Here is a 42,500-nt window from a genome sequence, read left to right as displayed (position 1 = left end):
GTCTCGGTCGTCCAGGCCTGCGCGGGCAGCGAGGCGGGGCGGTCGCCGTCCTCCCAGACCACCTGCGGGAACGCGTCCGCCGGGAACGCGGCAGGGAAGAGGTCGGGTGTCGGCACGTCACGCACAGCGGGGGCGTCCTGGGTCATGGCTGCACGCTAGTCCCGCGCCGTCAATGTCGTCAATCTTGATTCTGGAATCAATGTTAGGCTGGAAGGAATGACGGCTTCCCTGACGACCGCGCAGGCCTGCGAGCAGCTGGGCGTGAAACCCGCCACGCTGTACGCCTACGTCTCGCGCGGCCTGATCCGCAGCGTCCCCGGCCCCCCCGGCACCCGGCAGCGCCGCTACGACGCGGGCGACGTGCAGGCCCTCGCCGGGCGGCAGGCCACCCGCCGCGACCCGCAGGCCGGAGTGCAGGCGGCCGTGCAGGGCAGCCTCGACGGCCTGCACCCCGGAACGCAGCGGGGCGTGACACCCATCCTCGACAGCGCCCTGACCCGCATCGAGGACGGCACGCTGGCCTACCGGGGCGTGGACGCGCTGAGCCTCGCCGATGCGGCCACCGTCGAGGACGTCGCCGCGCTGCTGTGGACCGGTGACCCCGGCACGCGGCCCACGCTGCCGCTGCGCGCCCGGCTGAACCTCAGCCGCCACCCGCGCGCCGACACGCCCCTGGAAGCCCTGGGCTACGCGCTGACGTACGCGGGCGCGCACGACCCGGACGCCCTCGACACCCGCCCGGAAAGCGGCCCCCGGCAGGCCGCGCGCATCCTGACGCTGCTGCACGCCACCGCCGAACGGCACGCCGGCCTGCCGCCCGCCCCCGACCTGCCGCTGCACGCCCGGCTGGCCCGCACCTGCGGCCGCCCGGACGGCGCGGACCTGCTGCGCCGCGCGCTGATCCTCCTGGCCGACCACGAACTGAACGTCAGCGCCTTCACCGCCCGCGTCACGGCCAGCGGCGGCGCCAGCCTCGCCCACTGCACCCTGGCGGCGCTGAGTGCCCTGCAGGGACCCCGGCACGGACTGGGCGCCCTGCACGCCCACGACCTCCTGAGTGCCGCCCTGAACGGTGACGCCCGCGCCGCCCTGCGCGACGCCACCCGCCGCGCCGGGCACGCACCCGGCTTCGGGCACGCCCTCTACCCGCACGGCGACCCGCGCGCCCGCGCGCTGCTGGACGCCCTGGAGGCGCAGTTCCCCGGGCATCCCGTCACGCGCGCCACCCACGCGGTCATCCACGCGCACGCGGGGGACACCGCCGAGCCGCCCAACGTGGACCTGGCGCTGGCCGCGCTGACCCTCGTGCTGGGCCGCCCCGCCGGGGACGCCGTCACGCTGTTCGCGCTGGCCCGCGTGACGGGCTGGCTGGCCCACGCCCTGGAAACCCGCGCCGGGGGGCAGTTCATCCGCCCCCGCGCCCGCTACGTCGGCCCGGCCTGAAGTCAGCGGCGGATCAGCGCGAAGGCGCGTCCGCCGAGCAGGGTGATCAGCGCGGCGCTGCCCAGGGCGATGCCGAGCGCCCAGCCGAGGCCGACGTGGTCGGCGACGAAGCCGATGGCGGGCGGTCCGAGCAGGAACCCGCCGTATCCGATGGCGGCGACGGCGGCGATGCCGCGCCCGGCGAGGGCGTGCCCGGCGGTGCCGTACATGACGGGCACGACGTTGCTCAGGCCCAGGCCCGAGAGGGCGAAGCCGAGCGTGGCGGGCACCGGGTCGCGCCACAGCAGCGCCACGGCGAGGCCGACGGCGGTGACCAGGGAGCCGATGCGGACGATCTGTTCGTCGCCGAGGCGGGCGCGGCCCAGGTCGCCGAACCAGCGGCCCAGGGTCATGGTGGCCACGAACGCGGCGTAGCCGAGTCCGGCGGCGCCGCCGGGGACGTTCAGGACGTCGCGGAAGTACAGCGCGGCCCAGTCGTAGTTGGCACCCTCGGCGAGCATGCCCAGGAAGCACAGCAGGCCCAGCAGCAGCACCGGGAGGGTCAGCACCGGGCCCGCTGGGGTGGCGGTGGTCTGGGTGCCCTGCTGCGGGGTGTCCCCGGCGGGGTCGGGGATCAGGAGGCGCAGCGTGACGGCGGCCAGCAGGAGGGTCGTGGCGACCACGAGACCGGCGTGCAGGGGGATGGACACGCGGCCGATCAGGAGGCTGCCGGCCCCAGCGCCGAGCAGGCTGCCCAGGCTGAAGTAGGCGTGCAGGCGGCTCATGATCGGGCGGCCCAGGGTGCGTTCGACCGTGACGCCCTGGGCGTTCATGGCGACGTCCATGACGCCGTTCGTGGCGCCCAGGATCGCCAGCGCGGCGATCAGGGCGGGGAGGCTGGGCGCGAGGACGGGCAGCAGCAGGCTGAGGAGGAACAGCACGGTGGCGACGCGGGTGACGGGCGCGCTGCCCCAGCGGGCGATCCAGCGGCCCACGAGGCTCATGCTGATCACGGCGCCGATGCCGCTGGCGAGCAGGGCCACGCCGATCTGCGCGGGGGTGAGGCTCAGCCCGTCGCGCACGCCGGGGATGTTCACGGCCCAGGTGGCGAACACGGCGCCGTTCACCATGAAGACGGTGTTCAGGGCGCGGCGGGCGGCTTCGGCGTGGGGCTGGGGGGTGGTGGCGGGGGCGGCGGTGGTCATGGGTGGGACCTCGGGGGGTGGGGGAGGTACGGGTCGGATCTGAATCGTTTCAGATCGGGTGTCCATACGCTACCATCAGGACATGCCCCCCGCCAAGCCAGTCCCCACCGGGCCGCGCGCCGCCAGCCGACCCACCCTGCGGGACGTGGCACGCACGCTGGGCGTCAGCGTCGCCACCGTCAGCAACGCCTACAACCGCCCGGACCAGCTCAGCGAGGACCTGCGGGGCCGCATCCTGGCCGCCGCCCGCGACCTGGGCTACCAGGGCCCCGACCCCCTGGCCCGCAGCCTGCGCCGGGGCCGCACCGGCGTGCTCGGCGTCGTGTACGACGCGCCGCTGGATTACGCCTTCGCCGACCCGGCCGCCGCGCTGTTCCTCGGCAGCGTCACCCGCGCCGTTCACGACCGCGACCTGAACGTCCTGCTGCTCGCCGCGCCGCACGACCCGCAGGCCGACGCCACCCTGGCCGTCCGGAACGCCAGCGTGGACGGCTTCATCGTGTACTGCGCCGCCGAGGGCAGCCCGCTGCTGCGCGCCGTGCTGGACCGCGCCCTGCCCACCGTGCTCGTCGATCAGGACCCGCAGGCGGGCAGCGCCCACGTGGGCATCGACGACGCCGGGGGCGCGCAGGCCGCCGCCGCGCACCTGCTGGCCCTGGGGCACCGGCAGCTGGGCGCGCTGTGCCTGGAACTCGCCGGGGACCGCCACCCCGGCCCGGTCAGCCCCGCGCGCGAGGCGCAGGTCGCGTACCGCACCACCGCGCAGCGCATCCGCGGTTACCGCGCCGCCACGGCCAATCACCCGGACGCCGCGCTGCACCTTATGGAGGCCGGGCAGAACACCCCCGCCGACGGCGAGGCCCTGACCCTGGATCTGCTGCGCGCCCACCCGGAGGTCACGGGCGTCGTGTGCATGAGTGACGTCCTCGCGCAGGGGGCGCTGCGGGCCGCCGCCACCCTCGGCCTGAGCGTCCCCGGCGACCTCAGCGTGATCGGCTACGACGATCTGCCCAGCTCCGGCGCGCTGAACCTCACGACCGTGTGGCAGCCCACCCCGGATAAGGGCGCGGCGGTCGGCGCGGCCATCCTCGCCCTGCTGGACGGGCAGGTACCCGCCCCGGTCACCCTTCCGACCCGGCTGGTCGTGCGCGGCAGCACCGCCCCACCCAGACCAACCGCCGCCCCAGGCGCCTGAAGCGCGCTACGCTGGCGCCCATGAAGATTCTGGTCGTGGGCGGCGCGGGGTACATCGGGTCTCACACGGTGCGGCAGCTGCGCCGCGCCGGGCATGAGGTCGTCGTGTTCGACAACCTGTCCAGCGGGCACGCCGAGGCCCTGCCCGCCGACGTGCCCCTGGTGCGCGGCGACCTGCTGGACGCGGACGCCGTGCGCGCGGCGCTGAACGCCCACCAGCCCGACGCCGTCATCCACTTCGCCGCGCTGATCGAGGTGGGGGAGAGTATGCGCGCCCCGGCCCGCTACTACCGCAACAACGTCGTCGGCAGCCTGAACCTGCTGCAGGGCATCGTGGAGACCCGCAAGATCCCGCTGGTGTTCTCCTCCACGGCCGCCGTGTACGGCACCACCGACCTCGTGCCCATCCCCGAGAACGCCGCCATGCAGCCCGAGAGCGTGTACGGCGAGACGAAACTCATGACCGAGCACATGATCCACGCCTTCCACACGGCGCACGGCCTGCCGTACACGGTGCTGCGGTACTTCAACGTGTGCGGCGCCGCGCCCGAGGGTGACATCGGCGAGGCGCACGCGGGCAAGAGCCACCTGATCGAGATGGCCGCCCTGACCGCCCTGGGCCAGCGCGAGAAGATGCTGATCTTCGGCGACGACTACCCCACCCCCGACGGCACCTGCATCCGCGACTACGTGCACGTGCAGGACCTCGCCGATGCGCACGTCCTCGCCGTGGAGGCCCTGCTGAGTGGGCAGCGCCGTGACGGCACCTTCAACGTGGGCCTGGGCCACGGCTTCAGCGTCAAGGAGGTGCTCGACACCGTGGACGAGGTCGTCGGCACGCCCCTGAACCGCGAACTCGCCCCCCGCCGCGCCGGGGACCCGCCCCGCCTCGTGGCGGACGCCACCCGCATCCGCGAGGAACTCGGCTTCAAGCCGCAGTTCACGGACCTCAAGGACATCGTGCAGACCGCCTGGAACTGGCACAAGGGTCACCCACACGACTTCAAAAAATGAACTGAAAGAGGTCAGGGGGAGGTGTGGGCCCCTCCCTGTTTTATGCCTCCGGTGCGGTGGTCAGGCCGGTGATCAGGGCGGTCAGGGCGTCGGGCAGCGCGGTGTCCAGGCTGAGGTGCAGCGCGCCCAGCGGGGAGTCGCGCAGGGCCTCGCGCACGGCGGGCGAGGGGTCGCTCATGGGTTGCAGGCCCGCGATGAGCGCCTGGGTGTACGTCAGCAGGCGGGCGGGGGCGTCGCCGCGCAGCCCAGGCAGCGCGCGCTGGAGCCGGGGCGCGGTGGCGTTCAGGTGCGCCGCGACGCGGGTCTTGTGGGCGTGGGCGCGTTCGGCGCTGATGTTGTGTTCCAGGATGCCCGCCAGGAGCGGGATCAGCCGGGCGAGGTCCGGATGGGCCAGGGTGAGGCTGCCCAGGGTGCGGGCCAGCGTGGCGGGGGTGTGGGTGCCGCCCAGGTCGAGGTGGCGGTTCAGGTCGTGGAAGAACTCGTCGAGCAGGGTCTCGTACAGGCTGAGGAACAGGTCTTCCTTGCTGGGGAAGTACGCGAACAGGGCGGCCTTGGTGAGGTGGACCTGTTCGGCGATGGCGTTCAGGGTGAGGTCGGGGTAGCGGTGGGTGTGCCACAGGGTTCGGGTGGCAGTGAGGATCTGCGCGCGGCGTTCCTGCTTTGCAACGTCGCTGCGGGCGCGCACTTGGGTAACCATAGGTTAATTATAACCGAAGGCCTGCCGTGGGTGTTCGCGGGAGATTACGCCTGTTGACTCTTGACAGACTGACCATGGGTAACTAATCTCTACTTACCGGCGGTCGCTTAGGCGTTCCGCCAGAGGAGCCCCCATGACCCAGCCCGCCCCCAAGAACCGGCCTGCCCCCAGCACCGCGCTGATCACCGGCGCCAGCAGCGGCATCGGCGAACAGATCGCCATGGCACTCGCCGCGCGCGGCAGCCACCTGATCCTCGTCGCCCGCAGCGAGGGACCGCTGAACGCCCTGGCCGACACCCTCCGCGCCCGGCACAGCGTGCAGGTCCACGTCCTCCCGCAGGACCTCACCCGGCCCCACGCCGCCCACGACCTCCTGAAGCGCACCCAGGCCCTGAACCTGAACGTGGACATCCTCGTGAACAACGCAGGCTTCGCCGACTACGGCGAATTCAGCGAACTGGACGTCCAGAAGCAGCTCGACATGATCCAGGTGAACATCACCGACCTGACCGAACTCACCCACGCGTACCTGAGCGGCATGCGCGCCCGGGGCCGGGGCCGCGTGCTGAACATCGCCAGCACCGCCGCGTTCCTCCCGGGGCCGCTGATGGCCGTGTACTACGCCACCAAGGCCTACGTCCTGAGCTTCAGCGAGGCCCTGCACGAGGAACTGCGCGGCACCGGCGTCAGCGTCACCGCCGCCTGCCCCGGCCCCGTCGAGACCGGCTTCCAGGCCGCCGCGAACATGGGCGGCAGCCGCCTGCTGCGCGACCGCCTGACCCGCGCCGCGATCCTCCCCGCCCGCGAGGTCGCCGCGCAGGCCGTGACCGCCATGCTGCGCGGCGAGGCCGTGCACGTCATCGGGACCGTCAACCGCCTCCAGACGCTGCTGCCCCGCCTGCTGCCCCGGCGCGTCCTGCCCCCGCTGATCCGCCGCATCCAGGGCCAGCACTGAGCCCGCGCTGAGCCATACAGACCGCCCCGCCCCTCCTGATTCCGTGAGGGCGGGGCGGTCCGTATGTCATTCACAGCGGTTTTCAGTTTCATTAAAGGGCCAACAGCACGCCCTCCAACTCCACTTCCAACCGCTGTTTTCCTCAGGTGCTCGCTTCGCTCGATTCATACGGACTCCGATTGCATGGCTTACAAAGCCGTTCAATCGGAGCGGAGCGAGTGGGAGAGAAACGGATTCCGGACGTGGAGTTGGCAGATCGGTGGCGTTCCGATCTGTCAACGAAATAAACGGAATCCGTATCAGAGGCTGTCTGGAAAGAGGGTTGAGGGAGTGGTGTCGAAAACAGCGTACTGTTTTTTATGACTCGGCACCGACACTACCCCAGCGATACCAGTGACGCTGAATGGGCCATCCTCTGCCCACTGATTCCCGCGCCTCAACCAGGCGGACGTCCAGCACGCATCCATCGCCGGGATGTCGTTGATGCCATCTTCTACATCACACGTGGCGGCGTGTCCTGGCGCATGTTGCCTGCCGATTTTCCGCACTGGAAGACGGTGTACAGCTACTTCCGGCAGTGGAAGCTCGATGGCGTCTGGCTGCGCGTCAATGACGCGCTGCGCACCCAGACTCGAACGGCCATGGGCCGCAACGCCCGCCCAACGGCGGGCGTCGTGGATTCCCGAAGTGTGAGGACCTCCCAAAAAGGGGGGTCAGAGGGTACGACGGGGGCAAGAAGATCAACGGACGAAAGCATCACCTGATCGTGGATACGCAGGGGTTGTTGCTGGGTGTCACCGTCACGGCAGCGAACATCAGCGACCGCGAGGGTGGGAAGGTGTTGCTGCGACAGGTGCACCTGTCGCAGCCGCAGTGGTCACTCCATCTGTTCGTGGATGGAGGGTATGCCGGGCCGTGGGAGGCGTGGGTGAAGACCACTCTGGGGTTCAGCGTGGAAGTGGTACGGCGTGCGGATGCCAACACCCGAAGGTATTGGCTGCCTGTGGGACAGGAATTGACGGAGGAACAGATCAAGACGTTCAGGGGGTATCGGACGTTCAAGGTGCTGCGCAAGCGGTGGGTGGTGGAGCGGAGCTTCGCGTGGTTGTCGTTTGATCGTCGCTTGAACCGGGAGTATGACCTGCTGCCGAGTACAACGGCGGCGTTCATCGTTGTGTCGTTTGTTCGGCTTATGATTCGCAGACTCGCGGCGTTCGCTGGTGAACAGCCGTCACCAGCTCGAAAATGACTTTCCAGACAGCCTCTCAGAGGTATCGAGGGACACCCGCAATACCTCTGAACTCTGCTGTCAGTACGTGGTGGCTTCCAGTTTGCCCAGGTTCACCCCGGCGCTGTTCGCGGTGAGGGTCACGGTCTTCGTCCCGGCGCCTACCCCGGCGAAGTCCACGGGGATCGTCTGCCCGGCGCCGATGGACAGCGGGACGCTCGTGCCGTTGAAGGTCACGGTGAACGCGCTGCTGCTGGCGCTGCTGGCGTTCGTGATGAGCAGGCGCACGTTGCGGGTCGCGCTCAGGCTCAGGTCGTACGAGCGGCTGGCCCCGCTGGCGATCACGCCGACGCCCGTGGTCACCACGCCGGGCACGGCGGTCGCGCCGCTCGCCGTGGTGACGCTCAGGTCGCCCGTGAACGCGCCGACGTTCCCGGCGCTGTCCCTGGCGCGCACCTTGAAGGTGTAGGCGGTGTTCGCGCTCAGGCCGCTGACTGCAGCGCTCGTGCCGGTCACCGTGGTCTTCAGCGTGCCGTTCTGGTAGACCTCGTAGCTGCCGACGCCGCAGTTGTCGCTCGCCGCGCCCCAGGTGAGGTTCACGCTGGAACTCGTCTTTGAGGGGCTGGTCAGAGTGCCGGGCGTGCCGGGGGCGGTCGTGTCCGCCGCGCAGGGATCGGTGGGCGCGCTGAGGTTCGCGCCGCTGATCGCGCCCAGGGTCACGCCGTCGCTCTTGGCGGTGACCGTGATGCTCTTCGCGCCGGTCGTGACGTTCGGGAAGTCCGCGATCACCGTCTTGCCCGCGTCCACCGCCAGGTCGTAGTTCGTTCCATTGAAGGCCACGTTGATCAGGCGGCTGTTCAGGCTGCTGGTGCTCGTGACGGACAGGCGGTACGTCCCGGCGGACGTGACGTTCACCGGGAACGCCCGGCTGGTGCCGTTGGCGATCGCGCCGCCACTGCTCGTCACGGTGCCCGGCAGGGTCGCGGCGGTACTGGCCGCCTGCGTCGTGACGCTCAGGTCACCCGTGAACGCGCCCACGTTCCCGGCGGCGTCCCTGGCACGCACCCTGAAGGTGTACGCGGTGCTGGCATTCAGGCCGCTGACGGCCGCACTGGTGCCGGTCACGGTGGCCTTCAGCGTGCCGTTCTGGAACACCTCGTAGCTGCTCACGCCGCAGTTGTCGCTCGCCGCGCCCCAGGACAGCGTGACGCTGCTGCTCGTGACGCCGCTGCCGCTCAGGGCGCCGGGCACGCCGGGCGCGGTCGTGTCCGCAGAGCACGTGGGCGGCGGGGTGGTGCCTCCCTGCGAGGACACCACCTGCCGCGCCGGAACGCTGAGGGTCTTCCCGTCCGAGAACGTCACCGTGATCGCGCCCACCGTGGGGTTGAACGCCACGTACGTGCGGGCCGCGCCCTTCCTGAACACCGCGTAGTTCGGGATGTCCGCCGTGACGCCCGTGTCCACCTGACCCATGGCGTTCAGGCTGTGCAGGTACTGGTACGTGTGCGCCTTCGTCTCGCCGTCCTCCGGGGTGTACGCCCCGCTGCCGAATTTCGCCAGGGCGCCCGCCGCGTCATAGAACGCGTAGGTGCTCCAGAAGATGTCCTTCCAGCTGTTCGGTTCGCGGCCCAGGAAGTCGTAGTTCGTCTTCAGGTACGCCGGGTTACGCCCCAGGTACGCGCTGGCCGCCGTGATGGGCAGCAGGTTGATGCCCTGGATGGCTTCCTTCTCCCCGCTGAACCACGTGGAGTACGCGCCGCCGTCCCCCCACACCATGCCCACGGCGGGCTTGCCGAACCCGGCGGGGAACACCTGGCCAGTCTGGTTGAACCAGTACTGCTCGATGGCGGTCGTCTCGGTGGTGTACAGGTAGATGCCCAGGTCACGCACGGCGCTGTTCCCGGTCAGTGCGCCCCAGTTGACCAGCGCGGCGGCGAAGTTCATGTCCTCGCTGCTGGACTCCTGGTTGTTCCCGGCGGCGAAGCCCGCGTGCCCGGCCGCCCAGGAATGCCCGGCGTACGGGTCGAAATTCCGGATGCGCGGGAACTGGCTCGTGTTGGTCGTCGGGTTGGCGGCGTCCATGATCAGGTCGTTGATGCTCGCGCCCCAGGTGCGGCCCTGCGGGGTGGCGCCGCTCACCCAGGTCGGGCGGTACTGCGCGAGGGTCGCGGCGGCCTTGATGAAGTACCCCCAGTGGAAGTGGTGGTCGTTCAGTTCCTCCTCGCTGCCGTACCCCTGCGGGTAGCCGATGAGGGTGCCCCACGCCGAGTTGTACGCGAAGTAGTTGCTGCCCTGTCCGTCCAGCCAGTCCTGCAGGGTGCGCTGGATGGCGTCCAGGAACGCCGTCTGCGCCGCCGAGTTCCCCACCTGACCCGCCAGCGGCACCAGTTCGGCCAGTTTGCCCAGGCCCTTGCCCACCCAGTACGAGTCCCCGGTGGGGTTCAGGGTGGCACTGGTGTTCGCCTCGTTCACGTACGCCGCCAGTTGCGTCTTGTTCAGGGTGTTCGCCGCGCCGTTGTCCGGGAAGTACGGCAGGACGCCCTGGAACTTCTGGGTGGTCGTGAAGCTGCTGACCCCCCTGGCGACCTTCATCTGCCCGCGCGGCGACACGTACGTGTAGGCGGTGTTCACGCTGCCGGAATTCATCCACTGGTGCGGGTACAGCGCCATGACCGACCCGCTGGCCGCGCCCTCCTTCGCGGCGGTGGTCAGGGCGTACGTGCTCGTCAGGGTGGCAGTGGCGGCGTTGTACGCCCAGCTGACCTGACTGCCCGTCACGAAGGTGTAGGCGTACGTCCTGAAGTCGTTCAGCGTGGCGACCGAGTTGTCCGGCAGCGCCGCCACCGAGTAGTAGTCCTTCCCGGCCAGCGTGCTCGTGGCGGTCGTGCCACTGACCGTCCAGGTCGCGCCGGTGGGGGCGAACACGCCGTAGTGGTGGCCGTTCACGGTGACGCCCAGCACGTTGCCCTGGTTCGACCAGACGGTCGGCGCGGCGATGAACGTCACCTGCGCGTTCCCGCCGGTCTTCGTGGCGTACACGAACGGCAGGCCGTGCCCGAAGGTGGCTTTCAGGCTGCGGGTGCCGTCGCTCCAGGCGGCGGTGGTCGTCCAGTCGCCCCAGTCGTCGGTCTTCGTGTCGGGTGAGTTCAGGCCCGACACGCCCAGCGTGAAGTCCGGCGCGAAGGGGTACTGGTACTTCTCCAGGCCCGGTGCGCCCACGATCTGCATGGCCTTGGGGTACCCGACCTCCAGCCCGCCCGCCGCGGCGTGCAGCGCGAGGGGATGGGCGAACATGTTCTCGCTGTACGCGTTCCCGGCGTTGCGTTTGAAGATGATCGACGACCAGAACTCGTTGGTGGGCGGTTTGCCCTTCGCGGCGGCGTTCGCCGTCCAGGCGGGGCTCAGCAGCGCGCCGCTGGTGTTCGTGGGGCCGCCCTTGCTGCCCGGAGGGGCGCTCGTGCCGTAGTCCAGCGCGCCCAGCGTGGGCGGGGCCGCGGCGGGCGTGGAGTCGGGGGCGCGGCCGCAGGCGCTCAGGAGGGCGGTCAGGCACAGCAGGGCGGGCAGGGGGGAACGGACGTGCGACATGAAAGACCTCCGGACGGCAGCGCAGGGCGGGCCGTCAGTAGAAAACGTTTGCAGGATGTGAGGAACCAGTCGGGGAAGGCGGTCAGGTCATGGGCAGGCAGGGCTCCAGGGGACGGTGATCCAGGCTCAGGGGGAACGGGCGAAACGCACGGACTCCCGCACGCTCAGGGTGATCGGCAACTGCGGCAGCTCGGCGGGTGCCCCGGGGTCGTTCAGGCGCGCGAGCAGATGCCGGGCCGCCAGTTCGCCCATCTCCCGCGCCGGGTGGTGCACGGTCGTCAGGGGCGGCAGCGTGAACTGCGACGCGGGCAGATCGTCGAAGCCCACCAGCGACACGTCCTCCGGGACGCGCATGCCGCGCCGGTACAGGCCCAGCCCCACCCCGTACGCCATCTGGTCGTTCGCCGCGAACACCGCCGAGAACTGCGCCGCGCGCCCCAGCCAGTGCTCGACCGCCTGAATGCCGCTCGCCTCGTTGAAATTCCCCTCGAACACCAGCGCCGGGTCGAAGGGCACGCCCGCCTCCGCCAGCGCCAGCCGGTACCCTTCCAGGCGGTCCACCGCGTCCCGCTGCGACGGGATGCCTGCCACGTGCGCGATCCGGCGGTGCCCCAGCTGGATCAGGTGCGTGGTCGCCAGGAACGCGCCCTGCACGTTGTCCACGCTCAGGCAGGCGTCGTCCAGGCCCGGCACCTGCCGTCCCACCACGACCAGCGGCACCCGCGCGTGCAGGTCGCGGAGCTGCCGCGCGTCCAGGCGGCCACCCAGGACGATCACGGCGTCCACCTGCCGCCGCGTCAGGGCCGTGATGGCCGCCGCCTCGTCCTGGATCTCCCAGTGGCCGTTCACGAAGATCGGCTGGTACCCACTGCCCGCCAGTCCGGCGTCGATGCCGCGCGAGACCTCGCTGTAGAAGGGACTGGCGATGTCCTGCGTCAGCACGCCCACCGTCATGGTGCGCCCGCGCACGAGACCCTGCGCGGCGGCGTTCGGTTCGTAGCCCAGGCGGCGGGTGGCGTCCAGCACGCGCTGCCGCTTGTCGGGCGCGACCGGCACCTGCCCGTTCAGGGCGCGGGAGACCGTGCTGATCGACACGCCGGCCTCGCGCGCGATGTCTCTGATGGTGACGTTCCGGGTCATGACGTGGGGCTCCTTGCGGGCAGGATACGGTGCGGACCGCCTGAGCCGCTCGGGTGCGGGGCGAACCGACGGGTGAACTGTGAGCTGTACCCAGAGCGTACCCCCGAACTGAAAACGTTGTCAAATGCTGGCGCTGTCCCCCCACGCCGTCCGCTCGGCCGGACACCCGCCAGATGACGCACGCGCGCCGCCCCGGATTCCCGTACGCTGCCAGGGATGACCCCACCCGACCTCACGGCCCACATCGAGCGCGGCCTGCGCGACCTCGCCGACCTCGTCGCCATTCCCAGCGTCTCCGCCCAGGGCCGCCACCTCCCGGACGCCGCCCGGGCCGTGCAGACCCTGCTGGAAGCCGAGGGCTTCACCGTCCGCGAGTACCCCGGACAGGTCGCCCCGATCCTCCTGGCCGAAGCGGGCGAGGGGCCCTTCACGCTCTTGATCTACAACCACTACGACGTGCAGCCCGAGGACCCCGCCGAACTCTGGGACACGCCGCCCTTCACCCTGACCGAACGGGACGGCCGCCTGTATGGGCGCGGCGCCAGCGACGACAAGGGCGAACTCGTCTCCCGCCTCGCCGGACTGCGCGCCCTGAGGGAGCAGCGCGGCGGCCTGCCCCTGAAGGTCAAGTGGCTCATCGAGGGCGAGGAAGAGGTCGGCAGCCCCAGCCTCGAAGCGTTCATCGAGGCGCACGCCGCCGAACTGAAAGCCGACGGCGTCTGGTGGGAATTCGGCAGCATCACCCCCGAGGGCCGCCCCGTGCTGTACGCGGGCCTGAAGGGCATCATCTGCGTGGAACTCCGCTGCCGGGTCGCCGCGAGCGACCTGCACAGCAGCAACGGCGCCGTCGTGGACAACCCCCTGTGGCGACTGGCCGCCGCTGTCGCCTCCCTGCGCGGCCCCGACGGCACCGTCCTGATCCCCGGCTTCCACGACGACGTCCGCCCCCCCAGCCAGGCCGACCTGGACGCCATCGCCGCCCTGCCCGGCACCGGCGAGGCGCTGCGGGACACCTACGACGTGACCCGCACCCTGGGGGACAGGGGCGAGTACCACACCCGCCTGAACCTCAAACCCGTCGTGAACGTCAACGGCTTCCACGGCGGCTACGAGGGGCAGGGCAGCAAGACGGTCCTCCCGGCCGAAGGCATGGTGAAACTCGACTTCCGGCTCGTGCCGGACCAGCACCCGGACCGCATCGTGGACCTGCTGCGCGCCCACCTCGACACGCAGGGCTTCAGCGACATCGAGATCGTCGAACTCGAAAGCCACCAGCACCCCGCCCGCAGCGACCTCAACCACCCCTTCGTGAAAACGGCCGTGCAGGTCGCCCGTGACGTCCACGGACACGACCCCATCCTCAACCCCAGCAGCGGCGGCAGCGGCCCCATGCACCCCTTCATGCAGCACGTCGGCGCGCCCGTCATCGCCCTCGGCATCGGCAACATCGGCGGACGCGTCCACGCCCCCAACGAGAACATCCTCCGCCGCGACTTCGAAAACGGCGTCCGCTACGCCGCCGCGCTCATGGCCGCCCTCGCCGACGGGTAAAGCGCGGGCTGTGAGCTCTGGGCTCTGAGCTGTAGCTCACAGCCGCTCCAGAAAGCCCGGCACGTCCGTCAGCTGGCGGGCTGGGCACCCTGCCAGCTCGCGGTGAACGAGCACGGCGGGCCACCCGACCCCCTGCGCGCCGCGCATGTCCGCGTCGGGACTGTCCCCGATCATGCAGACCCGTTCCGGGACGCCCACGCGCCGCAGCACCTCGCGGAACGCTTCCGGGTGCGGCTTCTCGAAACCGGTGTCGGCGGAGTTCACCACCACCGTGAACGGCGAACGGAGCCCCAGGCCGTCCAGCAGCGCCCCGAACTCCGGCACGTGATTCGTCAGCAGGGCGTGCGTCCAGCCCGCATCACTCAACTGCTGCAGCACAGGGGCAGCGTCCGGGAACGCTGCCCACGACTCCAGGTTCAGGTACTCGGCGCGCACCTCGGCGGCCCACGCGCGGGCGTCCGCCGGGTTCACCCCGGTCTCGCGGTACGCCCGCTCGAACACCGGGTGCAGTTCCGCCCACCACGCCGCCGCCCCACGGGCGGGATGTATCCGTTCAGGCGCATGCCAGCGGAACCCCGTACTCAGGAAGGGGCGAAAGTGCGCGGCCTCCAGACCCAGATCCGGCCGGTGCCGCGCCGCCACAGCCGCGAGCGTCCCGGACCACAGCCCGCTCCGGAACGCGAGCGTGCCGTCGAAATCCCACACGAGCAGCTTCACGCCCCGCCCCCCTCAGCGTTCACAGCCCTACTCTCAGGTGTCGGGGTAGACCTTGATCTCGGTGATGTGCGCCCGGTCGGGGCGGGTCAGGGCGTGGGCGACGCTCTTGGCGAGGCCGCGCGGGTCGATCATGCTGTCCCAGTCCATGCCGGCGTCGCGGTTGCCCGGCGTGTCGATGGCGCCCATGGGGTACAGGACCATGCCGCGCACGCCCTTGCCCTTGAGTTCGTCGTGGAGGCTCAGGACGTAGGAGGCGACGGCGGACTTGCTGGCGGTGTACAGCGCGGCCTTGGGGCCGCTGAGGCGCGCGGCCTGCCCGGCGCTGACGCCCATGATCAGACCGTCCTTCTGCTTGAGCATGTTCGGCAGGACGCCCTGCACGGCGTGGAAGAGGGTGCGCATGTTCGCGTCGAACATCGCGTCGTAGTCGTCCTCGGTGGCTTTCTGGGCGTCCTGCGTGGCGTAGGTGCCGACGGTGTGGATCAGGGTGTCCACCTTGACCTTGCGCAGCGCCTCGATGCTGGCGGGGTCGCGCAGGTCCAGGTCGAGGACTTCCGTGGCGGGGAAGCGGTCCGCGGCCCGCGCGAGGCTGTCGCCGCGCCCGACGAGGACCATCTGCGCGCCCGCGTCGTCGAGTTCCTGTGCTATCGCGGTGGCCAGCGCGCCGCCCGCACCCGTGAGCATGATCGTGGAGGAGCCGAGGTTCGCCATGCCCCCAGGGTAGCGGTTCGGGCGTGGGGGGCACGCGCAACCCTGAGGGAAGCGTCAAGGCGGCCTCATGCGGCGGGCGGCGTCAGTCCTGCCCGTACGCGCGGGCGCGGACCTGCGCCCAGTCGCCCTCGCCGAGGATGAACGGCGCGGCCTGCGTGTGCGGGGTGACGCGCGGGCCGGTCTGCGGGTCGAGGTACACGTCGATCTCGCTGCGGATGCCGAAGCCCTGCGCGGCGGGGTACGTGCCGGGTTCGATGGTGACGGCCAGTCCGGGCGTGAGGGTGCGGGTGTCGCGCGTCTCGTAGTCGTCGAGGTTCGCGCCCGCCCCGTGGATGCTGACGCCCAGGTCGTGCCCGGTGCGGTGCAGGAAGTACGCCTCCCATTCGGGGCCCATGGCGTCGCGCGCGGCGCGGTCGGCCATCCAGCCCTGCACCTCGCCCCAGCCCGTGCGGGCGTACCCGTCCTGGATCGTGCGCAGCGCGGCGTCGCGTGCGGCGACCACGGCCGCCCAGGCGCTCTGGTACGCGGGCGTGGGCTGCCCGGCGTACCCGACCCAGGTGACGTCCGCGAAAGGGCGGCCCGGTTCCTGCGCCCACAGGTCGATCAGGACGCACTCGCCGGGCTTCAGGGTGGCGTGGCGTTCGGGGCTGGGTTCGTAGTGGCTGTCGGCGGCGTTGACGCCGAAACTCACGTTCACGGCGTGCCCGGCCTGCATGCCCGCCGCGTCGATCTGCCGCATGATCACCGCCTGCGCGTCCACTTCCGTCACGGGCTGCCCGGCCCGCAGGCGCTCGTGGATCAGGCGGAACGCGTCGTCCTTCGCCTGCATCAGCACCGCCACGGCCCGCTCGTGCGCGGCCAGATCGTCCGCACTCCACGCCAGGAACGACTGGAGCAGATCGGCACTCGTGTGGACCTCTGCGGCCCCGGCGGCCCGCACCCGCTCGACCGTCCCGGCATCCACGCGGCTCACGTACGGCACCGCGCCATTCGGGCTGTACTCCATGGCTAGGGTCCGCCCGGCGACCACGGCGCGCAGCGCGGCGTCGAGTTCCGCGTGCGACCCGAACGCGCGCCGCTCGGCGTTCCAGCCGCGCGTGATCTCACCCCAGGTACCGCCCTCGATGTGGTTGTGCAGCACCACCGCCTGCCCGCTGCGCGGCACCCACACGAAGAACCGCCGCGTCAGGAACGCCTCACGGGGCAGATTCAGGACGGTGCGGGCGTGCGGGTTGAGGCCCTGGAAGTCGTACACCAGCCAGCCGTCCAGGCTGGTCGCGGCGAGGGCCTGCTGCATACGCGTGATCGGCGAGGTCATGCCGCCCAGGGTAACGCGCCGCCACCCCGGCGCAGTCGGCTCTCAGGGACACCCGCGCCGGCAGTCGCGCGCCGCCCCTCCGGGAACAGGAGGCGCGGCGCTGGAAGAGAAAGCGGGGCTGGGGTCTGGCTCGCGGTGGGGGATCACCCACCTGCGTCCTGATACGTATGCTGCGTCGGAAAGGTTTCCGGCGTGTCAGCCCGCTCCCCCCGGGGGCGGTTATCGGTAGCGGGCGAAGGCGTCGCGGCTGGCGTAGTTCTGCCGCCCGCTGCCGTCCGTGAACTGCGTCAGCGCCTGCACGTCCAGGCGGCCCCGGGTGAAGTTCATGACCAGCGTGGTCGTCGCGAAGCCCTTGGCGTACACGGCAGTCGCCGTGAAGTGGTTGCCGTCACTGACGGTCGTGCCGTACGTGACCATCTGGGCGCTGCCCCAGTCGCAGTCGTTCGGGTGGCAGCGCCCGAACACCTGCACGGTCATCTGCCCGCCCGCCGCGCGGGTCACGTTCACGCGGGTGATGCCGCTGGTCGTGACGTTGCTGTTCACCCAGGTGCCCGTCATGTCCGCCGGGGCGGCCAGCGCGCGCTGCGGGGCGATCAGCGCGCCCAGGCTCAGGGTCGCCAGGGCCAGCGCGGTCAGGGAACGGGGAGCGGTGGCGGTCAGGGTGCGGGTGGTCATGATCGGATCTCCTGTGGGTCGTGAGCGGGGCGGGTGACCGGGGGCGGGCAGTGTGGTTTTGGAGGGCCAGTCGGTCTCACCTCCTGCGGGTGGGGTTTCTGGCGTCTGGGACGCCTTCCCGTCTGGTGCCATCACCGTACGCGCCCCCCCGTGAGCAGGCCATGATCGCCGCGCGTCAGCCGGGCATCAGGCATGATCGGCGCAGAAAACGGCCGCCTGGACGCAACATCCAGGCGGGCGGGGCAGGGAAGAGGCTCAGCCGGGCTGAGGTTCCGGCTACATGTCCTGCATGGCGCGCAGCACCCGCGTCATGTGCTCGTCCAGGTCCACGCCAAGTTCCCGCGCGCCCTGCTCGACCTCCTCCCGGTTCACGCCCGCCGCGAACGCCCGGTTCTTGAAGCGCTTCTTCAGGCTGCTCAGTTCCACCAGCCGCACGTCTTTATCCGGGCGGACGAGTGCGGCGGCCTGCACCAGCCCGGTCAGCTCATCCACCGCGAACAGCGTCCGCGACAGCCGCGACTCGCGGGGCGTCCCGGTGTACGCCGCGTGCCCCATGATCGCGTCCAGCACGGCAGGTGGCGTGTCCGTGGTCTCCCGCAGGAACGCCACGCCCCAGGTCGGGTGCTCGTCCGGGTGCAGCTCGTAATCGAAGTCATGCAGCAGGCCCGCCACCGCGTACAGCTCCTCGTCCTCGCCCCAGTGGCGGGCGTAGGCGCGCATCGCGGCCTCCACGTTCAGCATGTGCCGCTGCAACGACACGCTCGACGTGTGCGCCACCATCAGTTCGTACGCCTGATCCCGGTTCATGCCGCAGTCTAGAGGGTTGGAGGGTCCAAGAGTCTAAAGGTCCAAGAGTCTGAGAGTCGCACTGCCTTGGACCTTCAGACTGTTAGACCCTCGACCCTCGTATCCCCGCTTCAGCCGCCCAGGTAGCGGGTCCACTGGGGTTGCCAGTGGGCGAACTGCCCGTGGGCGTACACGCCGAAGGTGGGCGCGCGGGGGCGGGTGCGCAGGGGCATGGCGGCTTCCTCGGGGGTGCGGTTGCCCTTGCGCTGGTTGCAGGCGCGGCACGCGGTGACGACGTTCTCCCAGGTGTGCCGCCCGCCGCGCGAGCGAGGCAGCACGTGGTCCATGGTGAGTTCCTCCGGCGAGCCGCAGTACTGGCAGGTGAAGGTGTCGCGGCGCAGCACGTTGCGGCGGTTGAACGGGATGGGGTGCACGCGGGGGCGGCGGACGTAGCGGCGCAGGCGGATCACGCTGGGGACCGGCATGACCGTGCTGGGCGAGCGGACGACGTCGTCGCTGTCTTCCAGGATTTCCGCCACGCCGTACTGCACGAGCGTGATGGCCCGCTTGGCGCTGGTGACGTGCAGCGGCTCGTAGGACGCGTTCAGCACCAGCACCCGCGGCGCGTTCAGGTCAGCGGCGACCCGAGGTCTTCGGTTGGTGTCCGGCACGTCCTTTCTGGAAGTCATGCCCGGATTCTAAGCCGCGCCTGCCAGGGGATTGTTGCGCTGACACGCTTAGTTCACCCCGGGCGTCGGGTGCGGCGAATGGCGTAGCGCCCTGATCGGGGCTCAGGCCAGTCCGGCGGCGCGCAGCAGGCCGGTGCCGGTCTTCAGGCCGCCGCGCAGCAGTTCCAGCACGCCGTCCGCGACGTACTGCACCGCCAGCGCGCCCAGCAGCACGCCCAGCACGCGCGTGACCACGTGCACGCCGGTCAGGCCGATCACGCGCGCGATCTGCCCGGACAGGCGCAGCGCGAGGTAGCACAGCAGCAGGACCACGCCCGTCACGAGGAACACGGCGGTCAGCAGCAGCGGCGAGCCGTGCGCGTCCCCCGCGAGGATCATGATGCTCGCCAGCGTCCCCGGCCCCGCGATCAGGGGAATCGCCAGCGGAAAGACGCTGATGTCCTGCCGTTCCTGCGCCTCCTGTTCCTCCTCGGCGGTTTCCTTGCTGCCGCTGGGGCGGGCGAACACCATGTCCAGCGCGATCAGGAACAGCAGGATGCCGCCCGCGATCCGGAAAGCACTCAGGCTGATGCCCAGGTGATCAAGCAGGCCGCGCCCGAACAGGCCGAACAGCAGGATGATGATCCCCGCGACCAGACTGGCGCGCACCGCCATGCGCCGCCGCTCGAAGCTGGGGCGGTTCCCGGCCAGCCCGATGAAGATCGGCGCCAGCCCGATCGGGTCCATGACCACGAGCATGGTCAGGAACGTCTGGAGGGCCAAGCTGGAGAGTTCCGCCACATTCACCGTCCGAGCGTACCACCCGCCCCCGGCGGCGCACGTCCCCCGGGTGGACGGTCAGCGCCCGCCGGGAGGGCCGCCGCTCAGGGCTGGCGGGGACGGACGTTCAGTTCCAGCGTGCCACTGGCCGGGATGCGCTTCCCGCCCTGCGTGATCACGGCGTTCACGCCCGCCGTGTACGAGTTCACGGGCGTGTTCGGCAGGACCCGCACCGTCACCGTGAAGTCCTCGCCCGCGTGGACCTGCGTGCGGGCCACCGTCACGACCACGCCGGGCGTGCTGGCCGCGCCGCTCACCGTGAACAGCCCCGGGTGCGTCTGGCGGGTGTAGCCGCCCACGCGGGCCGTCAGGGTCCGCTCGGTGCCCGCCGCGAGCGCCAGCGCGCTGATGCTCTCGCCCCGCTGCCCGTTCACCACCTCGGAGATCACCACGTACCCCCCGGCGCAGCCGGTGCGGCGCAGCCCGCCGATGTCCTGCGCGCCCACGAACAGCGCGGGCATCAGGGACGCCACGACCAGCCCCAGGCCAAGTGCCGCCCGGGCGGGCTGCCGCCAGTGCCGCGCCGTGAATGCCAGCCCACCCGGGCCCAGCAGCAGCGGGACCAGCAGCGCCACGATCGTGTGCCCCTCGCAGGGGTTCGTGAGCAGCGCGCCGCCCACGCCCCGCACCGCGAACGTCAGCGCCGCGCCCAGCGCCCAGCCCAGCAGGAACGTCGGCAGGAACGAACGGGCGGTATACACCGGGAATTCCGCAGCGTCAGGCTGCGCGGGGGATTGGGGGGGCGGCACGGTCACCCGCGCAGCGTACCGCCCCCGGCCCAGGCAAGGCGTCCCGCCCCCAGGGAAACCCCCTCCACCCGCGCGGCAGGGGAGGGGGTCTGAACGGAAACCGTCAGTTCTGCGTCTGGCAGTTCGGGCACACGCCCATGAATTCCAGACGCACGTCCGTCACCTGGAACCCGGCAGGCAGCGCCGAGGCGGGCACGGCCGGCACGTCCCCGGCATCCACGTCGAAGATCGCGCCGCAGGTGCGGCACACGGCGTGGTGATGTGCGTCCCCCTCGTGCTTGTAGTCGTAACGGGTGGCCTGCCCGGCGCGTTCCAGCGTCACGACCACCCCGTCACGCACCAGGGCGTCCAGCGTGCGGTACACGGTCCCCAGGCTCACGCTGGGCAGCTGCTCGCGCACCTGCGCGTGAATCCACGCGGCGTCCGGGTGGGACCGGGCCGCGCGCAGCACGTCGATCACCGCTGCCCGCTGCTTGGTCTGGCGCACCATCGTCATGCCCGCAGTCTAGCAAACGCCCCCTGACGCGCCGATGACGGGCGTGACAAAGGGGTTGTGGGGAGTGGGCAGTGGGTTGTGGGCTGGGTGGTGTCGGTCGGAAGCGGTTCTCTGGAGGCGGGCCTGGCCACCCGTCGGCGTGCCGGGTGAGGCAGCCGACCCACTTCCCACACCCCACTCCCCACTGCCCCCCTCGTCCCGTCATGCGGGTCGCCTGCTTGAACCGGGTTCATTGCTTTCGTTCAGGCGGGCGCGTACAACACTGAACGACCATGCCCGAGCGCCTCCTGCCCCTCCTGACCACGCGGCCCCAGACCGGGGACGCGCTGGGCGCGCGACTGGGCGTGAACCGCGTGACGGTCAACACCCTGGCCCGCCGCCTGCAGGAGGACGGGGTGCCGGTGCAGGTCAGCCGCGCCGGGTACGCCCTGCACCCCGACGCCCCCGCGCCCGCGCAGGTCACGCCGACCGGGCTGATGGGCGCCGCGCACCGCTACCACGGCACCGTGACGAGCACCCAGGACGCCCTGCGCGCCTGGGCGGACGAGACCCAGGACCCCGCCCCGCACGGCGCGGTCCTGACCGCCGAGCGGCAGACGGCCGGGCGCGGGCGGCGCGGGCGCGCCTGGGACACCACGCACGGCACGCTGGTGTTCAGCGTCCTGCTGCGCCACGGACCCGGCGGCGGCCCGCTGAGCCTCCCGCATCTGGCGCTGCTGCCCCTCGCGGCGGGGGTCGCGCTGGCCCGCGCGGCGGGCGTGGGCGGCCTGAAGTGGCCGAACGACCTGCTCGCCCCGGACCGCCGCAAACTGGCGGGCGTCCTGCTGGAAGCCGACCTGCGCGGCGAGGAGGCCCGCCGGGCGGTGCTGGGCATCGGCGTGAACGTCAGCGCCGCGCCGGAGGGGGCCGCGCACCTGCGCGAGTTCCGCCCCGACCTGACCCGCGCGCAGCTCCTGACGGACCTGCTGCGGGAACTGCACATCTGGCTGGACGCCCCGCCGCACGAGGTGCTGCGCGCGTGGCGCGAGGCCAGCGTCACGCTCGGGCAGCCCGTGCGCGTGCAGACCCCGCAGGGCCTCGTGGACGGCACCGCCCTCGACCTCGACCCCAGCGGCAGCCTGATCGTGCAGACGCCCGCCGGACCCCTCACCGTCGGCGCGGGCGACGTGCAGCTCATCGGCACCCTCACCTGACGCCCCCACCCCACACCGGAGGACACCACCATGACCCTGACCCACCCCACCCTCGCCCGCCAGCTCGCCCCCACCCCCAGCCTCCTGCGCGACGTGCTGCTCGTCGTGGGCGGCGCCGCGTTCGTCGCCGTCCTCGCGCAGGCCGAGGTGCCCCTGAAGCCCGTCCCGCTGACCCTCCAGACGCTCGGCGTGCTGCTCGTCGGCGCGGCCCTGGGCTGGAAACGCGCGCTGGCGGCGCTGGCCGTGTACGTCGCCGCCGGGGCCGCCGGACTGCCCGTCCTGGCAGGCGGGTCCGCCGGACTGATGAACGCCGCCGGGACCGGCATGCGCGCCAGCGTCGGCTACCTGTTCAGCTACCCTCTGGCCGCCGCCCTGGTCGGGTTCCTCGTGGAACGCTACGCGCTGGACCGCAAGTTCCTCGGCACCTGCCTCGCCATGCTCGCGGGCAGCGTCGTCATCTACGCCGTGGGCCTCCCGGTGCTGGGCGCCCTGACCGGCCTGAAGGGCGGGGCACTCCTGACCGCCGGCCTGACCCCCTTCATCATCGGGGACACCATCAAACTGCTGCTGGCCGCGCTGCTGCTCCCCACCGCCTGGACATTCATCCGCAAATAAACCGCAGTCCGGACACGGCCCCCACCTTCACCCGGGTGGGGGCCGTCACCATGCCGCGCGGCGGCGCGTGGCGTGTCTCCCGTGCGGAGACCCGTGAGGCTGGCGTGCCTCCACTGTGCCGGGCGCGCGGCTGGGTGGGCATCCGCCGAAAGTGGCATCCGCGCGTAGGCCGGGCGGCGTACGCTGGGGCCATGCGAAGGAGAACAGTGGTGGTGTGGGCAACCCTGCTGGGCGGCGTGGTGGGGGCGCAGGCGGACACGCCGGTGCTGCGCGGCACGCTGCCCGACTGGGAGGGCGGGGCAGGTTCCGTGGGGGTGCTGCTGCCCTTCCCCGGCGGGGACGACCGCCGCATCCAGGCGGCGCGCGGGACGCTCGGCGCGGCGGGGGACCTGACTCTGCCGCTGCCCACCCCGGAGCGGCTGGCAGGCGCCCTGGTGCCGCTCGTGGAGTGGCTGAACCTGGACCCGCTGGGCTGCGTGACCCGCAGCGGGAAGATCACGCTGGGCGACCCGGCGGCGCAGGTGTTCCCGCTGAACGAACTGCGCGTGGCCGCGGCCGGGCGGACGTTCCCCAGCGTGGGCAGCATCGTGGGTGAGGACCTGTGGCAAACCGCGACGACCCTGAATGCCGAGGTGGACCTGCTGGACGGCCAGCCGGACATGGACGGCCGCCTGCGGTTCCAGCGGGTGGTGTTCAGCCCGGCGGACGTGACGGTCAGCGGCGAGACCCGCTGCGTGCCGGAGCAGGCCATGCCCGAGCGGCTGACCGTGGACCTGCCCCTGAAAGCCGGGTGGAACGTCGTGCAGGAGGACGTGGACTACACCGGCGAGGACGCCACGCGCGCCCTGACCCTCGCCCCGGCGGACACCGTGACCGTCTGGCAGGCCCGTTGACGAGAAAGGGGAGACCCGCAGGCCTCCCCCTCCATCACCCATCAACGTTCAACCTTATTCCGCGACGGTGGGCACGGCGGCCAGCGGGTCGCGGCCTTCCTTGATGGCGCCGAGGACGCGGGTGCGGATCTCGGCTTCCATCTCGGGGCGCTCGGCGATGTACGCGATGGCCTTTTCCTTGCCCTGGCCGATGCGTTCGTCGTTGTAGGAGTAGAACGACCCGGCCTTCTTGATGATTTCCATGTCGCTGGCGAGCGTCACGAGGTCGCTGAGCTGGTCGAAGCCCTTGCCGTACATCAGGGTCAGTTCGACTTCCTTGAAGGGCGGCGCGACCTTGTTCTTCACGGTCTTGACCTTCACGGTGTTGCCGATGGCGTCGTTGCCCATCTTGACGGGCTGGCCGATCTTGCGGACGTCCAGGCGGACGCTGGCGTAGAACTTCAGGGCGCGGCCGCCGGTGGTGGTTTCCGGGTTGCCGTACATCACGCCGATCTTCTCGCGGACCTGGTTGATGAAGATGGCGGCGGTGCCGGTCTTGCTGAGGATCGCGGTGAGTTTGCGCAGCGCCTGGCTCATCAGGCGGGCCTGCAGGCCGGGGAGGCTGTCGCCCATCTCGCCCTCGATTTCCGCGCGGGGCGTCAGGGCGGCCACGGAGTCCACGACGACGACGTCCACGGCGCCGCTGCGCACGAGGAGTTCCATGATCTCCAGCGCCTGCTCGCCGTTGTCCGGCTGCGAGACGAGCAGTTCGTCGGTGTTCACGCCGAGCGCGCGGGCGTACACGGGGTCCAGGGCGTGCTCGGCGTCGATGAACGCGCAGGTGCCGCCGGCCTTCTGTGCCTGCGCGACGATGGCCAGCGCCAGGGTGGTCTTGCCGCCGGATTCCGGGCCGTAGATCTCGGTGATGCGGCCCTTGGGCACGCCGCCCACGCCCAGCGCGAGGTCCAGGCTGAGGCTGCCGGTGCTGACGGCCTGCACGTCGAGTTTGCTCTCGGCACCGAGTTTCATGATCGAGCCCTTGCCGAACGCCTTCTCGATCTGACTCATGGCGGTCTCGATGGCCTTGGCGCGTTCCTTGGCGTCGGTGGGGGCGGTGATGTCTTTTTCTTTGCTCATGGCGTCTCCTGGATAGCCTCGTCCGGGGCCGGTTCGGTCGCGGGGGCGGGGGTGGCGGGGGTGCCGCGCAGGCGGAAGGTGCTGACGGTTTCGTGAATGGGGCCGGTCTTGCGCAGGATGCTGCGGTGCAGCCCGGCGCTGCCGGCCGTCCAGTGTTCGGGGAAGAGGATCGGGGGGACGCGCGGCGCCGGGCCTTTCTTGCGGGCCAGCGTGACGTGCGCCTTGAAGGGGAGGTCGTCGGTGCTCAGGCCGAGCGCCTGGATTTCTGCGCGCAGCGCGGCGGCCAGTTCGTTCAGGCCCTCGGCCTCGACCTTCACGAACCACACGCGGGGGCTGCCCTCGTTCGGGAAGTACCCGGTGCCGCGCAGCTTCAGGTCCAGCGGCGCGGCGTCCGTGAAGAGGCGCGTGCCGAGTTTCTTCAGGTCGTCCACCCGCCCCAGCGGCACGGCCGGGAGGTACGCCAGCGTGACGTGCATCTGCTCGGCGGGCACTGAGCGCCAGTTGCCGCGCAGTTTCCCCTGCGCCGCGACGAGTGCGGGCGTGACGTCCGCCGGGACGGGCAGCGCGAAGAAGAGGCGCTGCGTGGTGGGCGTGTGGGTGTCGGGCGCGCCGCGTCCCTTCCCGGCCGCTTTCGGGCCGGGTCTGCCGCCAGCTTTGGGTCCGGGCTTGTTGCCGGGCTGGCTGGTGGGACGGGCAGGTCGTTTCGGGCGGGGGTCGGTCATGCGGTCCATCCTGGCAGGGTGCGGGCCGCGAGGGCCAGCGCCGCTGCCGCGGCCCGCTCGCGCAGCTGCGCCGGATCGCCCGGCCAGTTCAGGCCCGCTGCGGCCACCCGCGCGCCGTCACTCAGGGCGACGTGCGCCCGCCCGGCCCCCTCGCCACTGGTGCAGACGACCACCGCGAGGCCCAGGTCGGCCCCCAGGTGCTCGCGCGCGCCGTCGGCCAGTTCGCGTGCGCCCGCCTCGCTGACCAGTCCGTCCCCCTGCAACGTCACGGGCGTCAGGCCCAGCGTGATCAGGCGGCGGTGATCCTGCGTGACCGCCGCGTCCAGAAAGCCCGGCTGGTCGGCCAGCAGGGTGCACAGCACGCCCGCGCTGCCCGCCTCAATCACGCCCAGGGTCCGCCCGGCCAGCGCGGCCTGCACGGTGCCCGCCAGGGTCTGGTCGTCCTCGCCCCAGGTCCACTCGCGCAGCACGCCGCGCACCTCGTCCAGCACGGGGGCCAGCCGCGCGCGGGCCTCATCGGAGGTGAGAGCGCTGGCCGCCACGCGGACGTCCACGCCGGTCAGGCGGGCGTACGTGGCGACGCTGGGGTTCGCCTGCCGGGTCAGGTGCCCCAGCCGCTCGGCGATCAGGCTCTCGCCGATGCCGTGCGTGTGCACGGTGACGTGCTCCAGCGCCGTCGTGGGCAGCGGCAGGCGCGGCACCACCTGCTCGGCCCACATGCGCCGCATCTCGCGGGGCGGGCCGGGCAGCGCCGCGATCAGTTTCGGCTGCCCGGCGCGGGTGGTGCGGACGAACCAGCCGGGCGCGGTGCCGACCGGGTTGGGCAGCGCCTCGGCGGACGGGATCAGCCACGCCTGCTTGCTGTTCGTGTCGGGCATGGCCCGGCCGCGCGCCTCGAACAGGCCGCGCAGGTGGGTCAGCTGCGCCTCGTCCACCTGCGGCGTCTCGTTCAGCGCGGCGGCGATGGCCTCGCGGGTCAGGTCGTCGTCGGTGGGGCCCAGGCCGCCGCCCAGGATGAGCAGGTCGGCGCGGTCCAGTGCCCGTTCGATGGCCGCCTGAAGTCGACCGAGGTTGTCCCCGACGACGGATTTATGGTGCAGCGTCAGGCCGCGCGCGCCCAGTTCACGGGCGAGGAACGCGGCGTTGCTGTCGACGATCTCGCCGAACAGCAACTCGGTGCCGACACTGATGATTTCTGCTATGGGCATAACAACCTCACCGAAGTATAGGCCAAAGCGAAACTCGCGTCCACCCCCGCCCACCCCGGCACACCCACCCCCGCCGCCCCCCTGACCCCAGTCAGGAAGCCGGGTTCAGGCCGCCATCTTCCGGCACAGCTCCGCGCAGCGGCGGCAGGCCTCCGCGCAGCGCTGGCAGTGGTCGTGGTGGTGCTGGCCGCACTCGGCCGCGCAGGCCTCGCACGCCGAAGCGCACAGCGCGCACGCCCGCGCGTGCAGGTCGCTGCCCCGCATCAGCAGCCGCGCCGTCAACGCGCACACGTCCGCGCAGTCCCGGTCCAGGCGGACGCACGCCCGCATCATGTCGAGATCCGGCTCGGCCAGACACGCCGTGGCACACGCCTCGCAGGCCGCCACGCAGTCAAGACACGCGTCGATGCAATCCCGGATCATGGCTTCAGTCATGCCCCACCGTCGCACCCCCGTCCCAGCCGGGGATGGGAGCCGGATTCAGAGCCCCTTCACGCCAGCGGCAACTCGAAACACAGGCTGTCCTCCACGCCCACGTACACCCCGAAGTTCGGGACGCGCCGGAACCCCGCCCGCACGTACAACGCTATGGCGGCGTGCTGCCGGTCGCCGGTCTCCAGCACCAGCCGCGCGTACCCGTGCGCCCGACCCCGCGCGACCAGGGCGTCCAGCAGCGCCCGCGCCGCCCCCGAACCGCGCGCGTCCGGCGTGACGTACATGCGCTTCACCTCTGCCGAGGCCGCGTCCCAGCGTTTCAGAGCGCCGCACCCCACCAGCGTCCCGTCCTCCCGGGCAGCCGCCAGCAATACGCACCCCGCACCGCTCAGCGACTGCGGATCGAACGCCTCGGTGACCTCGGTGGTATCCACGTACAGCTCACGCAGTTCCGCCTGCTGCGCGTCCATCAAAGCCAGCACGCGCGGGTCGGCGGGACTGGCCTTCACGATCCGGACCGTTTGGGTGGTCATGCCCGCCAGTGCAGCACGCGCTGCGCTACGTGGCAAGGGCAAATAGGGGAGTGGGCAGTGGGTTGTGGGGAGTGGGGGGTCTTGACGTGGGCTGGGGCGTCGCGCACACGCTGTTGACCATCACCCATCACCCATCACCCATCACCCATCACCCATCACCCATCACCCATCACCCGCTGACCAGTTCCGCCTCCCATTTGCTTTCGGGCGTGCGGTCGTCGCGGGTCTGTCCGGCCTGACTGGCGTGCTGGGTGAACCGCGACAGGGTCCAGCGGTGGGGGCCGGCGCGCAGGGTGTACGTGCCGTGCTCGCCGGGTCCGGTGACGCGGCGGCCGCTGTCGCGGTACGTGACCTCCACCGCCTCCCCGACTGGGAGCGCTTCCAGTGTGGACGTGAGCACTGCTCCGTGAAAGGACCGCTGCGGATCCGTGGCCTCCCCCTGCCACGCCCCACTGAGGCACACCACCACGTTTCCGGCCGCGCTGTTGTTCGTCATGCCTCATCAGGACACGTCCGCCCGCGCGTGGGGTGAGGGCCGCCCCACCCCCCCTTCATGAGATGGCCGCCGGGTCAGCACGGGTCATACGGATTCCGTTTGTTTCGCTGACAATCCGGAACTTCACCGGATTGCCAGCTCCACGTCCGGAACCCGCTTTGCTCCTTCTCGCATCCGCTCGGGTTGAAAGTTTTTGCAAACCTTTCAACCGGAGTCCGTATCAGGTCAGGAACAGCCGGTACGCCGGATTCGCCGTGACCTCGGTCGCCGGGTACCCCACCCCCGCCAGGAACGCCGCGAACTCCGGCGCGTCCCCGGGCGGCACCTGCACGCCCGCCAGCACCCGACCGTGCGCCGACCCGTGATTCCGGTAATGGAACAGGCTGATGTTCCAGCGCCCATGCAGGTGCGTCAGGAACTCCAGCAGCGCCCCCGGCCGCTCCGGGAACGTGAACGAGTACACCCGCTCGTCCGTCGCCTCCGGCGCGCGGCCCCCCACCATGTGCCGCACGTGCACCTTGGCCAGCTCGTCGTCCGTCAGGTCCAGCACCGCGTACCCACGCGACACCAGCTCGCCCCGCAACTCCGCCCGCTGCCCCGGCGCCGCCAGCTGCACCCCCACGAAGATCTGCGCCTGCGCACGCGGCGCGAAGCGGTAATTGAACTCCGTGATGGCCCGCGCGCCTACCACCTCGATGAACTCCCGGAACGCGCCGGGTCGCTCCGGGATGGTCACCGCGAAGATCGCCTCGCGCCGCTCCCCGATCTCCGCCCGCTCCGCCACGTGCCGCAGCCGGTCGAAATTCACGTTCGCGCCGCAGGTCAGGGCCACCAGCGTCTCGCCCTGCACGCCCCGCTCCTGCACGAGCCGCTTCAGGCCCGCCACCGCCAGCGCCCCCGCCGGTTCCATCACCGCGCGCGTATCGTCGAACACGTCCTTGATCGCCGCGCACACCTCGTCCGTGTTCACCCGCACCCAGTCGTCCACGTACCGGCGCGTCAGGTCGAACGTGAACGCCCCCACCTGCTTCACCGCCACGCCATCCACGAAGATCCCCACCGACTCCAGCCGCACCCGCTCCCCGGCCTGCACCGACTGGAACATCGCGTCACTGTCCTCCGGCTCCACCCCCACCACCCGGATGTCCGGCCGCAGGGCCTTGAGCACCCCCGCCACCCCCGCGATCAACCCGCCGCCCCCCACCGGCACGAACACCGTCAGCGGCCCGTCCACCTCCACCTGCCGCAGGACCTCCAGCGCCACCGTCCCCTGACCCGCCAGCACCAGCGGATCATCGTACGGATGCACGAACGTCAGCCCCAACTCCCGCTGCAACTCGAATGCACGCGCCTCCGCGTCACTGAAGCTGTCCCCGAACAGCACCACCTCCGCCCCCCGCGCCCGGCACGCCCCCACCTTGATCTCCGGCGTCGTCGCGGGCATCACGATCACCGCCCGCACCCCCAACCGCTCCGCCGCGAACGCCACCCCCTGCGCGTGATTCCCCGCCGACGCACAGATCACCCCCCGAGAGCGCTCCTCCGCCGTCAGCTGCGCCATCTTGTTGTACGCCCCCCGCAACTTGAACGAGAAGATCGGCTGCTGATCCTCCCGCTTCAGCAGCACCCGGTTCCCCACCCGGGCACTCAGACGCGGCGTCTCACTCACCGGCGTCTCCACCGCCGCCCCGTACACCTTGCTCGTCAGCGCCAACCGCAACACGTCCATCGCGTCCAGCTCACCCGGCTTGAAGTCCCGAACCTGCGTCACACCCGATCACCCCTCTGTCTGAATCTGAAAAGAAAACCCCCCACCGGACGGCGGGGGACGATTGGCAGCGCGCAGGCCGTCAGGCGTTCACCCCTGACCAACCCGTAATTCGCGCGGCGCTCATAACGGACAGCTTAGGGGCGGCGGGCTGGGCGTGACGGGGAAGGGGTAGACAAGGGAGGTGCTGGGGCGGCCCCACCCCCCAGCCCCCTACCCCAGGGGGGCAGGGGGAGCGGCGTTGCACTGGGCAAGAGTTTTTACTCCTGCGGCGTGTTCGTGGTGGGCGGTGACGGGTCCGGCCTCGACGCCATCCTGCCGCCCCCTCGCAGGCCCGCGCGCTGCGCGCACGACGGCCGGTGGCAATCGGCGGTGGCGGGCAGGGTGGATGGTGCGGGCCGCTGATCGACTGTTTTGGCTTCGGCAGAAGCGTGGGGTGGGGCTCCCCTTGAGGGGAGCTGTCAGCGCAGCTGACTGAGGGGTTCCCTGCGCAGCAGCTGAGTCCCGCTGCGCAGCAGCCTCCCTTCCCACTCCCCACAACCCACAACCCACTCCCTACTGCCCCCTTCCCCCCGCGATCTGCCGCGCCAGTGCGTCTGCGGTCCAGAGGCCGAGGGTGTCGGCGTGGGGGCCGCCGAGGAGGAGGTGGGTGTGGTCGTCGAGGCGCTGGTGGGTGGGTGGGGCGTCGGGGTGGCCGTGGAGGAGGGCGAGCCAGGCGCCGGGGATGTCGGCGAGGCTGCGGCCGAGGTGCAGGTCGCTGGTGGCGAGGGCGGGGAGGGCGTCCATGAGGCCCACGAGGTCTTCGAGGGTTTCGCGGCGCAGGCCGGTGGGCACGCCGGTCAGGTGTCCACCCTGGGGGGTGTACCCGTGCGGGTCGCGGTGGTGGATGGTGGGGATCAGGGTGTACGCGCCGTGCTGGGGCCGCAGGGTGAGGCCGCAGGCGTGCAGGACGGGCGCGTCCTCGGTGCTGGGCGTGGCGAGGTGCGGGGTCTGCCGGTATGCGCGGGCGTGGCGGGTGTGGACGCCCAGGTGGTGTTCGGCCTGCGTGGGGGCGTGCGCGCCGGTGGCGAGGACGATCAGGGGCGCGTGGAGGGTGTGCGTCTCGTGCGTGACGATCTGATGGGTGTTCGTGACGGTCAGGCGGTCCAGTGTGACGCGCCCGCCGGGGTGGGGGGTGGCGCGGGTGTTCAGGAGGAGGTCGGTGCCGCGCCGGATGGCGCTCTGTGCGGCGGTCTGCGCGAGGGTACCGGGCCGGTAGGTGTGCGCCTCGTGCGCCGTGGCGTGCGGGAGGACGCCGGGGTCGAGCAGCGCGAGGCTGTGCGGGTGCGTGGCGAGCAGGTCGCGGGTGGGCCCGCTGCCGGGGGTGGGCCCGTCATGCAGGGTCAGGTACGGGCGGGCCTGGAGGTCGTCGCCCAGCAGGTCGCGCAGCCGCTCCAGCGTCCAGTGGGCGGCGTCGTGCTGCGCGGCGGGCAGGTGGGCGGTCGTCCAGATGCCCGGGGCGAGGATGGTCGCGCCGTCCTCGTTCGGCAGGCCGCCCTCCTCGATCAGCAGGGTCTTCAGGTGCGGGGCGCGTTCGGTCAGGGCCAGGGCCAGGGCGCTGCCCATGCGGCCCGCGCCGAGGATCAGCACGTCGTAGGCGGGCTGCGGGTCGCTGCCGGGCGTGAAGGGCTGGCCGACGTGGGCCCACACGCGGCCAGGGGTGGGGGTGGTCATGCGGGCATGATCGCCCGTTCTCACGCGCCTGTCAGGCGGGCGGGGGTGGGCGTGCGTATACTCGATCTTGATCATGCGTTCATTTCTGCGTGTTGGCGCTGCGGTGTGCGGCGGGCTGCTGCTGGGCTCTGGCGCGTCGGCGCTGAATGTGCGGGTGCTGGTGGCTTCGGCGCCGCAGATGACCGTGCGGGTCGCGGCGCCCGCCCCGGCGCCAGGCGCCCTGAACGTGCCGGGCGCGCCAGGGGCGGCGCCGCTGCCGGTGCAGGCGTGGACGGTGGGTGTCAGCGGCGCGCAATTGACCCTGAACGGCCAGCCGACCGGGAACGCCAGCCTGTACCTGCCGCCCAGCGCAGGGAGCGTCGTGGAGATCGCCGGGAAGGCGTACCGGGGCGGCGTGCAGCTGCGCGCCGAGGCGGGCGGCGTGCAGGGCATCAACGTCGTGGACCTGGAGGACTACCTGCGGGGCGTCGTCCCGGCCGAGATGCCCGCGTCGTGGCCGTCGGCGGCGGTGCAGGCGCAGGCGGTCATCGCGCGGACGTACGTCACGGCGCGCATCAACCCCGCCACGCCGTACGACACCTGCGCCACCGAGACCTGTCAGGTATATGGCGGGATCGCCGCGGAGAAGCCCCTGGCGGACGCCGCGATCGCCGCGACGCGCGCGCAGGTCGTGGCGTTCGGCGGGAAGGCGGCCAGCACGTATTTCAGCAGTGACAGCGGGGGTTTCACGGCGTCCAGCGGGGAGGTCTGGGGCAAGGACCTGCCGTACCTGGTGGCCAAGGCCGATCCGTTCTCGGCGGGCAGTCCGCGCGCCCGCTGGCAGCTCGAAGTCCCCCTGAGCCGCGTGCAGCAGGCGGCCGGGAACGCCGGGGTGCGCGTCGGTGCCCTGCGGGGCGTGACCGTCACGCGGGTCAGCGAGTCGGGTCGCCCGCTGGAGATCACGTTCGTGGGCGCCTCGGGCAGCGGGAAACTGACCGGGGCCAGCGCCGGGGGTTTCGTGCGGGCGCTGGGCGCGTCCGGCACGCGCGTGACCCTCGCGGGCCTGAACCCGCTGGTGCTGTCGGGCAGCGGCAGCGGGCACGGGGTGGGCCTCTCGCAGTACGGGGCGCTGGGTCTGGCGAACGCTGGGTACAGCCACCTGCACGTCCTGGGCTTCTACTACCCCGGCACGCAGCTGGCGACCCTGACCGGCGACGCGGGCCCCACCCGCCCGGCGCTGAGCGTGCAGGCGGCGCTGCCGGTGCCGTCCCTGGCGCAGGTCTGGGCCGCCGCGCAGCCGGACGGGTCGGGACAGTGAGTCGCGCTGCCCGCCGCCGGGGCGCGCGGGTCCGCGCGGCGCTGCTCGCGCTGGGCCTGCTGGCGCTGGGCGGCGCGCAGGCCCGCACGGTGAAGATCGTCTCGGCCGACACGCTGGAACTGCGGCAGGTGGACGGCCAGGAACTCGTGATCATCAGCGGCGAGAACGTCGAACTGCGCGTCGACGACGACGTGGTCCGGGCCAAGCGGGTGGAGTTCAACCGCACGCGCCGCACCCTGACCCTGATCGGCGCCGCCTCGTACCGCAGCGCCAGGGACGGCGAGGACCTGCGGGGCGAGAACCTCGTCGTGGAACTCGGCAGGGAGCAGGTTAGCGGCGAGGACGTCCTGATCAGCGACGCCCGCCTGGAAATCCGTGGGCAGGAGGTGGACCGCATTCCAGGCCAGCTGCGCGCCACCGGCGGGTACTTCACGACCTGCGCCCGCTGCGGCCGCACGCCCAACGATTACGCGTTCCGCGCCGAGCGGCTGATCGTGTACCCTGGCGACCGGCTGGTCGCGTACAACGCGCAGCTGCTGCTGGCCGACATTCCCGTGCTGTTCCTGCCGGTGCTCGTGCTGCCCCTGAACGACAGGGACCGCCAGCCGCGCCTGGAGGTCGGCCGGGACACCGTGGACGGACTGACCGTCCTGGCCGACCTGCCGTTCAGCGTCGCCGGGAACACGCTGGGCACCACCCGGCTGCGCTACTACCAGAACCGCACGCCCAGCGTCGGCGCGGGCGTGACGCTGCGCTCGTACGCGCCGCTGCCGTTCGTGGACCGCGTGGACCTGGACCTGCTGGCCGAACCGCGCCCGGTGGGGCAGACCGGGCGGGACGTGAACCTGACCTTCGGCGTGAAGGGCCGCGTGCCACTGACGCTGGCGGTGCGGGACCTGGACTACAGCCTGAACGTGACCCGGCGCGACATCGGCCGGGGTGCCACCGACCCGCAGCGCGGCCTGACGGACGTGCAGTTCCGGGCCAGCGTGGAGTACCCGCTGTTCACGGCGGCGCTGGACTACGTGGACCGCTTCGGCCCGGCGCCCACCACCGCGCTGAGCACGCCCCTGAAACGGCCCGAGGTGACGGTGGACCCCAAACCGTACACGAACGGCCCGCTCAGCGCGGACGTGAAGGTCACGGCCGGGAATTACACCGGGCAGAGCAACCCCCGCTCGCCCAGTGCGACCGCGCAGGGCGTGAACATCACCACCAGCCGCCTGGAGGAAAATCACAGCCTCGCGTACACCGTGAAACCCTGGCGGGACGCGGACCTGAGCCTGAGCAACACCTTCACCGGGCGGTACTACGGCACCGGGGCGCGCACCGTGCAGCTGGACGTGACGGGCACCCTCACGCAGCGCTGGGCGGGCTCGAACACCGTCAGCGTGAGCGCGAAGTACCTGCGGACCGAGGGCACCAGCCCCTTCGCGTTCGACGCGCTCTCGGGCCGCCTGCTGTCCGCGCCGGTCAGCCTGAACCTCTCCACCGTGCCGGTCAGGGACGTGAGTTTCGGTGTGTCGTACTCCCGGGACCTGTTCCTGAGGAGCGAGCAGCAGGGCAACGCCACCTTCAGCCTGGGCGTGAACCGCCGGCCCCTGAGCCTGAGCGCCAGCGCGCAGGTCAACCCGGACAAACGCACGCTGGAGGACGTGACCTTCAACGCCACCCTGGCCGACCCGGACAGCGGCAAGGTGACCGTCACGCCCGCGCAGCCCGCCACGGCGACCACCCCGGCCCGTCCGGCCACCACGACCCGCACGAGCGCGTGGCCCGCCCCGAACCTCAGCCTCAGCGCGTCGGGCGGGTACTCGCTGGCGACCGGCCCCAGGTCGCTGACCGTCACGGCCGCCATGACCGGTGACGTGCGCAGCAACCTCTTCAGCGTGGCCGTCACCCACAACGTCCGCACACCGGAGATCACGGCCGTGACGGTGCGCTACAACCTGACCCGCACGCAGGACACCGTCCTGAACGCCCTGAGCGTCAGCGGTGACGAGACCCTGAACCCGGTCACGGGGCAGCTCAGCGGCAGCCTGACCGCCCTGTGGCGCGGCCAGTACCAGTTCAGGACGTCCCACAGCCTGCTGCTGCAACGCCCGGACACCGCCACCAGCAGCGGCACCCTGGACTTCAGCGTCGGCACGGTCAGCGGCAGCCGCGACTCCTGGACCGTCAAGTACGGCGGCGCGTACGACCTGCGCCGCGGCGGCTTCACCGCGCCGCAGCTGAGTGGAGAACTGACCCGCACCCGCAGCGGCCAGAGCCTCGCCGTGACCGCCGTGATGAACACCCCCGGCCTGGACCAGAAACGCACCGAACTGACCCGCGTGCAACTGAGCGGCGCCGCGCAGTTCGGCAGCCGCTTCTGGGTGTCGGGCAGCGCCCTGTACACCCGCACGCGCAGCGGTACGTACCCGGACGACGTCGCCACCGACACCCTGCAACTCAACCCGCTGCGCGTGAACCTGGGCCTGAGCCGCGCGGGCGAGCGCCCCGGCGCGTACCTGACCGGCAGCCTGTCGCAGAGTTTCACCTGGGTGGACGGCGTGCGCCAGACGCCGAGCCCGCTGACGCCCGTGTTCGGGCTGACCATCGACCGCTGCTGCTGGGCGCTGCAGGCCGAGGCGGACCTCGTGAACCGCCGCTACCGCATCGCGGTGGGCCTGCCCGGCCAGACCGGGTACCCGCTGTTCGAGCTGACCCCCAGCGGCGCGAGCGTGCCCCTGATCTCCACGCCCTGACCCGTCCCGTCCTGCCTGACTCCACGGAGGTGCCCCCCATGCGCCGACTCCTGCTCCTGCCCGCCCTGACCGCTGCCCTCCTGACCGCCTGCACCGGCACCGAGGAAGTCACGTACGCCGTGCAGCTGAACGTCCTGACCGACACGGACGCCTCGGGCCGCGCCACTGGGCTGCGCGCCCTGAACACCGACGGCGGCGCCGTGAACACCGTGACCGTTGCGGGCGGCGTGCAGGTGCTCCCCACCAGCAGCACGCGGCGCGTCATCACCGTCCGCACCGACGCCGCCGAGACCCGCGCGCCCGACGGCAGCGACCCGCAGCCGTTCGCGGACCCCGGCTTCACGCCCTGCTACACCCGCGCCGCGCAGGACGCCGCCCGCACCCGGCTGCTGCTGCTCAGCGAGTGCAGCGGCGTGCAGCGCGCCGCGCTGTTCGACAGCGCCAGCCGCACGCTGGTCTGGTCGGCGCTGCTCCCCACCTACCTGCCGCCCGTCACCACGACCGACACGCCCCCCACCCGGCTGGCCGTGCAGGGCGACGTGGGCCTGATCACCCGCGCCCGCCTGAACGGCGGCAGCGAGGTCATCCGCGTGGCCGTCCCCACCACTGGCGGCAGCGCCGAGGCCAGCGTCCCCCTGGCCATCCCGGCCGTGTTCGACCTCGCGCCGTACGGCGGGCGCCTCCTGGCCGCCACCGCGACCGGCATCCAGGCGCTGAAGACCACCGGGGAACCCGACAGCGCCACGACCCTCGCCGCGTTCGGCGCGGTGCGCTACGACCGGCTGTGGACGGGCGGCGCCAGCGGCACGCTGCTCGCCGCGTGGCGCAGCGACGTCCTGGCCGGCACCGGCGACACCCCCCTGCGGCTGTGGGACGGCGCCGCCACGACCGCCGCGACGGTCGCGACCCTGTCCGGCATCCGCGACCTGACGCTCCCCAGCGACGGCAAGGCGTACGTGCTGGCCGGGTCTGGCCTGAACCGCTACGACGTCACGCTGGGCCTCTCGACCGGGAACTGGGCTCCCAGGACCCTGACCACCCTGACCGCGCCGCTGAGCATCGCCTGGACGGTCCCGACCACGACCCCCTGATACGGACTCCGGTTGAAAGGTTTGCAAAATCTTTCAACCCGAGCGGAGCGAGGAGGAGAGAAGCGGGTTCCGGGCGTGGAGTTGACAGATTGGTGGTCTTCCAATCTGTCAACGAAACAAACGGAATCCGTATGACCTCCCGCCGGGCCTCAGCGTCTTCTGGGCACGGCTATCTCCTCCGGCGGGTCGGTGACCGGCCCGGTGGGGACGGGCAGGCGCAGCGTGGCCTGCCGGGCGCGGGCGTGCGCGAAGGTCCAGGTGCGCGGGTCGCGCGTTTCTGCGTACCGGTCCCGCAGGGAGCGGGTCAGGGAGGAGGCCCCGATGCACTCCGGTACGCCGCTCGCGCCGGGGTTGGCGGCGCAGTCGGTCAGGACGTCCAGGTGCGCCGCGATGGCGGGCACGGCCCCCGCGCCCAGCTGGAGGAGTTCGCCCGCGTTCGCCCGCTGCGGCTCGGTGCGCTGCGCGTTCGTGACGCCCGACAGGTCCCGCGTGATGTTCACCCGCGCGATCAGCCCTGCCGGGTTCAGCGCGGTCGTGACGAGCAGCGTGCCCAGGCCCAGCAGCAGCGCCGGGTACGCGAAGCGGCTCGCCCGGTCCCGCCAGAGGGTCACGGCCAGCCACGCCAGGGTCAGCGTCACCCACGCCAGGAACGCGGCGCCCAGCACGCGCGTCTCGCTCAGGCCGTACGCCTGGGTGTACAGCACCCAGCGCTGCGCGGCGGACGCCAGGATCACCGTCAGCGGCAGCAGCACGGCGGCGTTCAGCGCGCGGAAGGCCGGGCGGCGGCGGGACTGCGGGGTGCTCAGGGCGTATGCGACGCGCAGCACGGCGGCGGTCAGCAGGGCGACGGTCATCAGCTGCCCGAAGCCCTCGCGGATGAACGCCGCGTACGTCTGCCCGCCCGGCAGCGCGCCGCCCAGCAGCAGCGGCAGCTGCCGCGCCGCGAACGCCGTGAACAGCAGCGCCAGCGCGCCCAGCGGCACGCCCGTCTCGATCAGGCCCAGCCGGCCCTCACGCGGAGCGGGCGGGAGGAGGCTGGGCCGCGCGGCCAGCAGCGCGCCGTACACCAGCCCGCCGGTCAGGATCAGCCAGCCGATCAGGTGCCCCAGGGTGCTGATGGACCGGTCAAAGTTCACGTCCAGGTTCAGCAGGGCGTCCAGCGCCCGCGCGAACGACGCGTCCGCCCCGGCCAGCAGCGGCGCGAACACCGCGAGCAGCGGCACGGTCAGCAGCGCGCCCACGCCCACCCGCCCCCAGGTGCGCGGCGCGTCGGAGGCGGGTTTCAGGTGCGCCCACGGGAAACGGTCGAGCAGCACGGCCAGCCCGTAGATGACGTGAATGCCGCTGCTCAGCGCCGCGCCCAGCCCGTCGAGCACGCCCGCCCGCGCCAGCCCCGGGAAGCGCAGCGCCGCCGAGCCCAGCCCCAGGCACAGCGTCAACGCCAGGGCGTTCAGGAAGCCCAGGTCGGGCGTGGGGTCCCACAGCGTGAACGTGACGCCGAACAGGGCCGCCAGGGTCAGCAGCGTCACCCCTTCACGGCTGGGGGGTGTGTCCTCGCGCCGCGCCCGCCACGTCACCACGCCCAGGTACAGCGCCGTCCACACCGCCAGATTCAGCCCGAACGCGCCGCCCGTCCCCTCGGTCAGCAGCAGCGCGGCCAGGGCCAGTCCGGCGGCGGTCAGCAGCGGCCACGCCAGCCTCGGCGCCGGGGAGGGGGATTGGGGGACATCGGCGGGCGCACCGGGGAGGGTCATGCCCGCACCGTACTCACCCTGCCCTCACGCGGCGTCCACCGGAGGGTCTACAGCGAAAGGAGGAGAAGCCCCCTCCTTCCAGTAGGGCCGGGGATTACCCGCCGCGGGCGAAGCGGCGTTCCAGCACGCGCTGCACGACCTCCAGCAGGCTGCTGACCGCCCAGTAGATCAGCGCCGCCGCCAGGTACGGCCCGAACGGCTCGAAGGTCCGCGCGATGACCAGCTGCGCGCTCTGGAGCAACTCCACGACCGTGATCACGCTGACCAGCGACGTGTCCTTCACCAGTCCGATCAGGGTGTTGCTCAGGCTGGGCAGTGCCACGCGCGCCGCCTGCGGCAGGATGATCAGCCGCATGGTCTGCGCCCCACTCAGGCCCAGGCTGGTCGCGGCCTCCCGCTGCCCCTTCGGGATGCTCAGGATCGCGGCGCGCATCGTCTCCGAGAGGTACGCGGCGGCGTTCAGCGTCAGGGCGATCACGCCGCCCGCCACGGGGTTCAGCGTGACCCCCAGGCTGGGCAGGCCGTAGTAGATGACGAAGATCTGCACGAGCAGCGGCGTGCCGCGCATGAACGACACGTACAGGCTGCTCAGGCCCCGCAGCCAGCCCAGGCGCGACAGCCGCGCCAGCGCCACCAGGAACCCCAGCGGGAGGCCCAGCACCATCGCGCCCAGCGCGAAGCCCAGCGTGACGGGCAGCGCACCCAGCAGGGTCGGCAGGGACGTCCAGGCGCTCTGGAGGACGAGTTGCAGCTGTTCGGTGTTCATGGGCCTCCCTGGCACGGCGCTGGGCCACGGGCGGTGGCGACCGCGTCCATGGCCCAGCGCTCACGACTCTGAGCTTAAGGCTTGCTGACGTCCTGACCGAACCACTTGCGGCTGATCTTCGCGTACGTGCCGTCGGCCTTGACTTGCAGCAGGGCCTTGTCCACGGCTGCTTTCAGGCTGGTATTGGTCTTCTTCATGGCGATCCCGACCGATTCGGGGTCACCGATGACGCCCGCGCCGCGCACCGGGAGGTTCTGGGATTTGATGAGGTACCCGACGAGCAGGCGGTCGTTGAACGCGGCGTCTAGGCGGCCCGCGGCGAGGTCCGCGAGGTACTCGGGCGCGCCGGGGTACGTGACGACGTTGATGCCGCCCGCGTCCCGCAGCTGCTTCTCGAAGTTGCTGCCCAGGCCCACGCCCACGCGTTTACCCTTCAGGTCCGCGAGGGTCTTGGGGGCGAAGCTGCCGGTCTTCTTGACGATGATCTGCGGGCTGGAGTACGCGTAGGGTTTGCTGAAGCCGATGGTCTTCTGGCGTTCAGCGGTGATGCCGACCTGGTTGACGATCACGTCGTACTTGTTGGCCTGGAGGCCGGCGAGGATGCCGCTCCACTCGGTCAGGACGAACTCGGCCTTCAGGCCCAGCTTGGAGGCGACGGCTTTGGCGATGTCCACGTCGAAGCCGGTGAGGTTGCCCGACGCGTCTTTGTACGTGAAGGGGGCGTAAGTGCCTTCCATGCCGATCTTCAGCACGCCCTTTTGCAGGGTGCTGGGGGCGGCAGCGTGGGCGCTGCCGAGGCCGAGGGTCAGGGTGAGCAGGGGCAGAATGACGTGTTTCATGGGACTCCTTGGTGGGCTGCCGGGGCAACCGGGTGGGTGGGGGAGGGGTGTGTGGAGGGCAGACCTCCGCACCGATTCCAATAAGATACAACTTCGGTCAACTACTAAATAGTGTCATGTCTACACTATCCGGCCAGTCTCACCTCACCCGCCCCCGGCATCACCGGGCGAAACCTCATGCGCGGGTACGGTTGCCCCGGCCCTCCCCCTCTACACTCGGCGCATGGCCTTTCCGGACATCCAGAGTTTCATGCGCCTCCTCGAGCAGCGCGGCGAACTGCTCCGCGTCACGACCCCGGTCAGCCGCGAGCTGGAAATCACCGAGATCGCCGACCGCATGGTCAAACAGGGCGGCCCGGCCCTGCTGTTCGAGAACGTGCTGGGCAGCGACTACCCGGTCGCCATCGGCCTGCTGGGCACCAAGGAGCGGGTGGCGCTGGCCCTCGGCGTGGACGACCTCGACGGACTGGCCGGGAAGGTCCGCACTCTCATCGACCTGTCCGGCGGCGGCAGCCGACTGGGCCTGCTGAGCAACGTCACGAAACTCCGCGATGCGATGAACCTCCCCCCGCGCCGAGTCCGCAACGCTCCCGTGCAGGAGGTCGTGTGGCGCGGGGACGAGGTGGACCTCTCGAAGATCCCGGTTCTGAAGTGCTGGCCCCTCGACGGCGGGCCGTTCGTCACGCTGCCCCTCGTCATCACGAAGGACCCGGAGACCGGCGAGCGCAACATGGGCATGTACCGCGTGCAGGTCATGAGCAAAAACAGCACCGGCATGCACTGGCAGCGGCACAAGACCGGCACCAAACACCTGGAGAAAGCCAAAAAGCTCGGGCAGAAGCTGGAGGTCGCGGTCGCCATCGGCGGCGACCCGGCGCTGATCTACGCCGCGACCGCGCCCCTGCCGCCCGTGCCGGGCCTGGACGAGTTCGCCCTGGCCGGGTACCTGCGCGGCCAGCGTTACCCCGTCGCCAGGGGCGTCACGGTGGATCTGGACGTGCCCGCCAACGCCGAATTCGTGCTGGAAGGCTACGTGGACCCCAGCGAGGACTGGGTGATGGAAGGACCGTTCGGGGATCACACCGGCTTCTATACCCTGCCGGACCTGTACCCACATTTCCACGTCACCGCCGTCACCATGCGCCGCAGTCCCGTGTACCCGGCGACCATCGTGGGCCGCCCCCCCATGGAGGACGCGTATCTGATCGAGGCGTCCGAACGGCTGTTCCTCCCCGCCGCGCAGCTCATCATCCCGGAGATCGTCGATTACCACATGCCGCCCGCCGGGGTCGCGCACAACCTCGTGTTCGTGAGCATCAAGAAGAGTTATCCGGGGCAGGCGTACAAGGTCGCCAACGGTCTGTTCGGCCTGGGCCAGATGATGTTCGCCAAGGTCATCGTCGTCCTCGACGAGGACGTGACCGTCACCGACTTCGACGCCGTCTGGCGCGAGGTCACGCAGAAGGCCGTGCCGGGCCGCGACACCCTCACCACGCGCGGCCCCATCGACGTGCTCGACCACTCCAGCCGCGGCTGGGGCTACGGCGGGAAACTCATCATCGACGCCACCACCAAACGCCCCGAGGAGGTCGGTAGCGCCGCCAGCAGCCGCCCCGATCAGGCCGGTGACACGCTCGCCCCGGAAGGCTTCACGCCCCGCGCCGCGCACGACCTGCCCACCTTCGACGGCGTCCTTGCCCAGCGACAGACCCCGGACGGCTACTGGCTGGTGGCGCTGCACAAGACCCGCGCCGGACAGGCCCGTGACCTCGCCGCCGCGTTCGCCGCGCACCCCGCCGCGCACGGCATCCGCCACCTCCTGATCTGCGACGACCTGACCGACGTGAACGACATTCAGGACGTCTGGTGGACCATCCTGAACAACATCGACGCCGAACGTGACGTCTGGGTGCAGGGAGAACTCCTCGCCTGGGACGGCGCGCAGAAACTCCCCGAGGAAGGCTTCGTCCGCGAGTGGCCGCCCAAGATCGTCATGGACAAGGACATCGTGGACCGCGTGGACCGCCTGTGGAACGTGTACGGCCTGCCGGAAACCCTGCGGTAGGGAACAGCGGAACAGAGAAGCAGCGGCCAGGATTGACGCTCTGGCCGCTGCTCTACCGTCGGAGGCTTTGAGTTACAGCCGCACCAGAGCCGGGGTCAGGTCCTCGATCCGCGCGGCGCCGCACAGGGCCATGGCGAGGCGGAATTCGTCCTCCAGCAGTTCCAGGGTGCGTTCCACGCCGCGCTGTCCTGCGGCGGCGAGGCCCCACAGGGCGGCGCGGCCGAGGAACACGGCGCGCGCGCCGAGGGCGACGGCTTTCAGGACGTCGGTGCCGCGTGTGACGCCGCCGTCGAGGTAG

The 42,500-nt window shown here is 71.4% G+C and carries 40 protein-coding genes (2 of these 40 only partly in view); 14 read left to right on the top strand and 26 right to left on the bottom strand.

Translation table 11 applies throughout. From position 1 onward, the window contains the following. Window positions 1–146, bottom strand: the beginning of a protein-coding gene (locus DEIGR_RS15505) for a beta/alpha barrel domain-containing protein (protein WP_058978443.1). 1,195 nt of this gene lie to the left of the window's left edge; the window shows 146 of its 1,341 coding nt (coding positions 1–146); it begins with the start codon at window positions 144–146; its stop codon lies off the left edge, out of view. Window positions 147–216: 70 nt separating this feature from the next. Here DEIGR_RS15505 and DEIGR_RS15500 point away from each other — a divergent pair, with 70 nt between their 5' ends. Continuing rightward, on the top strand, window positions 217–1,443 hold the full coding sequence (locus DEIGR_RS15500) for a citrate synthase (protein ID WP_058978442.1): 1,227 nt from the start codon (window positions 217–219) through the stop codon (window positions 1,441–1,443). Window positions 1,444–1,445: 2 nt separating this feature from the next. On the opposite strand, the gene DEIGR_RS15495 is transcribed toward DEIGR_RS15500, so the two are convergent. Beyond that, a complete protein-coding gene (locus tag DEIGR_RS15495) occupies window positions 1,446–2,627 on the bottom strand; it encodes an MFS transporter (RefSeq protein ID WP_058978441.1) in 1,182 nt (393 codons plus the stop codon). Window positions 2,628–2,709: 82 nt separating this feature from the next. On the opposite strand from DEIGR_RS15495, the gene DEIGR_RS15490 reads away from it, so the two are divergent. Next, a complete protein-coding gene (locus DEIGR_RS15490; RefSeq protein WP_058978440.1) occupies window positions 2,710–3,822 on the top strand; it encodes a LacI family DNA-binding transcriptional regulator in 1,113 nt (370 codons plus the stop codon). Between the two features lie 20 nt (window positions 3,823–3,842). Next, the gene (galE, locus tag DEIGR_RS15485; protein WP_058978439.1) at window positions 3,843–4,835 is read left to right on the top strand and encodes a UDP-glucose 4-epimerase GalE; all 993 of its coding nucleotides are present in this window, start codon (window positions 3,843–3,845) and stop codon (window positions 4,833–4,835) included. A gap of 40 nt (window positions 4,836–4,875) precedes the next feature. Here galE and DEIGR_RS15480 read toward each other — a convergent pair whose 3' ends face one another. Continuing rightward, window positions 4,876–5,532, bottom strand: a complete 657-nt coding sequence (locus tag DEIGR_RS15480; RefSeq protein ID WP_058978438.1) for a TetR family transcriptional regulator — start codon at window positions 5,530–5,532, stop codon at window positions 4,876–4,878. 133 nt (window positions 5,533–5,665) lie between these two features. Here DEIGR_RS15480 and DEIGR_RS15475 point away from each other — a divergent pair, with 133 nt between their 5' ends. From DEIGR_RS15475 to DEIGR_RS15470, 3 genes are all read left to right on the top strand, one after another. Continuing rightward, window positions 5,666–6,487 carry an SDR family NAD(P)-dependent oxidoreductase gene (locus tag DEIGR_RS15475; protein ID WP_058978437.1) on the top strand — a complete coding sequence of 274 codons (822 nt, stop codon included), beginning with the start codon at window positions 5,666–5,668 and terminating at the stop codon, window positions 6,485–6,487. A 359-nt stretch (window positions 6,488–6,846) separates the two neighbouring features. Beyond that, complete coding sequence (locus DEIGR_RS19820; RefSeq protein ID WP_083524026.1) at window positions 6,847–7,251, top strand: transposase; 405 nt, start codon at window positions 6,847–6,849, stop codon at window positions 7,249–7,251. Continuing rightward, window positions 7,227–7,736, top strand: a complete 510-nt coding sequence (locus DEIGR_RS15470; protein ID WP_083524025.1) for a transposase — start codon at window positions 7,227–7,229, stop codon at window positions 7,734–7,736. Before DEIGR_RS19820 ends, DEIGR_RS15470 begins: the two co-directional genes overlap by 25 nt. Window positions 7,737–7,796: 60 nt before the next feature. Here DEIGR_RS15470 and DEIGR_RS15465 read toward each other — a convergent pair whose 3' ends face one another. Beyond that, complete coding sequence (locus DEIGR_RS15465) at window positions 7,797–11,300, bottom strand: glycosyl hydrolase (protein ID WP_058978436.1); 3,504 nt, start codon at window positions 11,298–11,300, stop codon at window positions 7,797–7,799. A 126-nt stretch (window positions 11,301–11,426) separates the two neighbouring features. Beyond that, complete coding sequence (locus DEIGR_RS15460) at window positions 11,427–12,440, bottom strand: LacI family DNA-binding transcriptional regulator (protein ID WP_058978435.1); 1,014 nt, start codon at window positions 12,438–12,440, stop codon at window positions 11,427–11,429. Window positions 12,441–12,656: 216 nt separating this feature from the next. On the opposite strand from DEIGR_RS15460, the gene DEIGR_RS15455 reads away from it, so the two are divergent. Then, window positions 12,657–13,991 (top strand): M20/M25/M40 family metallo-hydrolase, encoded by a 1,335-nt coding sequence (locus DEIGR_RS15455; RefSeq protein WP_058978434.1) that lies wholly within the window; start codon window positions 12,657–12,659, stop codon window positions 13,989–13,991. A gap of 36 nt (window positions 13,992–14,027) precedes the next feature. Here DEIGR_RS15455 and DEIGR_RS15450 read toward each other — a convergent pair whose 3' ends face one another. From DEIGR_RS15450 to DEIGR_RS15410, 9 genes are all read right to left on the bottom strand, one after another. Beyond that, window positions 14,028–14,708, bottom strand: a complete 681-nt coding sequence (locus DEIGR_RS15450) for an HAD family hydrolase (RefSeq protein WP_058978433.1) — start codon at window positions 14,706–14,708, stop codon at window positions 14,028–14,030. Window positions 14,709–14,741: 33 nt separating this feature from the next. Continuing rightward, a complete protein-coding gene (locus DEIGR_RS15445; protein WP_058978432.1) occupies window positions 14,742–15,419 on the bottom strand; it encodes an SDR family oxidoreductase in 678 nt (225 codons plus the stop codon). Between the two features lie 82 nt (window positions 15,420–15,501). Then, the gene (locus DEIGR_RS15440) at window positions 15,502–16,737 is read right to left on the bottom strand and encodes a M24 family metallopeptidase (protein WP_058978431.1); all 1,236 of its coding nucleotides are present in this window, start codon (window positions 16,735–16,737) and stop codon (window positions 15,502–15,504) included. Between the two features lie 219 nt (window positions 16,738–16,956). Next, window positions 16,957–17,412, bottom strand: a complete 456-nt coding sequence (locus DEIGR_RS15435) for a hypothetical protein (RefSeq protein ID WP_058978430.1) — start codon at window positions 17,410–17,412, stop codon at window positions 16,957–16,959. 276 nt (window positions 17,413–17,688) lie between these two features. Next, window positions 17,689–18,219, bottom strand: coding sequence for an HD domain-containing protein (locus tag DEIGR_RS15430; protein WP_058978429.1), 531 nt, complete (start codon window positions 18,217–18,219; stop codon window positions 17,689–17,691). A 110-nt stretch (window positions 18,220–18,329) separates the two neighbouring features. After that, on the bottom strand, window positions 18,330–18,887 hold the full coding sequence (locus DEIGR_RS15425; RefSeq protein WP_058978428.1) for an HNH endonuclease: 558 nt from the start codon (window positions 18,885–18,887) through the stop codon (window positions 18,330–18,332). Between the two features lie 102 nt (window positions 18,888–18,989). Continuing rightward, window positions 18,990–19,673 carry a MarC family protein gene (locus DEIGR_RS15420; protein ID WP_083524087.1) on the bottom strand — a complete coding sequence of 228 codons (684 nt, stop codon included), beginning with the start codon at window positions 19,671–19,673 and terminating at the stop codon, window positions 18,990–18,992. Window positions 19,674–19,750: 77 nt separating this feature from the next. After that, on the bottom strand, window positions 19,751–20,461 hold the full coding sequence (locus DEIGR_RS15415) for a hypothetical protein (protein ID WP_236704771.1): 711 nt from the start codon (window positions 20,459–20,461) through the stop codon (window positions 19,751–19,753). A gap of 97 nt (window positions 20,462–20,558) precedes the next feature. Further along, complete coding sequence (locus DEIGR_RS15410; protein WP_058978427.1) at window positions 20,559–20,951, bottom strand: Fur family transcriptional regulator; 393 nt, start codon at window positions 20,949–20,951, stop codon at window positions 20,559–20,561. Window positions 20,952–21,223: 272 nt separating this feature from the next. Here DEIGR_RS15410 and DEIGR_RS15405 point away from each other — a divergent pair, with 272 nt between their 5' ends. From DEIGR_RS15405 to DEIGR_RS15395, 3 genes are all read left to right on the top strand, one after another. After that, window positions 21,224–22,144: a biotin--[acetyl-CoA-carboxylase] ligase gene (locus DEIGR_RS15405; RefSeq protein ID WP_058978426.1), complete on the top strand. Its 921-nt coding sequence runs from the start codon at window positions 21,224–21,226 to the stop codon at window positions 22,142–22,144. Window positions 22,145–22,174: 30 nt separating this feature from the next. After that, window positions 22,175–22,759: a biotin transporter BioY gene (locus tag DEIGR_RS15400; protein ID WP_058978425.1), complete on the top strand. Its 585-nt coding sequence runs from the start codon at window positions 22,175–22,177 to the stop codon at window positions 22,757–22,759. Window positions 22,760–22,950: 191 nt separating this feature from the next. Further along, window positions 22,951–23,652 carry a hypothetical protein gene (locus DEIGR_RS15395; RefSeq protein ID WP_153013782.1) on the top strand — a complete coding sequence of 234 codons (702 nt, stop codon included), beginning with the start codon at window positions 22,951–22,953 and terminating at the stop codon, window positions 23,650–23,652. Between the two features lie 54 nt (window positions 23,653–23,706). Here DEIGR_RS15395 and recA read toward each other — a convergent pair whose 3' ends face one another. From recA to DEIGR_RS15355, 8 genes are all read right to left on the bottom strand, one after another. After that, complete coding sequence (recA, locus tag DEIGR_RS15390) at window positions 23,707–24,768, bottom strand: recombinase RecA (RefSeq protein WP_058978423.1); 1,062 nt, start codon at window positions 24,766–24,768, stop codon at window positions 23,707–23,709. Further along, complete coding sequence (gene thpR, locus DEIGR_RS15385) at window positions 24,765–25,490, bottom strand: RNA 2',3'-cyclic phosphodiesterase (protein ID WP_058978823.1); 726 nt, start codon at window positions 25,488–25,490, stop codon at window positions 24,765–24,767. The genes recA and thpR overlap by 4 nt, the downstream gene beginning before the upstream one ends. Continuing rightward, window positions 25,487–26,698: a CinA family nicotinamide mononucleotide deamidase-related protein gene (locus tag DEIGR_RS15380; RefSeq protein ID WP_058978422.1), complete on the bottom strand. Its 1,212-nt coding sequence runs from the start codon at window positions 26,696–26,698 to the stop codon at window positions 25,487–25,489. The genes thpR and DEIGR_RS15380 overlap by 4 nt, the downstream gene beginning before the upstream one ends. A gap of 105 nt (window positions 26,699–26,803) precedes the next feature. Next, window positions 26,804–27,133 (bottom strand): four-helix bundle copper-binding protein, encoded by a 330-nt coding sequence (locus tag DEIGR_RS15375; protein WP_058978421.1) that lies wholly within the window; start codon window positions 27,131–27,133, stop codon window positions 26,804–26,806. 56 nt (window positions 27,134–27,189) lie between these two features. Further along, window positions 27,190–27,666: a GNAT family N-acetyltransferase gene (locus DEIGR_RS15370; RefSeq protein WP_236704770.1), complete on the bottom strand. Its 477-nt coding sequence runs from the start codon at window positions 27,664–27,666 to the stop codon at window positions 27,190–27,192. A gap of 169 nt (window positions 27,667–27,835) precedes the next feature. Beyond that, window positions 27,836–28,162 carry a hypothetical protein gene (locus DEIGR_RS15365; RefSeq protein ID WP_058978420.1) on the bottom strand — a complete coding sequence of 109 codons (327 nt, stop codon included), beginning with the start codon at window positions 28,160–28,162 and terminating at the stop codon, window positions 27,836–27,838. Between the two features lie 220 nt (window positions 28,163–28,382). After that, window positions 28,383–29,891 carry a threonine ammonia-lyase, biosynthetic gene (ilvA, locus tag DEIGR_RS15360; RefSeq protein WP_058978819.1) on the bottom strand — a complete coding sequence of 503 codons (1,509 nt, stop codon included), beginning with the start codon at window positions 29,889–29,891 and terminating at the stop codon, window positions 28,383–28,385. A 594-nt stretch (window positions 29,892–30,485) separates the two neighbouring features. Beyond that, entirely contained in the window at window positions 30,486–31,643 is a 1,158-nt protein-coding gene (locus DEIGR_RS15355) for an FAD-dependent oxidoreductase (protein ID WP_058978419.1), read from the bottom strand. Between the two features lie 73 nt (window positions 31,644–31,716). Here DEIGR_RS15355 and DEIGR_RS15350 point away from each other — a divergent pair, with 73 nt between their 5' ends. From DEIGR_RS15350 to DEIGR_RS15340, 3 genes are read left to right on the top strand one after another with little or no spacing between them, the layout of a single operon-like run. Beyond that, the gene (locus DEIGR_RS15350; RefSeq protein ID WP_058978418.1) at window positions 31,717–32,940 is read left to right on the top strand and encodes a SpoIID/LytB domain-containing protein; all 1,224 of its coding nucleotides are present in this window, start codon (window positions 31,717–31,719) and stop codon (window positions 32,938–32,940) included. Further along, complete coding sequence (locus tag DEIGR_RS15345) at window positions 32,937–35,687, top strand: LPS-assembly protein LptD (protein WP_058978417.1); 2,751 nt, start codon at window positions 32,937–32,939, stop codon at window positions 35,685–35,687. Before DEIGR_RS15350 ends, DEIGR_RS15345 begins: the two co-directional genes overlap by 4 nt. 38 nt (window positions 35,688–35,725) lie before the next feature. Beyond that, window positions 35,726–36,778 (top strand): hypothetical protein, encoded by a 1,053-nt coding sequence (locus tag DEIGR_RS15340; RefSeq protein ID WP_058978416.1) that lies wholly within the window; start codon window positions 35,726–35,728, stop codon window positions 36,776–36,778. A gap of 149 nt (window positions 36,779–36,927) precedes the next feature. Here DEIGR_RS15340 and DEIGR_RS15335 read toward each other — a convergent pair whose 3' ends face one another. The 3 genes from DEIGR_RS15335 to DEIGR_RS15325 form a co-directional block, all read right to left on the bottom strand. Beyond that, window positions 36,928–38,532, bottom strand: coding sequence for a DUF4153 domain-containing protein (locus tag DEIGR_RS15335; protein WP_058978415.1), 1,605 nt, complete (start codon window positions 38,530–38,532; stop codon window positions 36,928–36,930). A 94-nt stretch (window positions 38,533–38,626) separates the two neighbouring features. Then, window positions 38,627–39,298, bottom strand: coding sequence for an amino acid ABC transporter permease (locus DEIGR_RS15330; RefSeq protein ID WP_058978414.1), 672 nt, complete (start codon window positions 39,296–39,298; stop codon window positions 38,627–38,629). A gap of 74 nt (window positions 39,299–39,372) precedes the next feature. Then, a complete protein-coding gene (locus tag DEIGR_RS15325; RefSeq protein ID WP_058978413.1) occupies window positions 39,373–40,137 on the bottom strand; it encodes a transporter substrate-binding domain-containing protein in 765 nt (254 codons plus the stop codon). Window positions 40,138–40,360: 223 nt separating this feature from the next. On the opposite strand from DEIGR_RS15325, the gene DEIGR_RS15320 reads away from it, so the two are divergent. Next, complete coding sequence (locus DEIGR_RS15320) at window positions 40,361–42,202, top strand: menaquinone biosynthesis decarboxylase (protein ID WP_058978412.1); 1,842 nt, start codon at window positions 40,361–40,363, stop codon at window positions 42,200–42,202. A gap of 72 nt (window positions 42,203–42,274) precedes the next feature. Here DEIGR_RS15320 and DEIGR_RS15315 read toward each other — a convergent pair whose 3' ends face one another. Continuing rightward, a protein-coding gene (locus tag DEIGR_RS15315; protein ID WP_058978411.1) for an alpha-hydroxy acid oxidase crosses the window boundary here: on the bottom strand, window positions 42,275–42,500 show its final stretch. 884 nt of this gene lie beyond the right edge of the window; only the last 226 of its 1,110 coding nucleotides appear in the window; its start codon lies beyond the right edge, outside the window — the gene reads right to left on this strand; it ends in the stop codon at window positions 42,275–42,277.

This window comes from Deinococcus grandis (assembly GCF_001485435.1).
Taxonomy (GTDB): domain Bacteria; phylum Deinococcota; class Deinococci; order Deinococcales; family Deinococcaceae; genus Deinococcus; species Deinococcus grandis.
Note: the sequence above shows the minus strand (reverse complement) of the source record. Positions and strands in the feature narration are given on the sequence as shown.

What these genes read in the sequence shown, in the direction of transcription:
- DEIGR_RS15500 (WP_058978442.1), top strand. Translation starts at nt 217, where the DNA reads ATGACGGCTTCCCTGACGACCGCGCAGGCCTGCGAGCAGCTGGGCGTG.
- DEIGR_RS15495 (WP_058978441.1), bottom strand. Translation starts at nt 2,627, where the DNA reads ATGACCACCGCCGCCCCCGCCACCACCCCCCAGCCCCACGCCGAAGCC.
- DEIGR_RS15490 (WP_058978440.1), top strand. Translation starts at nt 2,710, where the DNA reads ATGCCCCCCGCCAAGCCAGTCCCCACCGGGCCGCGCGCCGCCAGCCGA.
- galE (WP_058978439.1), top strand. Translation starts at nt 3,843, where the DNA reads ATGAAGATTCTGGTCGTGGGCGGCGCGGGGTACATCGGGTCTCACACG.
- DEIGR_RS15480 (WP_058978438.1), bottom strand. Translation starts at nt 5,532, where the DNA reads ATGGTTACCCAAGTGCGCGCCCGCAGCGACGTTGCAAAGCAGGAACGC.
- DEIGR_RS15475 (WP_058978437.1), top strand. Translation starts at nt 5,666, where the DNA reads ATGACCCAGCCCGCCCCCAAGAACCGGCCTGCCCCCAGCACCGCGCTG.
- DEIGR_RS19820 (WP_083524026.1), top strand. Translation starts at nt 6,847, where the DNA reads ATGACTCGGCACCGACACTACCCCAGCGATACCAGTGACGCTGAATGG.
- DEIGR_RS15465 (WP_058978436.1), bottom strand. Translation starts at nt 11,300, where the DNA reads ATGTCGCACGTCCGTTCCCCCCTGCCCGCCCTGCTGTGCCTGACCGCC.
- DEIGR_RS15460 (WP_058978435.1), bottom strand. Translation starts at nt 12,440, where the DNA reads ATGACCCGGAACGTCACCATCAGAGACATCGCGCGCGAGGCCGGCGTG.
- DEIGR_RS15455 (WP_058978434.1), top strand. Translation starts at nt 12,657, where the DNA reads ATGACCCCACCCGACCTCACGGCCCACATCGAGCGCGGCCTGCGCGAC.
- DEIGR_RS15445 (WP_058978432.1), bottom strand. Translation starts at nt 15,419, where the DNA reads ATGGCGAACCTCGGCTCCTCCACGATCATGCTCACGGGTGCGGGCGGC.
- DEIGR_RS15440 (WP_058978431.1), bottom strand. Translation starts at nt 16,737, where the DNA reads ATGACCTCGCCGATCACGCGTATGCAGCAGGCCCTCGCCGCGACCAGC.
- DEIGR_RS15435 (WP_058978430.1), bottom strand. Translation starts at nt 17,412, where the DNA reads ATGACCACCCGCACCCTGACCGCCACCGCTCCCCGTTCCCTGACCGCG.
- DEIGR_RS15430 (WP_058978429.1), bottom strand. Translation starts at nt 18,219, where the DNA reads ATGAACCGGGATCAGGCGTACGAACTGATGGTGGCGCACACGTCGAGC.
- DEIGR_RS15425 (WP_058978428.1), bottom strand. Translation starts at nt 18,887, where the DNA reads ATGACTTCCAGAAAGGACGTGCCGGACACCAACCGAAGACCTCGGGTC.
- DEIGR_RS15410 (WP_058978427.1), bottom strand. Translation starts at nt 20,951, where the DNA reads ATGACGATGGTGCGCCAGACCAAGCAGCGGGCAGCGGTGATCGACGTG.
- DEIGR_RS15405 (WP_058978426.1), top strand. Translation starts at nt 21,224, where the DNA reads ATGCCCGAGCGCCTCCTGCCCCTCCTGACCACGCGGCCCCAGACCGGG.
- DEIGR_RS15400 (WP_058978425.1), top strand. Translation starts at nt 22,175, where the DNA reads ATGACCCTGACCCACCCCACCCTCGCCCGCCAGCTCGCCCCCACCCCC.
- DEIGR_RS15395 (WP_153013782.1), top strand. Translation starts at nt 22,951, where the DNA reads ATGCGAAGGAGAACAGTGGTGGTGTGGGCAACCCTGCTGGGCGGCGTG.
- recA (WP_058978423.1), bottom strand. Translation starts at nt 24,768, where the DNA reads ATGAGCAAAGAAAAAGACATCACCGCCCCCACCGACGCCAAGGAACGC.
- thpR (WP_058978823.1), bottom strand. Translation starts at nt 25,490, where the DNA reads ATGACCGACCCCCGCCCGAAACGACCTGCCCGTCCCACCAGCCAGCCC.
- DEIGR_RS15380 (WP_058978422.1), bottom strand. Translation starts at nt 26,698, where the DNA reads ATGCCCATAGCAGAAATCATCAGTGTCGGCACCGAGTTGCTGTTCGGC.
- DEIGR_RS15375 (WP_058978421.1), bottom strand. Translation starts at nt 27,133, where the DNA reads ATGACTGAAGCCATGATCCGGGATTGCATCGACGCGTGTCTTGACTGC.
- DEIGR_RS15370 (WP_236704770.1), bottom strand. Translation starts at nt 27,666, where the DNA reads ATGACCACCCAAACGGTCCGGATCGTGAAGGCCAGTCCCGCCGACCCG.
- DEIGR_RS15365 (WP_058978420.1), bottom strand. Translation starts at nt 28,162, where the DNA reads ATGACGAACAACAGCGCGGCCGGAAACGTGGTGGTGTGCCTCAGTGGG.
- ilvA (WP_058978819.1), bottom strand. Translation starts at nt 29,891, where the DNA reads ATGGACGTGTTGCGGTTGGCGCTGACGAGCAAGGTGTACGGGGCGGCG.
- DEIGR_RS15355 (WP_058978419.1), bottom strand. Translation starts at nt 31,643, where the DNA reads ATGACCACCCCCACCCCTGGCCGCGTGTGGGCCCACGTCGGCCAGCCC.
- DEIGR_RS15350 (WP_058978418.1), top strand. Translation starts at nt 31,717, where the DNA reads ATGCGTTCATTTCTGCGTGTTGGCGCTGCGGTGTGCGGCGGGCTGCTG.
- DEIGR_RS15340 (WP_058978416.1), top strand. Translation starts at nt 35,726, where the DNA reads ATGCGCCGACTCCTGCTCCTGCCCGCCCTGACCGCTGCCCTCCTGACC.
- DEIGR_RS15335 (WP_058978415.1), bottom strand. Translation starts at nt 38,532, where the DNA reads ATGACCCTCCCCGGTGCGCCCGCCGATGTCCCCCAATCCCCCTCCCCG.
- DEIGR_RS15330 (WP_058978414.1), bottom strand. Translation starts at nt 39,298, where the DNA reads ATGAACACCGAACAGCTGCAACTCGTCCTCCAGAGCGCCTGGACGTCC.
- DEIGR_RS15325 (WP_058978413.1), bottom strand. Translation starts at nt 40,137, where the DNA reads ATGAAACACGTCATTCTGCCCCTGCTCACCCTGACCCTCGGCCTCGGC.
- DEIGR_RS15320 (WP_058978412.1), top strand. Translation starts at nt 40,361, where the DNA reads ATGGCCTTTCCGGACATCCAGAGTTTCATGCGCCTCCTCGAGCAGCGC.